This window comes from Marinobacter sediminum, assembly GCF_023657445.1.
Classification (GTDB): Bacteria; Pseudomonadota; Gammaproteobacteria; order Pseudomonadales; family Oleiphilaceae; genus Marinobacter; species Marinobacter sediminum_A.
In genome coordinates this window covers 1609652-1666513 of sequence record NZ_JAGTWY010000001.1, presented here as the reverse complement: position 1 = coordinate 1666513, position 56862 = coordinate 1609652, and the positions used below count along the sequence as shown (strand labels likewise).

Below are 56862 nucleotides of genomic sequence, written 5' to 3'. Positions count from 1 at the left end.
ATACAGGGTTTTTTCGTCGGCCGTCAGGCCCAGACCCCAGGCCCGGTTTCCCACCAGCACGTACTCAATCACCTTGCGACTGGGCACATCAATGACCGCTACATGATTGGCGCGCCCGAGCGCAGCATAGGCCCGGGTTCCATCCGCGGTCATTCGCAAATCCACGGGTGTGACCTGGTCGGGCCGAAACCCGGTGGGGAGGAAACGGATGTCTGCAACCAGCTTGAGCGTATCCACATCGATAATGTTCACCATCCCTGCCAGTTCAGCGGACACCCATAACTCCTTGCCATCGGGCGTAAGCGCAAAACGCCGAGGCCTGGTATCCACCAGTATGTCAGCAATAACCTCGTCGGCTTCCAGGTCGATGACATGTACAAGGTTCGCTGCTTCCGAGGCGACGAAAACGAGGCGGCCGTCGGGGGTGACCTGAACACCCTCCGGCTCTTCGCCCGTTTCATATTCTGCGAGAAGTTCGCCCGTCTGAATGTCATAGACGGTCGCCAGAGCATCTTCTTCGTTTGACACGATCAGGCGACGGCCGTCGGGGTGAAGATCAAAGGTTTCCGGAGCGGAAACACCGCGAATGCGGCGCAAAAGCCTGCGGGATTCCGTACCGTAGATTGCGATCATGTCGTCGTCGGCGCAGGCCACGAAAAACTCCGACCGGTCAGCGCTGAAATGCATACCTCTTGGGCGGGCACACACTGGAATTTCTTCTATTACTTCAGCATCAGGCGACAGTATCGTAAGGCTATTGCCGCGCTCATTGGCAACGATCACGTCCCCTGTTTTCGCAGTGAGTGGCAGGCTCAGAAAGATGGTAGCGACCATGAATATTCTTGCCAGACACCTCATTCAAACTCCTTTTATGCGCCGCAAACGCGCGACGCTAACAGTGGAAATGTCGGCCAGGCCTAAAAACGCCGTCCTTGCGCCCCTTCATTATAACGATCGCTGGCTGCGGCCTGCAGTTGAACTAGTATCAATCATGCTAGAACAAAAAAAAGGACTGGCCAACGCTCTTTCACGAAAGGAGTCAAAAGATGATCGTTAAAAAAGTCACTGCAACCCTGGCAATGCTGTTGCTTGCAGGCCTGTTTCAGGCAACTGCGCAGGCGCAGGAGGAAACCTCCGACAGTTCATACTACGGCGACCTTCGAAACGTCGACCAACGCATGCTTACTCGCGCCGCCGGCGACGGCAACAACTTCCTTCACACCAATGGTAATTACGAGCAGACCCGGTACTACCCGGCGAGCCAGATCAACACCGAAAACGTTGGCAAGCTGCGCCCGGCCTGGATATTCCAGACCGAAGTCGTCGCTTCACTGGAAACCTCGCCCATCGTGGTCAATGGCATCATGTACGTCACTACTTCCTTCAACCATGTCTACGCGCTTAACGCGCGGACCGGTGAGGAAATCTGGCACTACAAGCACGACATGGGGCCGATCACCACGTATTGCTGCGGCCCTAACAACCGCGGCGTAGCCGTCCATGGCAATAAGGTATTCATGGGCACGCTGGATGCCCAGCTTGTCGCACTTGATTCCAGAACCGGAAAACAGGTCTGGTCTACCCAGATTGCCGATCCGGAGTTTGGTTATTCCGAAACCATGGCGCCCTCAGTCGTGAACGGAAAAGTGTTGATCGGTACCAATGGCGGCGAATACGGCATCCGTGGCTTCGTTAAGGCCTTTGACACCGAAACCGGCGAACTGCTCTGGACGTTCAACACGACTGCAGAAGACTCGGTCGGTGTATGGGCAACACACGACGCCACTGGCCGTGACATGCACCGTGATATCGACGCGGAAAAAGCGGCGCTAAAAGAATTGGGCGACCCGTATGAGACGCTGGGTGGCGGCGTTTGGCAGAATCCTGCGGTAGATCTTGAAACCAACACGGTCTACTTCGTGGTCGGCAACCCCTCCCCGGATCTGGACGGTTCCCTGCGCCCTGGCGACAACCTCTACACGGACAGCCTGGTAGCGGTGAATCTGGACACTGGCGAATATGTCTGTCACTTCCAGTATATCCCGCACGATGTCTGGGATCTGGACTCGGTATCACCGCCCATCATCACAACGGTGAAGGACGCCAACGGCAAGGATGTCAAAGGCATCCTGCACGGGGGAAAAACCGGTCACGTGTACGTTAATAAGGCAAGTGACTGCTCGATGATCCGGTTCTCGGAGGCCATGGTTCCACAAGAGGATATGTGGACACTTCCGACCGCTGACGGTGCCCGTATGCTGCCCGGCGCCAATGGCGGCGTCGAATGGTCACCCATGGCGATCGACCCCACCGAACGTCTGACCTATGCAATCAACCTGCATCAGCCCATGACCTACACCGTGCGCTCAACGCCTTATCCTGAGGGCAAGCTGTGGCTTGGCGGCTCCTTTGATGTTATCCCTGAGGAACAGCAGTGGGGCAATGTAACCGCGGTAGATTACGACACCGGTGAGATCTCCTGGCAGGTTCGTACCGCCCAGCCGATGATCGGCGGTGTTCTGGCCACAGCCGGTGGACTTCTGTTCACGGGTGAGGGCAATGGCCTGTTCAAGGCCTATGACTCAAAGAATGGCTCAGAACTGTGGCGCTTCCAGGCCGGCGCCGGCGTGAATGCACCTCCTTCCAGCTACACGGTGGAAGGCAAGCAATACATTGTTGTGGGCGCTGGCGGTAACGCTCAGCTGAACTACAAGCGCGGCAACAACATCATTGCTTTTACGTTGGCCGACTGATCAGCCGTCATGCAAAACCAGGAGTGGGCCATGTGCCCACTCTTTTTTCTGACAGGAAAAGCCTTTATGAAAATTGCTTTCGTTCTACTTGCGGCGCTCCTGGCAACAGGGGCTCTCCATGCAGAAGCAGAATTTGATGTCGAGGCAGCCGCAGGCCAGTGTGCGGCCTGTCACGGTGCTGAGGGGGTGCCGTCAGATCCGGCAATCCCGATCATTCACGGCCAGGAGTTTTTCTACCTGTACACCCAGCTTAAGGATTACGCTGCCGAGCGGCGCGCAAACGCCATCATGAGCCCGATGGCTGCGCAGTTTGATCGTAGCCAGATGAAGGCGCTCGCCCAGTATTTTTCGGATAAGTCATGGCCGACAATTCAGACCGGGGCTCAGGAGGGTGATGCTCAATTGGCACAGCGCGCGATGTCACGCGGCCAATGCAGTGCCTGTCACAGTGAATGGCAGGGCGATAGCCGGATTCCACGTGCAGCTGGACAGCAGCCTGGCTACCTTGAGCAAACGATGAAGGATCTCAAGAACGAAGTCCGGCTCAACGCGGCCGCCAAGATAAGCATCATGAAAAAGGTTGAGGACGAAGAGATCGAAGCGCTTGCCCGCTATCTTGGAGACCTTTGAGACAGGCCCCCGCATGAATGGGCATTCAGGGGTGTTACCGGGCCAGGAGAGCGCGTAGTTCCTCACCGGTGGCAAGGTCATAGGCGCTTTTGCCGGATTTGTCTTTGCGGTCCGTTGTCGCCCCTTTGCCGATAAGAAAGCGGACCATCTGAGCGTGTCCCCGGCTCGCTGCAATCATCAGGGCATCGCGGCCCCGGTTGTCCACGCGCGAAATGTCCGCTCCGGACTCCAGCAGCAGTTCAGCGGTTTCGATCGCCGCCAATCGCGGCGCATCATTGGCATGGCCGGCAGCCCACATTAAAGGAGTCAGATCGTTACCCCAGACACCGTCTGCATCTGCGCCCGCAGCCAGCAGTTGCGACACAATCCGGGTATCCGCCTTGCCCGCGGCATAGATCAGCGCAACCTTACCGCTTTCGTCCGGTCTGTCCGGTTTCGCGCCCGCATCCAGCAATAGACTGACCATCCGCAAGTCCCCGTTAAAAGCAGCGGCAGCCAGCGCGGTCACGCCCTTTTTGTTTTGGGTGTTCACGTCTGCGCCGGCCTCAAGCAGATACTTCACCATCCGGGTTCGGCGGGCCTCGGCGGCCAGTAAAAGAGGTGTCGAGCCGGAAAGATCCCGATGATGGATGTCGGCCCCTGCCGAAATCAGCAAGGATGCCACGTCAATGGCCCCTCGTTTCGTGGCGACCGAAAGGGCTGACTCCCCGTGTCGATTGCGCGCCTCCACCGAGGCGCCCCTGGCGAGCATATCAGCGACAACCCCTTCGCATTTAGCCTCGGCCCCCTGAAACAGGGCTTCATTCAAATGGCGCCCCTCAAGGACAGCGGCGGATTGCTCCAATCTCTGAACCAGGGCCTCGCAGACAAGGCTGGCGGGTTGGCCCGACGCAGGAACCGGAATCGCCAGAGCTGAGACCAGCAACCACAGTTTTTGTTTATTCATTTGACAACAAACTCTCCACTGAACCCCTGGCGCTCCAGGCCTTCAATGTAAAACCGATAAGTGCCGGGGCGGATAGTGACGAACCAGACATCCATTTCTCCGGATTCATCAAATTCAATCGCATGCAGCCCCATGGGCTTCACTTCAAGACCTTCAACAACCACTTGGTCAACCCAGCTTTCCCGGAAAAAATCCGGCGCCAACAATTTGTACTCCTCAAGGCCGTCGCTCTGGATTCGCCAGCGGTAATAGACCCCCGCCTCCAGCTCGTATCGCTTGATGGAAAACCCATCGGCTGCGTTTAGCACAAGAGGCTCCAAACGCGTGGCGCGGCGGGTAATATCATCTGCGGCAACCGATTGTGAAGCCAGCAAACAGACCAGGAGGGAGACGCAGAATGAGTATTTGAGTGTCATCATTGTGCTTCTTGAAGAGTGGATTGGACAACGCCCTCGAATGAACATAGACCATAAGGCCAGCCTTGTCCTCCGAGTTCAGATGACGTCACCGCATCACATTTCTTCATGAGCCTGGCCTGGACCTACCCCGATACACATGACAAGTGGGTGCAAGGGACGCCACTACGCGCCACCCCAAACCAAACCTCTTCAGTGGATACGCAAGCTGATTCTTAACAACCCCGGAAACTGGTACCCTTCGGCCCTATTTCAGGCAGGAGTTCGGGATGAGCTATTCCATTGCGGTGATTGGTAGCGGTATGGCGGGGTTGGCGGCGGCCTATCGGGCGCGTCTCGCTGGCCACGATGTCACCGTATTCGAAGCCCGCAATAGCCATGGCATGGACGCTCACTCCCTCACGGTGGACGGCGGCCTGGTGGATGTTCCCCTGCGTGTGATGAGCTCTGGCGCCTGGCCCAGTGTGCTCCAGCTCGCCAAAGAGGTGGGAGTTGGCACCTTCGAAATAGGCCTCCACGCCTCCTGCAGCTGGACCAGTGGTGACACCTGGTTCCGCAGCGGAGAAGTGCCGATTCTCCGCTGGCCCTTTATTGGCTCCTTGCGTTACCTGGATACCCGCGCACTGCGCATGGGCCAGGGCATCTGGCAACTGAAACGCCTGACCCGCAAGCTTGAACGCGAGGACAACGACGCCACGTTGGGCGAAATCCTCGAGCACCATGACTTCGACCCGCTGTTCTGGCGCGGGCTGGTGCTGCCCATGCTTACCACCATCTGCACCTGCGAGGAAAAACACCTGCTCAATTGGCCGGCGGGGCAGCTGCTCTCGCTGCTCGACAGCACCCTCCCTGGCTCCGACATCTGCCGGCTCAAGGGCGGTACCTCGGCGCTGGTCGAAGGCCTGGCCAGAGACCTGCCTCTGCATTCCGGCAGCCCCGTGGCACAGGTCGAAGAAGGCGAGGAAGGGGTGAGGGTCCATAACGAACGGGGCGAGGGTGGTATGTTCGATCGAGTGATCGTCGCCACCCAGGCCAATCATCTGAGCTTTCTGGATGACACGCAGTTTGGCGACGAGCGGAAAATGCTGGAAAACATCGGGTTCGACTCCGGTGAACTCTGGGTCCATCAGGACCCGCGTTTCATGCCCTCGAAGAAACAGGACTGGGCCGCGCTGAATTTCCAGATGGACGAAGCGCTGGAAAAACCCATGTTCACCGTCTGGGTCAACAAGGTGGAGCCCACGCTTGACGGCAGCGAGCCTGTTTTCCAGACCTGGAACCCACTGTTCGAACCGGACCCGGACACCGTGCTCGCCCGGGTGCCACTGGAGCGCGCCGTCGTCCACCCTGGGACAGCCAGGGTTCACGAAGCCCTCGCCCTGTGGCACCGCCAGCCCGGCCGCAAAGTCTTCTTCTGCGGCTCCTGGGCCTACGAGGGCGTGCCGCTGCTGGAATCCGCCGTGCGCTCGGCCAACGCTGTGGTGGGCGCCATCAACCAGGCCTCGTTCGACACTGTTTCCGGCAACTCCGCATAACCATTACGCGCCGGGTTCATCACCGGTGAACCCGCCGGCCGGCCAAGTCCTGGCTTACTCCTCTATGGAGACGCCAGTACCGCCCATTTCCGCAGGAACGTCCTTCAGTTTGGGGAGACCGTCATGTATATGCAGCACGGACTCCTGATAATTTACATGCACCCCGGGCTGGTATTCGAAGCCGGGTATGACAGCGGCATAGACATCCGTTAAACCCATCGACGGGTGTTCGGTCATCAGGTGGCCACCGCAGATTTTGCACCATTTTCGGCTGCTTTCAGGGGTCTTGTTGTAGGTGCCAATGTTGGCCTCGCCCTCTTGAATGGTGATGGCTTCAGGCTTCCAAAGGGAAAATGCGTTCACCGGGCTCGCCGACCAGTGTCGGCAGGAGTCGCAATGACAGTAGCCCATGGCTTCCGGGGCACCCTTTACGGTTAACTGGACTGCGCCGCAAAAGCAGCTGCCACGCCAGGATTTTTCATCGTTCATGACACACCTCCAACCTACTGGTTTCAGGATATTTGTCGTTCCTATTCGTTAAAGCTGACCGGCCTTTGCTGCCGGGTATTCACCTGCAGTGAAAAAATGTCCGGTCGGGAATAGTGACCTACGATATCAAGGCTGCGCCTTGCCGCATTCACTTCACCCACATCGATATCAGCCAACAGCAGGCCGGTTTCCTGCCGCAATGGACCCGCCACTATTTCCCCGGCAGGGGAAATGACCACTGAGTCACCGGAGTTGATCCATTCCTCCTTGTCTGGATACAGCCGCTCGACTTCCGGAAAGTCATCTGGTAAATCGCGTGTACGCAGCACGTTGCCCGCACCCAGGACCCAACACCCGCCCTCCCGCGCTATGTGCTGCAGGGTACGAAGCCAGCGGTCGCCGCTGTCGTAGGTCGGGGCGATATAGATGTCGATGCCCTGGGCGAACAGTGCATAGCGCGCCAGCGGCATATAATTTTCCCAGCACATCAGAGAGCCCACCCGGCCAACGGGTGTGTCGACGACTTTCAGGCCGCTGGCATCGCCGAAGCCCCAGACCATGCGCTCCGGGTTCGTCGGCATGAGTTTGCGGTGGCAATTCTGCACCGTGCCCTCCGGACTGATGGTCAGCACCGAGTTGTAGAGTGTGGTCCGACTGGTATCCTCGTCACGCTCCTCAATGCCGCACACAATCGTCACCTGCATCTCCTTCGCAATATCCAGAAGGGGGCGCAACTGGTCAGATTTAAGTTGGACCGAGTTGTCCAACAGGCGCCCGTGCAACTGCTCTGATAATCCCCAGTCGCCGCCCGGTTTCAGTCGCCAGATCCAGGCGGGGTAGCCGGGGATGAAGGTTTCCGAGAAAACCACTAACTCAGCTCCTGTACTGGCGGCTTCCCGAACCAGTTGGACCGCCCTTTCTATGGTTTTTTCCCGGTCCAGAAAAACCGGTGGCTCCTGAACTATCGCTATCTTCGTCATGGTCTTGTCCTCTTCCGTGGTATGAGCCTGGGTTACGGCAAAGTAAATTGCCGAACCTGAAACTACTATCTCCCCCAAAGGTCGCCGGCGATAGTCCAGAAAATGGAGCGCCAGACGGAAAAGAAAGGAATAGGATGGAGTATCGGGGCGCAAACCCTTCTCATGGAGTCGAAGCTCATGACCAACTATGGACAGTTCTGCACCGTGGCCCGGGGATCGGAGATACTCGGGGAACGATGGACACCGCTGGTGGTGCGAGAGCTGCTTTGCGGCAGTACTCATTTCAATGAGATCCGCCGCGGAGTGCCGAGAATGTCGGCAACGCTTTTGGCTCAGCGCCTGAAAAAACTGGAAGACGTGGGCGTGCTCCGGCGTGTCCAGGGGAACAATAACCTGGAGTATGTGCTGACCCCCGCGGGAGAGGAGCTACGCCCGATCATCCTGGCCATCGGTCACTGGGGGGCGAGGTGGATTGGCAGCCGGTTGCAAGCAAACCAGCTCGATGCCGGCTTCCTGATGTGGGACATCCGCCGGTTCGCGCATATTGACGAATTTCCCGCTGACCGCAGAGTGGTTATCCACTTTTTTCTCAACGATGCCCGGCCGCGGGAACGGCATTGGTGGCTCGTTGTGGTCGACGGAGAGATTGATCTGTGCCGGGAGGATCCGGGGCACGAGCTGACTTTAGTGCTGGAGGCCAGCGTTGCGAGTCTGACTGACATCTGGACCGGTGACAGTGACCCGGACACGGAACAGGAGGCTCGCCGCCTTTTGGTCCGTGGCAGTGGGACTGATTCCAGGGACCTCTGGCACTGGCTGGGGCGAAGCGTGTTTGCGGCCAGCAGAACACGTGGTTAATTCCAAAGAAAACCGGCCTCATCACTGAAGCCGGTTCGGGAGGAGTAACTGACCTGTTTGAAAAAGCGGGCTGATCGAGTCAGCCCGCTTTCAGCCTCGCTTTACTTCACAGGAAGCAGGGGACACTGGAAGTAGACCGGCGGGCCATCTGGGAAAGACCCCGGAGTGATGACCAGGTGGTTCATGGACTCGTGATACTGGATATCCTCATAGGATGTCAGAACCGGCACGATGCCATGATCAAGGAACCCGGCCTCGGTCCATTCCACGGTGTGAGTGAACCAGCGCCCACCGTTATAGGCTGGATTGCCAGGTGCTGCTTCGGAGACCGGCAGCTGCCCCTCAGGGTTATTGGAATTTGTCACCACGTAGAGTGCGTCGAATGACTGAAGGTTGTTGGCCGTGGGCGCAGGCAAGGTGGTGGTTCCCTTGGTGCCCCAGACTTCGCCATCACCCCAAAGGGCGGGCATGAAATTTGGCTGGCCGGGGTTGGCGTGAACCAAACTGGTCATGAGAAAGCTTCCCAGTAATAGCAGAGCGATACGTGACATGGTGGATCCTCCTAGGCGGTATTGTTGTCGCTTTTTGCTTTCCAGCCCGCAGGATTTCCAACGGGCCAAGTGTAGCTTCTACCCGTATCCAAGAGCGTTCCTCACATGACAATAAAAGAATGGTCGCCGTTTCATAACGATTTTGGTGCGTGCAGCATACAAGTGCCGAGAAGGGGATAACGGATAATCAGGACAGGTTTGCTCCGGAAGCGAAAGCCCGGAGCGTCTCTGGTTGGTACGCAGGTGATGACGAGCGTCGGTTAGCTTCGTTTGCGGGCGGCAAAGGCCTGGCGTTTAAGCTCTTTGATAATCTCGGGCACCTTGAGGGGCAGCAGACTCCTGGCCGCTTTTAAAAGGTTAATAACGACATTCATCCGCTTGTACCAGAGCACACGGACAATCTTTTTCTTCATGGGAAGGTAGCCTTCCATGTAAAGCTCGTCCACACATTTGGCGTTGTTGGTGAGGCTGTAACGGCTTAAATCCAGCGGCACTACGATGTCCGCCTTTTTCAGCTGCTTGCGGGTGTTGAAATCGATACCAATGTTGATCGCGTTGCTGATCACATCAAACGTATCTTCCGGTTTCGGGTACCGACTGACATGGCTCAGATCAATGGCCACGGTAATACCCGCGCCCATGTCAGGCAACGGCGAAATGGGTACATTTTCAACCAGCCCGCCGTCTACCAGAATCCGGCCATCCACCTCCACCGGCACAAACAGGCCCGGCACAGCCATGGACGCACAGACAATCTCCGCCAGATTCCCTTTCCTGAATATCAGTTGCTCGCCGGTTTCGATATCCGTTGCGCAAATGGCCAGGGGAATGTTGGCATCTTCGATCCGGACATCCCCGAGATCCCGATGGATCATCTCTCGGATGGTATTGGTGCTGAACAGGCCACCACGTTCCAGGGTAAAGTTAATAATCTTGGACAAATTCAGCGTTGAGCAAATGGAAAGTATGGACTCTGCGGGACGGCCGAAGGCGTAATAACTGGCCACCAGAGCGCCCACACTGGTACCCGCAATACAATGAATCCGGATCTGCTCTTCCTCGAAAGCCTTCAAGGCCCCAATGTGAGCAATGCCTTTGGCAGCTCCGCCTCCCAGGGCCAGGCCGATACGAGTATTAAAGGGATTGAGTTTCATGCATGGGGCCTGCTGGCGTTTCAGAGGGGAAAACTTTGAGGCAATTCTAACAGACTTATTATTCAGGCAATAAGGTCCGTTCCAGGCAACAGATCCTGTAGTTCATACCACTGTCGCAGGTACAGAGTTCGTTGCGGCCAGCAGTGTCTCGGTATCAAACCGTACCTACCCCGCCCAGAGTCGTACTCGGAACCGGCTCTTGCGCCAGAGCAAGGCCAGCCAGAGGGCGTGGGCGTTGATCAGAAACGCCAGTAGCCACTCAAAAGCATCGTCCTTGCGGCTGTGGAACTCTGGTGCCACTCCGTTGAGTATCACCGAGAGAATGCCGACGCCAAGAGTCAGCTGGCACAGGTTCATCAGTCTCTTGCCCGTGTGCTTCCATTGCGGGTGGCCTTGCAGACCGGCACTCACAAGCACCTCACAGATGAAGGTGAGTGAGAAATACAGAACCACACCAATCCGGCGGATCAGGTTGAAGCCGTCCCCGGCGTGCCCCAGCGCGAGGGTATAGGCACCGAGGGATACGCTGGCGATCAGCCCCAGCCATGGAATCCAGGCAACCCCTGATGAATGAATGCCAAGCTGGCGCAGCCAACGGCCATTCAGCCACCAGAACGAGATGCCGAGTAAGGCAGCCGGCAGCATGGTGCCTTTGAAAATAAAATAAGAGGTGCCGTGTCGGCCGGTACCGCTGATGCTGGTGCAACTGTCCCAATAGGGCACACACAGCTCCACATACCCCTCCAGCACCGAAACCGCGAAGGTCGTATGAATCGTCAGCAGGGGCACAAGGCCCGCGGCGAGAGCGAGCCACCAGAGATGGACGGAACGATGGTCTGCCATAGCTGAAGAACCTCTGAGCAACTGAAAACCTGACCACGGGCAGGGCGGATGCCAATCCATTCCACCCGGCCGCATTGCGGCAAGGTGCCGATTATTATCAATACAAAGCACATGCACATAGTGATGAGCTGCGCGAGTGTTTTGGTGTTAAATTGACAGAGCCAGAAAACATTTTGGTGGAGGCCCGTCATGTCTCTCAAACACAAGAAAATGAGATTATTGAATCGCACGTTTATAGGTATTTGTAAAATAATCTATAGGCCGATTTTTCATCGATCTGCTCGTCAGATTCTGAAGGGCAGACTCCTTGATCTGAACGAACCGGAAACGGGAAGGTGGCTTGAGTCAGATATAAAAGAGTATCTCAAGCAAACATGGGTTCGGTCTGACTTGTTGATGCCAGTTGCAGAGCTCGATAATTTGCCAACCTATGGCAATCGCCACAATGTATTTCTGGCGGTAATCACTACAGCAGCCTACCAGGAGATGATAGCGCGTGGAGTGCCTTCGGAGTATGCCAAGACACTGGTCGGCGATTTAGGCTGGAAAGTTTATAACTGGATGCTGACGATCGTCTCCATACCTTTTCGTCTCATTATCCGCGACCCGGCGAAACGCATGGAGAGGATTCTCCGGGCGCTAATGGTTTTTCCTTTCAGTGCGCCGGGTGCACCAGGGTATGAAGTGAAAGTATGGACTGAAGGAAGCGATACATACACGCACTGGACACACTGCCCACCACAAACCTTTGTTCGTCGCCTGATCGAATTGAATGGCGATCAAGGCGAGCTCGACGCATTCTTCAAGTCCTGGTGTCTTTATGATTGGCCCGGTGCGGACGTCCTCGCCAACGATGGTCAGCATGGGCATTACAGCCGCCCGCATACCCTCTCCCAGGGCGATTCAATTTGCGATATGTGCTGGCGTGGTTGCGCGAAGAATGAAACGGATCGAAGGGATTAATGCCGGCGATCCTTTTTTCAACGAGATAAAAGCAAGATAGGCGTTGGCCTGTTTTACCCATCGATTTGAGATCCGGGCAATTAATAGCAGGGGTATAAATCTTTAAGCATATCAAGACTAATGGTTGCCTTTTGTGTCTTTAATAATCTAATGCCCGCGCCAGACTGGCTTATTCTTTAATTGTGGGGCTGCGTTACAAATAGGGAGGTAACGGAGATGGACAAAGTAGACTGGCGAATAAGGGGATTGGAGTTTGTAAATTGTAATTGCGACCTGGGATGCCCGTGCCAGTTCATGGGGCGGCCGACCTTTGGTGACTGTGTGGCGTTTGCCGCGGTGAAAATTGAAGATGGATTCTTCGGTGATACGCGTCTGGACAACCTGGGCTTTGCAATGACCCTGAAGTGGCCGGGCGCCATTCATGAAGGTAATGGCACGGCACAGGCCTTTGTCGATGAGCGGGCCAGCCCGGGACAACGGGAAGCGCTGATGGCAATCCTGTCAGGTGAGACATCTGAGCCGGGGGCGACGTTCTTTAACGTGTTCGCGAGCACAGTGACGAAAATGCACGATCCGGTTTTTTGTCCTATCGAGATGACCTGCGATGTTGAATGTCGTCATGCCAAAGTGCGGGTTGCGGATCTTATTGAGGCAAGTGGTACGCCCATTCTCAGTCCGGTTGATGGCTCAGAGCATCGGGTACGCATCGATTTGCCCAATGGTTTCGAGTACGCCGTTGCCGAGGTGGCGCGCGGCCGTACCAGTGCTCATGCCGACGTTCCGATGGAGCTGGACGCCAGCCACAGTCATCTGGCGCACCTGGATATTGGTCCGACCGGGGTTCGTCACTAGACTCCTGGAGTGGACAATGGGTAACAGGAATACTGTGTTCACACGCCAGGTATCGCTGGGCTCGCTGGTAACCCTGATCGGCTTGCTGGCGATCACCTCGTTATGCTGGTTGTATCTGTTTGACATGGCCGCCGATATGGCGGCCATGTCAATGGGCGATATGATGAGTTTCAGGCACTGGACGCCCGGGTATTTCGCCGCGATGCTGCTGATGTGGAGCATCATGATGGTCGCTATGATGACGCCAAGCGCGGCACCGATGATTCTGTTGTATCGGCAGGTCGCACGAAAGAACCATCTGGCCGGGGCTTTTTTGGGAACGGCCTTATTTGCCGGAGGTTATCTTCTGATCTGGGGGCTCTTCAGCCTTGTGGCCACGGCCCTGCAGTGGTTATTGGAAGAATCGGCGTTACTCAGCCCAAAGATGCTCAGCCAGAATCAGATGTTCAGCGGCACCGTGCTGGTCGCCGCTGGTATTTATCAGTTTTCCTCCCTGAAGCAAGCCTGTCTCCGCCGTTGTCGCGGCCCTCTGTTGTTTATTACCCGGTACTGGCGGTCCGGGCTGTGGGGGGCTTTCGAAATGGGTGTTCGCCACGGGGCCTATTGTGTGGGCTGCTGCGTTGCGCTTATGGCGCTGTTGTTCGTTGGCGGTGTAATGGATCTTAGCGTGATCGCAGCCATCGCCTTTGTGGTGCTGCTGGAGAAGCTGATACCCGGTGGTGAATGGCTGGCGAGGGCAGTTGGAGCGCTGGCCATTGCCCTCGGTGTGGTTCTGATTGTGTAGGGCCCGGTTGCAGGCGAAAAAACGGTTGTTGCTTAAAACCACCAATCCAAACAGAGAATCTGCTTATGGCCACTGAAACGGCAATGTTGAGCCTGGACAACCCGGTGTTCGTGACTTACCTGTTAGCGGCCTCCATCATGCTGCTGAAGCTCATGCTGCAGCCGTGGATGACCGTGGTTCGAATGATGACGGTGCGTGCGGGTTTTCGCAGCCCTGAAGACGCCAGGAAGAGCCCTCTGAATCCAACGCCTTCCAGCGGCCAGCTGGAGCCGAATGAGCACGTTGAACGCTCACGGCGTATGAACCTGAATGATTTGGAAAGCATTCCGGGGTTTCTCATGGCGGGCTTTCTTTTCGTCTTAACGGAGCCGCCACTGATACTCGCGCAAGTATTGATCTGGGGTTACGTGATCGCCAGAGGGGCGCACTTCATCGCGTATTTAACAGCCCAGTTGCACGATGTCCGCGCAACCTGTTGGACTTTCAGCTCCCTTCCGGTGCTTGTGATGGCGGTATACATCCTTCTGGCTGGCTTGTCTGCCTGAGGTGTGCGCCAGTTAGTCGATATCCGGAAGTAACGGCACAGCCTCAACTCAGAGGCCATAGCTCGTTGAAAAAATGGGTTAGCCCGGAAGTTGTTTAACAAGCGACCGAGACGAAGCGCCGTAAAAACTGGATAATGGCGGGTTTAAGCCTTACGGCTCGCCAAATTCTCCTATCCTGGTGCTCCCGCAATGGAAATCAACGTCAACTTTCTCGACAACCTCCGACTAGAAGCCAAGTTTGACGACTTCACCGTCATCACGGACCAGCCTATTCGGTACAAAGGCGACGGTTCGGCGCCCAGTCCCTTCGACTACTTCCTGGCGTCATCGGCGCTGTGTGCGGCCTATTTTGTCCGGGTTTACTGTCTGGCGCGTGATATTCCCACGAACAATATCCGCCTGTCGCAGAACAACATTGTCGACCCTGAAAACCGCTACAACCAGATTTTCAAGATTCAGGTTGAGTTGCCTGAGGACCTTTCTGAAAAAGACCGGCAAGGCATTCTGCGTTCGATCGACCGCTGCACGGTCAAGAAGGTGGTGCAAACCGGCCCTGAGTTCCAGATTGAAACCGTCGAAAGTCTGGATCAGGACGCGCAAGCCTTGCTGATGGTGGAGCCGGATAGTGAGGCCAGCACTTACATCGAAGGGAAGGACCTGCCGCTTGAGCAAACCATCGCCAACATGACCGGTATTCTGGCGGATCTCGGTATGAAGATTGAGATCGCGTCCTGGCGCAACATTGTGCCTCATGTCTGGTCGCTGCACATTCGCGATGCGGCCTCACCCATGTGCTTCACCAATGGCAAGGGGGCGACCAAGGAAAGCGCTTTGTGTTCGGCGCTGGGCGAGTTTATTGAGCGTCTGAACTGTAATTTCTTCTACAACGATCAGTTCTTTGGTGAGGACATCGCCAACAGTGAGTTTGTTCATTATCCGAACGAGAAATGGTTCAAGCCGGGGCTGGATGACGAGCTGCCGACGGACATTCTCGATGACTACTGCCTGGACATCTATAACCCGGACGGTGAGCTGGCCGGTTCAAACCTGATCGACACCAACTCCGGTAAGACTGAGCGTGGTATTTGCTCTTTGCCCTTTGTTCGCCAATCGGACGGGCAGGTGGTGTATTTCCCCTCGAACCTGATTGAGAACCTGTTCCTGAGCAATGGCATGAGCGCGGGCAATACGCTGTTTGAGGCCCAAGTGCAGTGCCTGTCGGAGATCTTTGAGCGGGCCGTGAAACGGCAGATCATCGAAGAGGAAATTGCCCTGCCGGATGTACCCCTGGAGGTGCTCCGGAAATACCCTGACATTCTCGAAGGTATTGAGGCGCTGGAAAAGCAGGGGTTCCCGATTCTGGTCAAGGATGCGTCACTGGGTGGTCAGTTCCCGGTCATGTGTGTCACCTTGATGAACCCGAGAACCGGCGGCGTGTTCGCGTCCTTCGGTGCACACCCGAGCTTTGAGGTAGCACTGGAGCGCAGCCTGACCGAGTTGATGCAGGGTCGCAGCTTTGAGGGCCTGAACGATGTGCCTGCGCCCACGTTCAACAGTCTTGCTGTGTCTGAGCCTAACAACTTTGTTGAGCACTTTATCGATTCCACCGGGGTGGTTTCCTGGCGCTTCTTCAGTGCCAAGCAGGATTATGAATTCCGCGACTGGGACTTCTCAGGCACCAACGAAGAAGAGGCTACCGGTTTGTTCCGGATCCTCGAGGAACTGGGTAAAGAGGTCTACGTGGCCGTGTATGAGGACCTGGGCGCGCCAACCTGCCGTATTCTGGTGCCAGGCTATTCGGAGGTTTACCCCGTCGAGGACCTGATTATGGATAACACCAACATGGCCCTGGACTACCGCGAAGACATCCTGAACCTCCATACCCTGAGTGATGACCAACTGGCTGATCTGGCGGAGCGGCTGGAAGCAAGCCAGCTTGATAACTACATGACGATCACCAGCCTGATCGGCATCGAGTTTGATGAGAATACCGTGTGGGGTCAGTTGACGATCCTCGAGCTGAAGCTGCTGATCTGCCTGGCACTGCAATGGCATGAAGAAGCGCTCGAATTCGTCGACATGTTTTTGCAGTTCAACGACAACACGGTCGAACGGGGACTGTTTTACCGGGCGGTAAATGCCGTACTGGAAGTCATCCTCGATGAGGAGCTTGAGCTGGAAGACTATCTGGCCAACTTCCGGCGCATGTTTGGTGAACAGACCATGGATGCCGTGGTTGGCTCGGTTGATGGCAGTGTTCGCTTTTACGGTCTTACTCCAACCAATACGCAACTGGATGGCCTGGATAAACACCTGCGCCTGATCGATAGCTATAAGAAACTGCACGCAGCGCGAGCTGCGAGGGCGAGCTAAAAAGCTGCTTAACCGCGGCCCTCGCCTGGCTCAGCAGGGCAGACTTTTCGTCTGCGCGCTGTCGACATCGTAATAGTCGATTTTTACTGTCTTGAAGTTCAGGTCGACGAAGAGATGGCAGTAATAGTCGCCATGGCGCCATGCCATGGCGACGCTGGAACTGTTGGAGTAGTTCAGTTCAAAATGGCCGTCGAAGGCCGGGTAATTACTGCGGAACTTCATCAAGCTCAGCAGGCGTTGCACGACCGGCTTTTGAAACTCCTGTTCCACTTCGTCCAGACTGTAGTAGTGACGATTAATATCCCGCAGCTCTCCGCTTTGCTCCATCAGCTCGTGGTCATTGCACCCTGCAAGCAGCCCAACGTAGTAAACCTGTGGAATGCCCGGAGTGAAAAACTGGATCGCCCGGGCGGCAATGTAGGCATCATCGTTTTGCATAAGCGCGTCATAGAACGTACAGGTAAGCTGATAGATCGCGCCCACGCTGTGGATGTTGGCCGCTGAGCGCCGCATGATAGGGTCCGCACTGCGCGCATCGATGTTGTCGATGAGTACTTTGATTTTTTCATCCGGCAACACCCCTTCGACATCCGGAATACAGATACCATCGTGTGTGTCCAGAACCGTGACCATATTGCGTGGGCACATGCGCAGCCAGTTCTTCAGATACACACTATTGGCGTCCAGCAGCGAGTAGAGCAGCAACGGCGGCAGCGCAAAGCCGTATGGGTGCATGTTGCGTCGGCTGATCGCATACTGGTAACTGGTGTGGTCGTGGACTTCCGGCAAGCATTCCGCGCCGTGTTTGAAGGCTACCTGGTTAATCCAGTCGAGAATCCGGTAGACCTCCGGCTCAACCAGAAAGCAGCTGGTTCCGATGCGTTTGGTGGTGTAGCCGAAGGCATCAAGCCTCAGCAGATTAACGCCTTTTGACGTGAGAAAGCCGATGTAGCTTTCCATCAGGCTGTAAGCCTGGTCGGAGTCATAATTCAGATCAATCTGCTGTTCGGTGAACGTGCACCAGACTCGGGTTTTTGTACCATCCGCAAGCGTGACTTCGCGGAAGGGTTCCTTCTCCTTGCGAATGTGAATCTTGGCCATGTCGTCCGGGGAGATCTCACCAAATTTGTCCACATGAACAAAGAGATCGGCATACTCCGAGTTAAAGCCTTTGGCGATGAAGTCCTTGAACTCGGGGGACTCATCGGAAATATGATTTACTGTCAGGTCGACGCATAAATCGTACTTCTGCGTGAAGGCTTCAATGTCATCCCAGGTGCCAAAATCCGGATCTACTTCCTTATGGGTTAACGGTGAAAACCCGCCATCGGCATTGGAGGGAAAAAACGGCAGGATATGCAGCCCACCGATGGCCTCTGACAGATGTTTGTCGACGACGGTATAGAGGTCTTTCAGGTCATTGCCGATTCGATCTGGGTAACAGATCAGCTGCACTGCATTTTTTAGCAGCATGCGTTTGGCTCCTGGATTGAATGGATGCCGGCGCAGGGATGTGTTCCGGCCCCGGCGTTTTGTCAGATCACGCCGCGAAATCGCCTAAAGGCACGATCTTTTCCAGCTTCGTTGCACGCCGCTGCTCAACCGAGTTGATGAACTCCCGGCCCCAATAGTCGATGTCGTAACGACTCACTGCTTCAAAGGCTTCGCTCAGTCGGTTCCGGGCTTCGCTACGGCTGATTGCCAGTGCGTAGTAGCAGGTATCTGCCAGGTCCTGGGGGTGATGCGGGTTGGCCAGAATGGCACCGCGCAGTTCGGCCGCCGCGCCTGCAAACTCGGACAGAACCAGCACGCCGCTGCCTTTGGTCAATCCCTGAGCCGCGATGTATTCTTTCGCGACCAGGTTCAAACCATCCCGCAGCGGCGTAATCCACATGACATCCGCCATGGTGTAGTAGGCCACCAGTTCTTCGAAGGGCAGGGCGCGGAAAAAGAACTGCACCGGAGTCCATCCGACCTGCGCAAATTTCCCGTTAATGCGCCCGACCGTCTGTTCGATCTGCGACAGCAGTTCCTCGTATATGGTCATCCCCGCAGCAGCCGGCACACAGACCATCATCAGGGTGACCTTGGTTGCCAGCTCTGGATGTTCGTCCAGCATGCGCTCGTAGGCATCCAGCTTCTCGATAATGCCTTTGGTGAAGTCGAGACGTTCCACCGACAGGATCAGCCGAACATCCATCAGTTCTTTACGCAGGGTTTCCATCCGCGCGACGACATTCTGATCAGACAGGGCACCACGAACGCGGTTCAGGTCGAGTCCGACCGGGTGCGCGCCCAGGCCGATCTTGCGGTCATTCACCGTGATTTCGGTACTCATTTCATCAAGACCAACCGCACACCCATAGGTCAGAAAGCGGGGTGCACAACCCATCTTCTGAGTGACCTCCAGAGGGGTTACACCTCTGGCGACATCCACAAAGTTCTCGGCCTGCCTGGGGATATGGAAACCAATATGGTCGCACTGCAGCAGGCTGCCAATGATTTCACGGCGCCAGGGCAGAACGTTGAACACATCCGCTGAAGGGAAATAGGTGTGATGGAAGAAGGCGATGGTGAGGTCGGGGCGCATCTCGCGCAGGAATGCCGGCACCATCCAAAGGTTGTAATCGTGGATCCAGACGACGGCGTTTTCTGCCGCTTCCTCTGCGGTGCGCTCTGCAAACAGTTTATTGACCTTGAGGAACACCTGCCAGTGATCGTCCCGGAAGGTGGCACGCTCCCAGAAGGTATGTAAGGTGGGCCAGAAGGCCTCTTTTGAGAACCTCTTGTAGAAGATATCAACGTCTTCCTTGCTCAATGCCACCCGTGCCGCGACCAGTTTTTCGTAGCGGCCGGTATCCACTTCCGTATGGGTCTGAAAGGGGCCCAGATCGGGATCATCGATCGACCAGGCCACCCAGGAACCGGCCTTGCCATCGGCAAAAAAGCTTAACAGCGTAGGAATGATGCCGTTCGGCGATTTGGGTCGACGTCGAATCAACTCACCATTCTCAACAACCTCTTCATACGGCAGACGGTGGTAGACAATCACCAGGTCCGATTTGCCCCTGTTCATGTAGTCCGGCGCTTCGGCTTCAATACCCAAATGACCCAGGTAACCGAAATGTTCGACAGCCTCCAGAATGCCCCCACAGCCAGTTGCCCCGGCATGAAACACCCGCGCCTTTTGTTCGGTCGCATCCAACAGCCCTGTCTCGGATTCGCCGACACAGACACCCTTGAAGCCGTGTTGATACATCGATAAATCGTTCAGGGTGTCACCGGCAACCAGCACCGCTTCCGGATCAATACCCAGGTGTTCGACCAGGCGGGACAGGGTATGTCCCTTGTTAACGCCCTGCGGCAGTATGTCCAGGTACTTTCCCGCCGAGAACAGTACATCACAGGACAATGCTTCCGCGCGTGCCATCATGTCTTCGCCGACCAGGTCGCTGTGGCAGAAATAAGAGACGCGGCGTTCCTGGGGCACTTCCTGACGCTGCAAGCCTTCGATTGAGGACAGGGCATCCTCGACCATTTGCTCACCTGGCCAGAGTTCGTCGATTTCGCCCTGCAATGGCTGTATCGCCTGTTGCGAGGCTCCATGTACCACCGTACAACCGACATCACAGATAATGTAGTCCGGCTGAGGAATCGTCGGATCTGATAGCAGAGGTAGTACGGATTCCAGCCCTCGACCGGTAACAAACACTAAATCGATTTCGGGGTGAGCCGAGATGAGTCGATAAAGCTTCAGGCGATTTTCCGGATCACCCGCAAGAAAGGTACCGTCAAGGTCGGTGGCAAGTAGCATTGTCTACTCCTGTATAAGTTTTTCCTTATGTCCAGGAGTTCAGCAGAAGTTTGCATATGAATGGGAACCGCTTAGCAAGGGCAAAGCTTTGCTGAACTAGGGGACCCTGCAGAACACCGCTTGCAGTTTTCATACCGGAATCCGATACCGTCCCTGGGTTTCGGTCTGGAAAATAGAAAAATACCCTGATAAAAACATAGAGATACAGAAAGCGAGGGGTGATGGAAGGTTAGGCGGGCCGTTCGTTTTAAGCTGCATCATTATAGTGCGGCTTTCTGTCTGGAGGACGTTGTAACGCTTTAGACGCAACTGCATGGTGCACCTCTTGCAAGCCTGGAATATGCGCATTTTGAACCCAGGGTGCAGACGTCTCATGAAATTGCCGGACTGATTGAGAAAGAGGGGTATGGCGTCAAACCCGGCATCTTGCCTGTTCTGGTGATAGGGGACGCTGCATGCCATTATCTTTTCTTTCTCTGCTATGCGGCATACCGAACGAATGAGTCGGACCCGCTTTCGGCGTAGAGGGTTTAAGTCACGTCTGCCTTCAATGGGGAAGTAATCAAGATGAGCTCAGATAAATATTCAAAGGGGTTGGAAGTTCGAAGGGATGTTCTGGGGGATGAGTACGTGAATAAGGCGATGTCATCGGCAACTGAATTTACAAAACCTCTTCAGGATCTGGTGATTGAGAATTGCTGGGGCCAAACATGGAGTGAGGGTGTTCTCCCGAAATCAACTCGAAGCCTGGTAACACTGGCAATACTCACTTCGCTGAGAGCATCGGGTGAGGTGAAAACTCATGTTCTGGGAGCGCTGCGCAATGGATGTACTGTTGAAGAAATACAGGATGTTTTGCTGCATTGTTCCGTATATTGCGGTGTCCCGGCTGGGGTAGAGGCCTTCAGGGCGGCAAAAGAGGTCGTTGATGAATGGCAAAAGGATGGCGGTAACAGCTAACCATTGAAAGAGTGCTTTGCGGCAGCGGGCTACATCAACGATAAATGGCCCTGCCCGCGTCTCATGCGGGCAGGGCCTGGTTGGATTTAACGGCCTCCGATCATCCCGGACTCGTCCGAGATCACGATCTCCACGCGTCGGTTTTGCTGACGCCCATAGCCGGTATCGTTGGTTGCTACGGGATAGGCCTCTCCGTAGCCTTCGACTTCCACCCGGCTGCTGGAAATGCCCTGACTCAACAGCGAATCGTAGACTGACATGGCACGACGCTCTGACAAGCGCTGGTTGTATGCCTCTGCTCCGGTACTGTCGGTGTAGCCTTCAATCCGCACACGGCGATTTTCATATTGCAGCATGAATTCTGCGAGGCGGGCCACCGTGCGCTCTCCGGCCGCTTTCAGTTCAGCCTCGTTCAGGTCGAACAGCACATCGCCCAGAGTCAGCACCATGCCGCGGTCGGTCTTTTCCGCTTTAAGCGCTTCCATCTGCGCCCGGAGTGCCTCAGTCTCGTCGGTTTTCAACTGCAGCATCATCTCATTGCGGCGCTCTTCCGCAGAACTGATCTCGCTTTCCAGTGCAGCGCGGAGACCCTGTTGTTGCGCAATCTCTGCATGCCGGTTGGCAAGGTAGGCGGCGTGTTCAACCTGCGAAATATCTGCGTCGTCTTTCAGTAACGCCTCGGCTCTGTCGAGCTGGGTTTTGGCACTACGCAGTTGGCTGGCACCGCTACGGGCGACATTCGGGTCCTGCTCGATACTCAGGTAGGTCGACCGGGCCTGCTCAATTTTGGCATTGTTTGCGGGGGAGCTGGCACAGCCGGCCAATAGTGTGAATAGCCCGACCATGATGCTAAGGGATAGGGTACGCTTCATCATCTCAATCTCCTTGTCAGGGCTTACTGTTCATCCATTTCAAGCCGATTTTGAAGGTTTTCGATACTCCTGTTTATCTCAGCCACGGCCTGTGTCGCTCTTTCGGTTTGTGAGCGTGCAGCGGCGAGTTGGGCGTCGACAGCGGCCTTCTCCAACAGTCGTTGTGCTTCTGTGTATTGCTCCCGGTCGATTAATTCACGAGCATCGGCCAGTTTATTCTGGGCCTGGTTGAGCAATACAGGTTCGAATTGGCGGGCATCGGCGGCTTCTGCCTGCTGAATGGCGGACTGAGCTGACTGAAGCTGGCTATCCGGCTTCGGACCCGGTCCGGCGCAGGCCATTAGTGCCATGGTCAGGCCAATAATAATGAGAGTACGTGCTAAAAGGCGGTGAGGCTTCATGTGTAAACTCCCCTGTCTACGGTATTACCCGTCTGCTGACGGTAGAAACAATTTTGTAAAAATATGTAAAACCATCAACAGCAACTATAGCAGTAAAAGTCTGGATAGAAGGTTTTTCGATGTTTTTTTTATGCTTGTTTCAAGACACTCATGTGTGGCGAAAGAGTCGGGAGGTACTTTATGGCTAAGTCTGAGGGGTGGTCGCAAAAGGTCACCAAATCGAGTGATGCCCTGGACCTTGAGCATGGCGTGTTTGCTCTTGAAGATCCCGGGGAGATCGCCCGCTCCCTGAAAAAGTCTGCTGAAGAGAGTGCTCGGCGCAAATCGGATCCTTACCGCTCTGCCATGTCGATGCTGACGTTTTACATCAATCGCGCCGGAAAACAGCTTTCACAAGAGAGGCGGGACCATCTCGAAGCGGCAAAGGATGAGCTGCGAGAGCTTTTCGGCCGGCCTCGTAAAAATCAGCGGCAATGAACGAACCTCTCAACCCTTGCCTTATGACACAGTGCCCCAACGTGTAGGAGAACAATGAACCCGTTTTGCGATAAAGCGCGTAACAAACACGGTTATTTTCTGATGCAGTTGCATCGGTCCTGTTTTTAACCGAAGGAGAGAGCACAGCTATGAGCGACCCGACCTATACTCCGCCCAAGGTCTGGAAATGGGAGTCCGAGAGCGGTGGCGCCTTCGCTAGCATCAATCGCCCGATTGCCGGCCCTACCCATGACAAAGAACTTCCTGCCGGGAAGCATCCGTTACAGCTCTATTCACTGGCTACACCGAATGGTGTGAAAGTCACTGTAATGCTTGAGGAATTACTGGCCAGGGGATTTGAGGGCGCGGAGTACGATGCTTACCCGGTCCGGATTAAAGACGGTGAACAGTTTGGCAGCGGCTTTGTTGAGCTAAACCCGAATTCCAAGATTCCAGCGTTGCTGGACCGGAGTGGTGATCCTGCCGTTCGTGTATTCGAGTCCGGTTCTATTCTGTTGTATCTGGCAGAGAAGTTCGGTGCCTTCCTGCCGAAAGACATTGCCGGCCGGACAGAAACCATGAATTGGCTGTTCTGGCAGATGGGCAGCGCGCCCCTTCTGGGCGGTGGCTTTGGCCACTTTTACGCTTATGCGCCTGAAAATTATGAATACCCGATCAATCGCTACGCCATGGAGGTCAAGCGGCAGCTGGATGTACTGGACAGGCAGTTGGCGAACAATCGCTACATTGCCGGTGATGAGTACACCATTGCGGATATGGCAATCTGGCCCTGGTACGGCGCACTGGTAAAGAACAAGGTATACGACGCTGCAGAATTCCTTGAAGCTGAGTCCTACACGAACGTGATTCGTTGGGCCGACGAGATTGCCAAACGCCCGGCTGTGCAACGGGGCCGTATGGTAAACCGTACCTGGGGCGAGCCTGAGAGGCAGCTGCACGAGCGCCACGATGCCAGTGACTTTGAAAACAAAACTCAGGATAAACTTGCGGCCATTCTTGGGCATTCCTGAGGTACGAGTACCGCGAGCGAATGAAAACGGCAGCCATTGGCTGCCGTTTTTTTATGACTTAACGCCGGGGGATTAGTCTTCTACCTGGCTTTCATCATCAAGAATGAGTTCAACCTCCTCCGGATCCAGAATCTGAGCCTCATACATCAGCCCCTGGGCTTCGATCACTGTAACAAACGCCCTGAGGTGGCTTTTGGAGCCGTCCAGCAGGTTGGAGTAGGCGAGTATGATGGCGCGCTCGTCGGTTTGATTGATCGCCGCCAGAATATCTCTCATATCTTTTTCTTCAATCAGGCCTCCGACATGCAGGCCGTCAATAAGTGAGTTCTTTCCCTTCGCGGTAAGCTCATTATAAAGCGCCTGTAACTCTTCGTTGGTAAATACACCTATAGTGTCGTTTAATACAGGATCTTCAACGTCGAACTTTTCAAGTAAATAATCAATGGTGCTGGTATGGGTTTCTTCAGAAAGCGCGATTTTCGCAAAAACCTGTGTTTGATCGCCCCAGTATTGATCCATGGTTAAATAAACATCTCTGGCGAGTTTCTCTTCTTCACGCATGAATTGAAGATCACTCGTTTCGATGGTGGTTAAGTCGGTGGATGCTACTGCATCACCTTTGCCACCATCACGTTCAGGGCTGCCCGCAGCCATTGCAGCGCCACTAAAAAACAGGGAACTGATGAGTGCTGCAGTGATTATGGGTTGTGTTTTCATAAGGACCTCTTCTAGGCAGGTAGTATTCGAACCTGGATTTAACACTAAGACGAAATATACATAAAAAGGTTCATTAAAATATTGTAAGTGTGATTTTTGATTATCGATATTTAATTTAATTAAGTTTGTTATTATATTTCGTGTTTTTATTAAATAATAGATAACGATTTCGTTTTTCTTTTGTATTTGTGAAGTACTAATTCTACGTTTACTGCACCCACGCCATACGGAATGACACGCGCCTGGTTTCCATACCCATCCAGAAAACGCTCCCGTGGTCTATTCTTGGGGTAAATCCGGCGCAGTTTCATTTGCTGCCAGGCATTCATCAGGAGGGAATTGATGACACTACCCGCACCACTGACCGTTGATCAGGTATACCACCGGTGCCCGTTGGACCAACTGGACTTCGATACCACCGACTCTCTGGAGGATCTCGACATTCCTTGCGGTCAGGAGCGTGTGCTGCGGGCACTGGAGTTTGGCGCAAGTATGCAGGCGGATGGCTTTAATCTTTTTGTGCTTGGGCCTTCCGGTGCGGGTAAGCATGAGCTGGTCGAGCGGTTCCTGTCACAACATGCTGCAAGGCAGCCCGTGCCGTTTGACTGGTGCCACGTGTACAACTTCCAGTTCTCTGACCGTCCCCGGGCAATTCAGTTGCCTGCAGGGGAGGGGCAGCAGCTCAAGAAGGATATGAGTGACCTGGCGTCAGAGTTGCGCACAGCCATACCTGCGACGTTTGAGAGCGAAGAGTATCAGGCAAGGTTGCAGGAATTGCAGGAGGAAATGGCCAAGCGACAGCATGAGGGCTTGTTTGATATTCAGGAAGAGGCGAATCGCAATAACATCGCCATGGTTACCACACCCGCTGGTTTTACCTTTGCACCCAAGCGGGATGGCGAGGTGATTGATCCGGATGACTACAAGACGTTTTCTGACGAAGAGAAGGAGCTGGTCGAGTCCAAGGTAGAAGAGCTGCAAAAGAAGCTTCAGCAGACCATTCAGCAGATTCCGCGGTTGCGAAAGGAAGTCCGGGAGCGAGTTCATGCGCTGAATGAAGAGATGGTGCAGCTCGCCCTGGGTGGTCCCATTGGAGAACTTCGGGAAAAATGGCGGCACCTGCCCGAGGTAGTCGACCACCTCGATGCTGTCCGTGAGGATGTGGTCGAACACGCTGAAGCGTTTCAGGACAGCGAAAACGGGCCGCCCAGTGGCCTGCTTGGTCGCTACAAGGTCAACTTGCTGGTGGACAACGCGGAAACGGTGGGTGCGCCAGTCATTTACGAGGATCTGCCAAACCATCAGCATCTGGCGGGCCAGATTGAGCATCGGGCCCGGCAAGGCACACTGTACACCGATTTCACCTTGATCAAGGGTGGTTCAGTTCACCGGGCCAATGGTGGTTACCTGATTATCGATGCCCGCCGGATACTGACCCAGCCGTTGGCATGGGAGAGCCTTAAACGCATTCTGTTTTCCGGTGAGATCCGTATTGAATCCCTGGAGCGTCTGTATGGGTTGGCGAGCACGGTGAGCCTGCAGCCGGAACCCATTCCGGTGTCGGTCAAGGTAGTGCTGCTGGGTGACCGGATGTTGTATTACCTGCTGTCCCATTACGATCAGGATTTTCTGGACCTGTTCAAGGTTGAGGCGGACTTCGAAGATGATCTCAACCGGGATGATGGTTGCTATGACCTGTATGCACGCATGATTGCGACCATGGCACGCAACCTGAAGTGCCGGCCGCTTGGCCGGGATGCGGTGGCAAGGTTGATCGAACACGCGAGCCGGCTGGCAGCGGATCAGCGCAAACTCACCGCCCATGACCGGGTGCTGCGAGACCTTATCAGCGAGGCCGATCATTGGGCGGATCGTTCAGGTGCCGGCACGATGGAGGTTGGCCACATTCAGCAAGCCATTGATGAACGGGAATACCGGGCCAGCCGGATTCGCGAACGAAGCCGTGAACAGATACACCGGGGCATCGTGATAATTGCTACCGAAGGTGAAACGGTTGGGCAGGTGAATGGGTTGTCGGTGCTGAAAATCGGCGCTTCCATGTTTGGTCAGCCGACACGAATCACGGCGACCGCCCGGCCGGGAAAAGGGCAGGTCGTTGACATTGAACGGGAGGCCAAACTGGGCGGCCCTATTCACAGCAAGGCGGTGATGATTCTTTCCCGCTTCCTGGCCAGCCGATATGCGGGCGATGGGGAATTGTCCCTGTCGGCCAGTCTGGCTTTCGAGCAGTCCTACGGCGGCGTAGAAGGGGATTCCGCTTCCATCGCAGAGACGTGTGTTCTGCTGTCGGCTATCAGCCGTATACCGCTGCGCCAGACGTTCGCTGTTACCGGCTCCATGAACCAGCATGGCGAGGTGCAGGCGGTCGGTGGTGTTAACGAAAAAATTGAAGGCTTTTTTGATGTTTGTCGCGAGGCTGGAATCGTTCGCGGTCATGGAGTGCTTTTACCGGCCAGCAATGTGGAACACCTGATGCTGAAAGCGGATGTTCGCAAGGCCATTGCCGATGGAGATTTCAGCATTTACCCGGTTTCGGATATCAATCAGGTGATTGAACTCCTGACCGGCATGGAGGCTGGCGACCCGAATGACGAGGGCGAGTTCCCGGAGGCATCCTTCAACCGGGCCGTGGCTGATCGCCTGTCGCGGTTTGCCGAAGTCAGCAAGAAGCGAGACGATAACGGAGGAAACAGTGACAGTAACGGAGACAAGGGCCGTGACTGATCCCGCCAGGGCTGAAGAATCCATTAACGGTCGTGGACGTGTCCTGGTCCTGATTGACGGTTCGCGGATGAGCTATGCGGCCCTGGAGGCCGCTGCAGATATCGCCGGAAAACGTGGAGCCGACGTTCTGGGTGTGTTCGTTGAGGAGTTAAACCTGGTGCGCAGTGCCGGGTATGGCTTTTCCAGGGAGGTTGGCTCGGCGTCCGGGATTAGCCGTCCTTTTGATCAGGAAATCCTTGAGCAGCGCATGCGGGGCGTGGCTGAACGGGCGCGTGCCGCCCTGGCCCGCGCAGTTAAGCACAGCGGAGGCAGGCAGGCGCTCAGTATCGCGCGTGGTCGTGTGATTGATGAGGTGCTGGCGCTCACTGGCCCGGAAGATCTCCTGGTGCTAGGCCGTGCCGGTTGGTCTTCCTCGTCTGGTAGTCGCCTGGGTTCTACTGCTCGGGGGCTGATTCGGCAGTCACCGGGGCGGGTGTTGCTGTGGTGTGAACATGAGCTGCTTTCGAAAGACCGGGTGGTCGTTTTTCTGAATGACCATGATGAGGCAAATCATCGGGCCGCATTGGCTGCTGCGGAGATCTCACGGTATTATCACCAGCCAGTTACGATTCTTCTGGGTGCTGACGGCAAGCCGGCCCCTGAGCGGCTTGAAGCCATCAAGCGTGATCTGGATATACTCGGGGCAGGCACGCGGTTGCGGATGGTGCCTGATAGAGACCCTGGTACGGTTGCCCGGGTCTTGCGGGAAGAGGGTGCCTCCCAACTGGTGATCAGTCGGGAATCGACGCTCCTCGCGGAACCGGGTGCAGAACCATTTCTAGCGGCGCTCAGTCTCCCTGTTACGGTGACGCCCTGATATTACAGGTGCCTCCTGCTTAGTTTTGATCCCAGGCGGTTTTGATGATTCTGGATGTTTTGTACATTGTCGGTCTGACAGTATTTGCGGGTGCCTGCATCCCATTGGGTGGCTTGCTGGCGAGCGTAGAGCGGATAAGTCCTAACTGGCTGGAACAGGAGTTCCGGCATTTCCTGATCGCCTTTGGGGGCGGGATTCTTCTTGGCGCTGTTGTGGTTGTTCTGGTGCCCCAAGGGCAGGAAGCCGTTGGCGATTCGTTGTTGGCCATTCCAGCCATCGTGGCCGGTGGGATTCTTTTCTTTGCAGTGGAGCGAATACTCGGGTTACGGCGGCGGGAATCGCCGCAGTTGATGGGCCTGATGCTTGATTTCGTGCCGGAAGCCGCGGCGCTCGGGGGACTGGTCGTGGTTAACCCGGGAATCGCATCGTTACTCGCGTTGCTGATTGCCTTGCAGAACCTGCCGGAGGGTTTCAATGCTTACCGTGAGTTACGGGAGCGTCCGGGCTATACGTCGCGCAAAACCCTGGTGTTCATGGGTAGTCTCGTTCTGGCGGGACCCCTGGCAGGGCTCCTGGGCTATTTCTTCCTGTCCGGGCATCAATTTATTCTTGGTATCATCATGTTGGTGGCATCGGGCGGCATTCTTTATCTGATTTTTCAGGATATCGCTCCCCAGGGCCGGCTTGACCGGCACTGGGGGCCGCCACTGGGCGCAGTTATCGGGTTCTGTCTGGCATTGTTCAGCCACGACCTGGTTACCCACGTCTGAGCACCCTTGCTGCATAGGCGGTCAGGCAATCTTCCGGGCGTCCTCCTTCCGCAGGACCTCTTCTATTTCTTCGGATGACAGGGTTTCCTGTTTCAGGACTGCCTTTGTGAGAGCTTTAAGCTGGTCACGGTGTTCACTCAGGAAGTCGATGGTAGCCTTCTCCAGCGCCAGAAGCTGTGACTGGATTTCGCCGTCGATCAGTTCTGCCATCTTCTCACTGAATTCCCTGGGCAAGCCCATTTCGCGGCCAAGAAAGACGTGCTCTTCACCAATGGTCAGACCAAGAGGGCCGATCTTTTCGCTCATGCCCCATTGGCCAATCATGCGGCGAATCAGCGTGGTAGCTTCCTTGAGATCGTTCTGGGCACCGGTGCTGACCTCGCCATAGATGAGTTTCTCAGCCGACCGGCCGCCAAGCATCACCTTGATGCGGTCCTTCAGGTAGCTTTCGGTATAATTATAGCGGTCTTCCCTCGGCGTCTGTTCCGTGACGCCCATTGCCATACCGTGGGGAATAATGGTGATTTTGGTGAGCGGGTCAGCCTTTGGCAGGTAGTACGCCATGATGGCGTGCCCGCATTCATGGTAGGCCACTGCTTCCCGTTCCTCCGGGTTCAGGTGGGCATCACTTTCCTCGCCCAGAATGATCCGGTCCCTGGCCACATCAAAGCAGTGGGCATTGACCTCCTGGAGGTTTTCGCGGGCAGCCGTCAGCGCTGATTCATTCACCAGGTTTTTCAGGTCGGCACCGGAAAAACCGATGGTGCGGGCAGCGAGCTGCTCAAGGTTTACATCTGCCCCCAGAGGCACCTTGCGCACATGTACCTTCAGAATGGCTTCCCGGGCCTCTTTATGCGGGAGGCCGAGAGTGATCTTTCGATCAAAACGGCCGGGGCGGAGCAGGGCGCTGTCGAGCACGTCCGGCCGGTTGGTTGCAGCCAGCACAAGGATGTTCTCGTAAGCTTCAAAACCATCCATCTCCGTCAGGATCTGGTTCAGGGTCTGCTCCCGTTCGTCGTGCCCACCGCCGAGGCCGGCGCCACGTGAGCGACCGATGGCATCCAGTTCATCGATAAAAATGAGTGCCGGGGCCTCTTTTCGCGCATTCTGAAACATATCGCGGACCCGGGATGCACCGACACCGACGAACATTTCAATGAATTCAGACGCGCTGATACTGAAGAAAGGCACCTCCGCCTCGCCGGCAATGGCTCTGGCCAAAAGGGTCTTGCCGGTACCCGGCGGGCCGACCAGGAGGATGCCCTTGGGCATGACAGCGCCCAGGGCCCGGAATTTTTCCGGGGTTTTGAGGAAATCGATGATTTCCGTGATTTCCCGCTTGGCCGACTCGATGCCGGCAACGTCATCCAGTGTTGTGGTGGAGGTTTCCTTGCGCGCCCTGCGGGCCTTGGATTTTCCGAAATCGAACGGTCCTCCGCCCTGGGTCATACGCTTCTGAGCGGCACCCCAGAACCAGAACATCAGCGCCAGCAGCAAAATCCAGGGCAGGAAGCCCCGAATCATCTCTTGCCACCAGGGTAGTCCGGACGGCGTTGCCCTGATGGTTACCTGGCGGTCTTCAAGAAGGTCCAGCAGTGAGGCATCTTCCATGGGAGGACGAATGGTGTGAAATGCCGGACTAGTGACTCCCGAGGCGTCGTCGGAACTGAAAGAGGCCGCGCCGCTGTCGCTGAACAGGCCATTGATGGTTTCTTCTTTCAGGGTGACTTCTTTCACCTGATCGTTGGCAACGGCGGTCTTGAACTCTGAGTAGGCGAGTTCATGAAGCCTTGGCTGTCCACTGTCCTGGATCCAGAGCACCATCAGGAAAATGGCGGCACTGAGCCAGAGGAATGAATACTGGCTGGGGATTGCCGGCTGCTGGTTGCCCGTGGGCTTCTGATCCTGGGGGTTGGTAGGTGCTGTCATTTCGGTCTCCGGTCACCCTCCATGATTTTCGCCACGAAGACGGCTTTCCCATAGGTCTCAAAGGACCACTTCATGGTGTCTGAAAGTACCTTCATCACCTCGTCGTATTCACCGAAGATCTCGGTGCTCATGCGCCCGGGATAGACTTCGAGCCCGGTTTCCTCCAGGCGGGCGATCAGGTCCCAGATCGCCTGCTTGTAATCCTCATTGAGCGGGTAACAGCTCAATTGCACTGACAGATACATAAATGCCTCCGGTTGTCCGTTCCCTGTATTCACAGCCCTTGTCAGTAACCCATTGCCGAGGAAGTGCTGCGCCTCGGATCTGCGCCACCTGAAACAGTGCCGTTCTCTCCAATCATAATACTCTGAATCGCACCCATCGCCGAACGGCTCACCACTTTGTGTCCCCTTTTTTCCAGCATTTGAACGGTATCCGGGCTGATTCCCTGTTCAATACGGATTTCATCTGGCAGCCATTGGTGGTGGATGCGTGGTGCACTGACGGCAGTCTGGATGTTCATACCATGGTCGATCACATTCATGATCACCTGCAAGGTTGTCGTGATAATCCGTGAGCCGCCGGGGCTGCCGGTGACCAGAAAGTTCTTTCCGTCCTTGCGAACGATGGTCGGCGACATGGAACTGAGCATACGTTTTCCGGGCTCTACCTTGTTGGCTTCACCGCCAATGAGGCCATAGGCATTGGGCACGCCTGGTTTGGCGCTGAAATCGTCCATTTCATTATTGAGCAGGAAGCCGGCGCCCTGCACGGTGATGCCGGAACCGTAACTGAAATTGATGGTGTAGGTGTTGGATACCGCGTTGCCCCATTTGTCCACAACGGAGAAGTGGGTGGTTTCGGGGCTTTCATAGGGGCCTGGCTGTCCGGGCTTGATTTCGCCGGACGGCCGGGCTCGCATCGGGTCGATGGTTTCACGGAGTTCTTTGGCGTAGGCCTTGCTGGTCAGGCCCTGTAAGGGCACATCTACGTAGTCGGTGTCTCCGAGATACTTCGAACGGTCCGCGTAGGCTAGCTTCATGGCCTCGGCCATCAGGTGAATGGTGTCCGCGGAATTATGGCCTGATTCAGTAATCGGGTAGCCCTCGAGAATGTTCAGGATCTGAACGATATGCGTGCCGCCCGAAGAGGGTGGAGACATGGAGTAGATATCGTGTCCGCGATAGGTTCCGTGTACCGGGGCGCGGACCACTGGTCGGTAGTTTTTTAGATCCGCTTCACTAATCAGTCCGTCATGGCGACGCATTTCTTCCGCGATTAATTGCGCGGTTTTACCCTCATAGAAGCCTTTTACCCCCTGGTCTGAGATACGTTGGAGGGTATTCGCAAGGTCCGGCTGCCTGAAGCGCTCTCCGGGCTGCCAGGCAGAGCCATCGTCTTTGTAGAAAGTGCTCCGGGTAGCCGGCCAGCGTTCCAGCCGGTCCCGGGCTTGTTCCAGCCCTTCTGTGAAGCGTTGTGGGACGATGAATCCTTCCCGGGCCAGCTTGATGGCCGGTGACAGTGCCTGTTTCAGTGATACGGTGCCGTGCCTCTCCAGTGCCAGTGCAAGTCCGGCCACCGTACCGGGTACACCTGCCGCCAGGTGTGTAAAGCGGCTGCGATTCTTCACGACCTCGCCCTGGTCATCCTGAAACATGGTTTCGGAGGCTGCTGAGGGGGCTTTTTCCCGATAATCGATGGCCTCCGGGTCACTGCCGTCGCCCTTTGAAATGAGCATGAAACCGCCACCGCCAATATTGCCGGAGCGAGGCTGGGTCACCGCGAGCGCAAAACCCGCAGTAACAGCGGCATCTATGGCATTGCCGCCGTCCTTCAGGACCTTGAGCGCGACCTCTGTCGCCAGGGTGTGGCTGGTCGCCACCATGCCCTGGTTTGCGACAGCCGGGTGGAAGCGCTCGCCTTCCAGGATGGCCTGGCCGAAAGCCTGGGGGATGCCGGCAAAAGCGAAAATCAGTGCTATGACGCAGAAGCGGCCTGAGCGCCTCCAGAGACCCGGTTTTCCGATTTGCCGGTGCAGGTAGTTGTCCATGTTTCTGTTCCTCGTTTCTGGCGTTCAGATAGGCTATGATAGCCGGTCATTTTCATAGGTGCGTACCGTTTACCTGACGGGAATATCGCCAGGGGGTCTACTTCGCACCTGCTTGCCCGGATTTGAGTTAAGGAAAGGCTTTCATGGAGCATACCTATCGTCTTGTGATTTCCTGCCCCGACAGGGTTGGAATTGTCGCCAAGGTGAGTAATTTTCTGTCCACCTACAACGGCTGGATTACTGAGGCGAGCCACCATTCGGACACCCAGACCGGCTGGTTCTTCATGCGTCACGAAATCAAGGCCAGCTCGATTCCTTTCGGTCTGGACCAGTTCCGCGCGGCGTTCGAGCCTATTGCCCGTGAATTCAACATGAACTGGCACATTGCGGATTCGGCCCAGCCGAAGAAAGTCATCCTGATGTGCAGCAAGGAATCCCATTGCGTGGCAGACCTGCTTTATCGCTGGCACAGCAAAGAGATCAACGCCGAGATTGTGGCGGTGATTTCCAACCACGACGATCTGCGTCGCATGGTGGAGTGGCACGAGATTCCATATCACCACGTGCCGGTGAGCAAGGAAAATAAAGATGAAGCCTTTGCCCACATAGACGACCTGTTCAGGCAGTACGATGCCGATGTGGTCGTGCTTGCCCGGTATATGCAGATCCTGCCTTCCGGGTTGTGTGGTAAATACGCGGGCAAGGTTATTAATATCCATCACAGCTTCCTGCCATCGTTTGCTGGGGCCCGTCCATACCACCAGGCCTACAGCCGTGGCGTGAAGCTGATTGGGGCCACTTGTCATTACGTTACTCAGGATCTGGACGAAGGTCCGATTATTGAGCAGGACGTGATCCGGATCACCCATAGGGACTCCATTGAAGACATGGTTCGCCTCGGGAAAGATGTGGAAAAGAATGTGCTGGCCCGTGGCCTGCGTTCCCATATCGAAGACCGGGTGATCACCTACGAAAACAAGACAGTGGTTTTTGATTAAGGCTGCCTCACAGTTGCCCCGATGAGGGTGCGATTGTGGTAGACTTCGCGGCTTATTGAAGAATAACTACGGGGCCCCGAAAAGGTCCTGACACGACTTCCAGATAACGCAAAGGAACCTTTCTCGATGGGTGAGTTAGCCAAAGAGATCCTGCCGGTAAATATTGAAGACGAGCTTAAACAGTCCTATCTCGACTACGCCATGAGCGTCATCGTCGGCCGGGCGCTGCCAGATGTGAGGGACGGCCTCAAGCCGGTACACCGCCGTGTTCTGTTCGCCATGTCCGAGTTGAATAACGACTGGAACAAGGCCTACAAGAAATCCGCCCGTGTGGTGGGTGACGTTATCGGTAAATATCACCCGCACGGTGATTCTGCGGTCTACGACACCATCGTTCGTATGGCCCAGCCGTTCTCCCTGCGCTACCCGCTTGTGGATGGCCAGGGTAACTTTGGTTCCATCGACGGTGATAACGCGGCGGCCATGCGTTATACCGAAATTCGCATGGAGAAGATTGCCCACTCCTTGCTGGCGGATCTTGAGAAGGAAACGGTGGATTTCGTCGATAACTACGACGGCACCGAGCGTATTCCTGAGGTACTGCCGACCCGGGTTCCCAACCTTCTGGTGAACGGGTCTTCCGGTATTGCCGTGGGTATGGCTACCAATATTCCCCCACACAACCTGAGGGAAGTCGTGAGCGGGTGTCTGGCGCTGATCGACAACCCGGACCTGTCCATTGACGAGTTGATGGAATTCATTCCCGGCCCGGATTTCCCGACCGAGGGCATCATCAACGGTCGCGCTGGCATCGTTGAAGCTTACCGCACGGGTCGTGGCCGCATTTATGTTCGTGCCCGTCATGAGATTGAGCACGACAACAAGACCAACCGCGATGCCATCATTATCAATGAGCTGCCGTATCAGCTGAACAAGGCGCGCCTGATCGAGAAGATCGCTGAGCTGGTGAAGGAAAAGCGCCTGGAAGGCATCACCGAGCTGCGGGATGAGTCGAACAAGGAAGGCATCCGGGTGGTGATTGAGCTGCGCCGTGGTGAAAATCCGGAAGTGGTGGTCAACAACCTGTTTGCCCACACTCAGCTGCAAACAGTATTCGGCATTAACATGGTTGCGCTGATCAACGGCGAGCCGAAGACGCTGAACCTCAAGGAAATGCTGGACGCGTTCGTACGCCATCGCCGTGAAGTGGTGACACGCAGGACCATTTTCGAGCTGCGTAAGGCTCGTGAGCGTGGCCATATTCTTGAAGGCCTGACGGTTGCGCTGGCCAATATTGATGAAATGATTGAGCTGATCAAGGCATCCCCGAGCTCGGTGGAGGCCAAAGAAAAGCTGATGTCGAAAGGCTGGGGCCCTGGCGATGTCCTGGCCATGCTGGAACGTGCAGGTGAAGACGCCTGTCGTCCGGACGATCTGCCGGAAATCTTCGGCCTGCGTGAAGGTCTTTACTACCTGTCTCCGGAGCAGACCCAGGCCATTCTGGATATGCGCCTGCATCGTCTGACCGGTCTGGAAACCGAAAAGCTCCAGAACGAGTACAAGGAAATTCTGGAGAAGATTGCCGGACTGCTTGAAATTCTGGCGGATCCGGATCGTCTGATGCAGGTGATCCGTGAAGAGCTGGAGGCCGTGGTAAACGAGTTCGGCGACGATCGTCTTACCGAAATTACCAGCTCACAGCGCGATCTGACGATTGCCGACCTGATTGATGAAGAAGACCTGGTGGTGACTATTTCCCACAGTGGTTACGCCAAAACGCAGGCCGTTGAGGATTACCAGTCCCAGCGTCGTGGTGGCCGGGGCAAGGCAGCTACGTCGATGAAAGATGAAGATTTCGTTGAGAAGCTGCTGGTGGCCAACTCCCACGACACCATTCTGTGCTTCTCCAACCGTGGCAAGGTTTACTGGTTGCGGGTGTTCGAGATCCCAAGGGCCAGCCGTGCTTCGCGCGGTCGACCGATGGTGAATATCCTGCCGCTGGACGAAGGCGAGCGTATTACGACCTTCCTGCCAGTGCGTGACTACCCCGAAGACCAGTTCGTGCTGATGGCGACCTTCAATGGTGTGGTCAAGAAGACGCCTCTGCCGAATTTCTCGCGTCCGCGCAGCAGCGGTTTGATCGCCCTGTCCCTGGATGAAGGGGATACCCTGATTGGTGCCGCTATCACCAAGGGCGACGCGGAAATTATGCTGTTCTCCACCGCAGGCAAGGCCGTGCGCTTCAATGAGGAAGCTGTACGCCCGATGAGCCGGACCGCTCGCGGCGTTCGCGGCATCAAGATGGCTGGAGGGCATCACGTTGTCTCCCTGATTATTCCCCAGGAAGATGGGGTAATCCTGACGGCCAGTGAGAATGGCTACGGTAAACGGACTACCTTCGAGGAATTCCCCACGTACGGCCGGGGCAGCCAGGGCGTTATTGCCATGCAATGTTCCGAGCGTAACGGCAACCTGGTCACTGCGCTGCAGTTGTTCGATGGTGACGAGATGATGCTGATTTCCGACAAGGGCACGCTGGTGCGTACCCGTACGGACGAAGTGTCTGTCCTGAGCCGGAACACGCAGGGTGTGCGTCTGATCAAGCTGAGCCAGGAAGACGAACGCCTGGTGGGCGTGGAGCGGATTGCCGAGACCGACGCTGAAGATATCGACGGTGCTGAGGTCGACGGTGAGGAAGCCGGAACTTCGGATGAGAACAGCACTGAAGGCAGCTCTGAAGAAGGTGCCGGCGAGGAATAAGCCGGCACTGCCACAGACCGAATCAGTAAGACTTGAGAGATCACAGGATCATGAGCAGGGCGTTTAACTTTTGTGCAGGCCCGGCAACCTTGCCGGAAACCGTGCTGCAGCAGGCACGTGATGAGATGCTGGACTGGCACGGTACCGGCATGTCCGTGATGGAAATGAGCCATCGCAGTGATGAGTTTGTACAGATTGCCGAAACTGCCGAGAAAGATCTGCGTGAATTGGCCGGCGTATCCGATGACTATGCGGTACTTTTCATGCAGGGTGGCGCTTCAAGCCAGTTCTCTACCATTCCGCTTAATCTGTTGGGCAACAAGACCTCCGCGGATTATGTGAACACCGGAATCTGGTCCAAGAAAGCGATTGCTGAAGCCAGGCGTTACGGCGACATCAACGTGGCGGCGAGTTCAGAAGACAGCGGCTTTGCCACCATTCCGGATCAGGCCAGCTGGCAAACCAGTGCCGATGCGGCCTATCTGCATTACACGCCAAACGAAACCATTGGTGGTCTGGAGTACGATTTTGTTCCGGACAGTGGTGATGTGCCGCTCGTGGCCGACATGTCTTCGACCATGCTGTCACGCCCGGTGGATACCTCAAGGTTTGGTCTGATTTACGCGGGCGCGCAGAAGAACATCGGGCCATCCGGTCTGGTTGTGGTGATTATTCGGAAGGACCTCCTGGGCATGGCCCGAAAGGAGACTCCGACAATGATGAATTACCAGGTGATCGCGGATAACGACTCTATGTACAACACGCCCGCTACCTATTCCTGGTATCTGGCGGGGCTGGTGTTCAAGTGGCTGAAGGCCCAGGGTGGGGTAAAAGCCATGGGAGAGATTAACCACCGCAAGGCTAAAAAGCTTTACGATTTCATTGATACCAATGATTTTTACGCCAACCCGATCGATCCCCGTTTCCGGTCCTGGATGAATATACCGTTCACTCTTGCCGATGATGCGCTGAACGCTGATTTCCTCAAGGGCGCGGACGCCCGCAGGTTGCTCAATCTCAAGGGGCACCGTTCTGTCGGTGGTATGCGTGCAAGCATCTACAATGCCATGCCTGAAGCCGGAGTCGATGCCCTGATTCAGTATATGAAAGAATTTGCGAAGGAGCGTGGCTGATCATGAGTGACGAACAGGTTCGCCTGGGCGAACTCCGTGATGAAATCGATCAGCTTGATCAAGAGATCATGAACCTGATCAGCGCCCGCGCCCGCTGTGCCCAGGAAGTGGCTCACGTCAAAATGGGTGCCAACCCCGGGCAAGACGTATTCTTCTATCGTCCAGAGCGGGAAGCGCAGGTGTTGCGGCGTATCAAGGACGCAAATCCGGGACCGCTCTCAGGCGAGGAAATGGCGCGGCTATTTCGCGAAATCATGTCCGCCTGCCTGGCTCTGGAAAAGCCGATGCATATTGCCTTCCTGGGTCCGGTTGGGACGTTTACCCAGGCCGCTGCCCTGAAGCATTTTGGCCACTCTGTTGTCAGCGTGCCGCTTCCCGCTATCGATGCCGTGTTCCGGGAAGTGGAATCTGGTGCAGCTCATTACGGTGTGGTGCCGGTCGAGAACTCCACCGAGGGCATGATTAACCATACCCTGGATATGTTCATGTCGTCGCCGCTGAAAATCTGTGGTGAGGTTCAGCTGCGCATTCATCATCATCTGCTGGTATCCCCGAAAAACAAGGACCAGGAAATTACCCGGATCTACTCTCACCAGCAATCCTTTGCCCAGTGCCGGCAGTGGCTGGATACCCATCGTTACGGTATTGAGCGGGTAACCGTGTCCAGCAACGCAGAAGCGGCTCGGCGCGCTGCTGAAGAGCCGGGTACGGCTGCCATTGCTGGCGATATGGCTGCCGAACTCTATGGTTTGGAAAAGCTTGCCAACAGTATTGAGGACAGACCGGACAATACCACCCGATTCCTTATTATTGGTCGGGAAGAAGTGCCGGCCAGCGGTCAAGATAAATCCTCGATTCTGGTCTCCATGCGCAACAAGCCCGGCGCGTTATACCAGCTTCTTGAACCGTTCCATAGCCATGGCATCAGTCTGACCCGCATTGAAACCCGTCCATCCCCGAGTGGCACCTGGGCCTATGTGTTCTACATCGATTTTGAGGGGCACATGGAAGACGAACGGGTGAGCAAGTTGCTGGCAGAAGTGGATGACGAGGCGGTAGAACTCAAACGACTGGGTTCGTATCCGATCGGCGTTCTTTAAGAACAGGTTGTCGAGGAATGGCTATGGCGATTGATTATCAGGGCCTGGCGGTAAAAGGGGTTCAGGCACTGTCTCCTTACCAGCCAGGCAAACCGATTGATGAGCTGGCACGCGAGCTGGGGCTGAACCCGGCGGAGATCATCAAGCTTGCCAGCAATGAGAATCCGCTTGGCCCCAGCGATAAAGCGCTGTCGGCGGCAAAGCAGGCTCTGTCAGAGTTCTGCCTCTATCCCGACGGCAACGGATTCGAGCTCAAGCAGGCGTTGGCTGCCCGCTTAGGTGTTGAAATGAGCCAGATAACCCTGGGTAATGGCTCCAACGATGTGCTGGAAGTGATCGCCCGGTGTTTTGCCGATAGCGATTCCGAGGTTATTTTTTCCCAGTATGCGTTTGCCGTCTATCCGATCGTTACCCAGGCTATCGGCGCCAGAGGTGTGTCGGTGCCGGCGCAAGACTGGGGGCATGATCTGGACGCCATGGCGGCTTCGGTTACCGACCGCACACGCCTGATTTTCGTTGCCAACCCCAATAACCCGACAGGAACGGTTCATGAAGCCCCTGCGATTGAGGCTTTTCTGGAGAAGGTCCCCGCCAATGTGCTGGTGGTGCTTGATGAAGCCTATTGTGAATACCTTCAGGGCGAACAATATCCTGATGGCATCAAGCTGCTTTCCCGTTTTCCCAACCTGATTGTCAGTCGGACTTTCTCCAAGGCGTGGGGGCTGGCAGCACTGCGTGTGGGCTATAGCATCAGCTCCCCGGCCATTGCAGATATATTGAACCGCGTGCGTCAGCCATTTAACGTGGACACCATTGCTTTGGCAGCGGCAACCGCGGTTTTGGGTGATGAGGCTTACCTTGAACGCTCCCGTGAGGTTAATACGGCCGGTATTCGTCAGCTGGAGCAGGCGTTTGACGCCATGGGCCTATCCTATATTCCATCTGCAGGGAATTTTATTGCGGTCGATGTGGGAGAGAAAGCGCAGGAGATCTATCAGGCGCTGCTATCCCACGGCGTGATCGTGCGTCCGGTCGCGGGTTACGGTATGCCGCAGCACTTGAGGGTGTCGGTCGGTTTGCCGGAAGAGAACGAGCGGCTTGTTGAGGCGTTGAGCCAATCGCTGGAATCCGTGGCGGGGCAGGGAGTCTGACGTGTCTGGCCAAAAGCCACTGTTCCAGAGAGTTGCGATTATTGGTCTCGGTCTGATCGGAGGCTCACTGGCCAGTGCTATTCGTCGTCATGGCCTCGCGGTTACGGTCGTTGGCGCGGATAGACGGGTTGATGAACTGGCCCTGGGCAAGGAGCTGGGGGTTATCGACGAAGCCGCTTCCTCTGTTGAAGAGGCGGTAAAGGGCAGTGATCTGGTGGTGCTGGCAGTTCCGGTGCGTGCAACGCGAGCGGTGCTCGCCGAGATCAAACCCTGGCTCGGGCCTGAGTCGGTGCTGACGGATGTCGGTAGTACTAAGTCCAGCTTCGTAGCCGACGTCGAGGCGGTGTTCGGTTCGCTGTCACCACGTGTTATCCCCGGGCACCCGATTGCGGGTTCCGAGAAGAGTGGTATCCGGGCCGCAAACCCGGAGCTCTTCGTTAATCACAAGGTTATTCTCACGCCCGGAGATGGCGCCAATCAGTCAGACGTTGTCCGTTTGAAGGCGCTCTGGGAGGGTTGCGGCGCCACCGTGCTCACCATGTCGGTGGCATACCACGACGAGGTTCTGGCAGCGACGAGTCATCTGCCTCATCTTATTGCTTTCTCTCTGGTGGATACGCTGGCTGGCGAAGACCAGAATATGGACATTTTTCGCTATGCTGCGGGAGGTTTCCGCGATTTCACCAGAATTGCTGCCAGTGATCCGGTGATGTGGCACGACATATTCCTGTCTAACCGTGACGCCGTCCTCCGGGTGATTGATCACTTTACTCATGACCTCGACCAGCTACGCACTGCTATAGCCCAACAGGACAGTGGCACCCTGTTGCGGGTTTTCAGTCGCGCCAAGGCGGCGCGAGAACACTTTTCCAAGATGCTTTCAGGGCAGGCTTACGTGACAAACAACACTGAGAAACAGGTAACGTTCCGTCTTCAGCCGGGTAATGCTGTTTCCGGAGATATCCGGGTGCCGGGCGACAAATCCATGTCGCATCGCTCCATTATGCTGGGCGCTCTGGCTGACGGCATTACTGAGGTCAAGGGGTTCCTTGAGGGTGAGGATAGTCTCGCTACCCTCCAGGCGTTCCGTGATATGGGTGTCACCATTGAGGGACCGGACGACGGATTTGTTCGTATCCATGGCGTTGGTATCAATGGTTTGCAGGCGCCGCGTGGCCCTCTGTATCTGGGTAATTCCGGTACCGCCATGCGCTTGTTTGCCGGCTTGCTGGCGGCGCAGCCATTTGACTCGGAGCTGACAGGGGATGTCAGTCTTTCCAAGCGCCCCATGGGTCGGGTGGCTGATCCGCTTCGGGCAATGGGTGCGGTGATCGATACTGCCGAGGGCGGACGCCCGCCGTTGAAAATCCGCGGTGGTCAGAGCCTGACCGGTATGCATTATGAGATGCCGGTGGCCAGTGCCCAGGTTAAATCCTGTCTTTTGCTGGCAGGGCTGTATGCAGAGGGCCGCACCTCCGTCACGGAACCGGCACCAACCCGTGACCACACCGAGCGTATGCTGTCAGGGTTTGGCTATGATGTGCACCGTGATGGTTCGACGGCCAGCTTGAGTGGTGGCGGAACGTTGACTGCCACGAACATTGATGTTCCGGCAGACATATCGTCCGCTGCGTTTTTCCTGGTTGCTGCCAGTATTGCGCCAGGATCTGACCTCATTCTGCGCCACGTCGGCATGAACCCGACCCGTGTCGGTGTCATCAATATTCTTCGCCAGATGGGCGCCAATATCGAGGTGCTCGACGAGCGCGAGATTGGTGGCGAGCCAGTGGCTGATTTGCGGGTCCGTTCCGCAGACCTGAAAGGCATTGATATCCCCGAAGATCAGGTGCCACTTGCGATTGATGAGTTCCCGGTTCTGTTCGTTGCCGCTACTTGTGCCAGTGGTCGCACTGTTCTGCGCGGGGCTGAAGAGCTTCGGGTTAAAGAAAGTGACCGCATTCAGGTGATGGCAGACGGGCTTGCCGCGCTGGGTGTCGAGTCCGAAGTGACTCCGGATGGTATTGTTATCGAAGGCGGCCAGACCATCGGTGGCGGTACCGTTAACAGCCATGGGGATCACCGTATCGCCATGTCTTTTGCGGTTGCCTCGCTGCGAGCGGCGGGTGAGATCGAAGTGACTGACTGCGCCAATGTGGCAACGTCTTTCCCTGGTTTTGTGGAACTTGCCCGGGGAACCGGGATCAATATTTCCGCCGAAGGAGCCGAATAATGTCCGACCCAAAGGCGCCAGTTATTGCTGTCGACGGTCCCGGTGGTTCCGGCAAGGGCACGATTACCCAGATGCTGGCTAAAAAGCTGGGTTACCATTTGCTGGATAGCGGAGCGCTGTATCGATTGACTGCATTGGCGGCGGTTCGCCAGGGCGTTTCGCTGGATGACGAGGCAGGTCTCGTGCGTGTGGCGGCATCGCTTGATGTGGCGTTCGAGCCGACGCCTGCCGGAGAGCCCGCAAAAGTCATCCTGGCGGGTGAAGATGTCACGTCGGAAATACGCGCCGAAACGTGCGGCAATAACGCCTCGCGGGTTGCGGTCATGCAACCGGTTCGTGATGCACTGTTGCAGCGGCAACGGGATTTCCGGAAGACGCCGGGACTGGTCGCCGACGGCCGTGATATGGGTACGGTGGTTTTCCCGGATGCTCCGGCAAAGATATTCCTTACGGCCAGTGCTGAGGAACGTGCCCGCAGGCGTTACAACCAGTTGAAGGACGCAGGTGTCGATGTTAACATTGATGCCCTTTTAGAGGAGATAAGGGTTCGCGATGAGCGGGATATGAACCGTTCTGCAGCCCCCCTCAAGCCTGCGGATGATGCGCAAGTCATTGATTCGACGGGCTTGAGTATAGAAGAGGTGTTGGACAGGTGTATGGCCGCAGCAGGTCAGGCCTGACTACACCTTTTTGTCGTTGAAATGCCGGACGTGGCGTTATCGGCCAGCCACTGGCCACATCCGGACATTACTAACAGACCGTGTTGCTGGCGGCACGGAGCGTACTTGCGTTGATCATATAGGACTCATAATGAGCGAGAGCTTTGCGGATCTTTTTGAAGAAAGCCTAAAAGAAATTGACATGCAGCCAGGTTCCATCGTCCAGGGAACCGTTGTGGATGTTGATAGCGACTGGGTCACCGTTAACGCCGGACTTAAGTCCGAAGGCGTTATCCCCGCCTCCCAGTTCCTGAACGAAAAAGGCGAGTTGGAAGTTGCCATCGGCGATGTCGTCGATGTGGCTCTTGATGCGGTAGAAGATGGTTTCGGTGAAACCCGTCTGTCCCGTGAGAAGGCCAAGCGTGCAGAAGCCTGGAAGGTACTTGAGAAGTCCTTCGAAGCTGAAGAAGTGGTCAAGGGCATCATTAACGGCAAGGTCAAGGGTGGTTTCACCGTAGATCTGGCTGGTATTCGCGCCTTCCTGCCGGGCTCCCTGGTAGATGTTCGACCGGTTCGCGATACTGCGCACCTGGAGAACAAGGAACTCGAATTCAAGGTTATCAAGCTGGACCAGAAGCGTAACAACGTGGTTGTTTCCCGCCGCGCCGTTCTGGAAGCTGAAAACAGTGCCGAGCGCGAAGCTCTGCTGGAAACCCTGACTGAAGGCCTGACCATCAAGGGTATCGTCAAGAACCTGACCGACTACGGCGCGTTCGTAGATCTGGGCGGTGTTGACGGCCTGCTGCACATTACTGACATGGCCTGGAAGCGCATCAAGCATCCGAGCGAAATCGTCAATGTGGGCGATGAGATCAACGTTAAGGTTCTGAAGTTTGACCGTGAGCGCAACCGCGTATCTCTGGGTCTGAAGCAACTGGGTGAAGATCCATGGGTCGACATCAAGGGTCGCTATCCGGAAGGTATGAGGGTTACAGCACGCGTAACCAACCTGACCGATTACGGCTGCTTCGCTGAGCTGGAAGAGGGTGTTGAAGGTCTGGTTCACGTGTCTGAAATGGACTGGACCAACAAGAACATTCACCCATCCAAAGTCGTTCAGGTCGGCGACGAAGTGGGTGTGATGATTCTGGACATCGACGAAGAGCGTCGTCGTATTTCCCTGGGTATCAAGCAGTGTGTGTCTAACCCATGGGAAGACTTCTCCAGCAACTTCAACAAGGGCGACCGTATCTCCGGTAAGATCAAGTCAATCACTGACTTCGGTATCTTTATCGGTCTGGACGGTGGCATCGACGGTCTGGTTCACCTGTCTGACATCAGCTGGAACGAGACTGGCGAAGAAGCGGTTCGTGAATACAAGAAGGGTGACGAGGTTGAAACCGTTATCCTGTCTGTTGATCCGGAGCGTGAGCGCATCTCCCTGGGTATCAAGCAGCTCGAAAGCGATCCGTTCGCTGAGTTTGTGCAGCTGAATGACAAGGGCTCTATTGTTAAGGGTACCGTGTCTGCTGTTGACGCCAAGGCCGCGACTATCGCTCTGAACGACGAAGTTGAAGCTGTACTGAAGGCCTCTGAAATCAGCCGCGACCGCGTTGAAGATGCACGCAACGCGCTGAAGGAAGGCGAAGAGGTTGAAGCGAAGATTATCAGCATCGACCGTAAGAACCGCATCATCAACCTGTCAGTCAAGTCCAAAGATGTTGAGGACGACAAACAGGCTCTGGAAGGCGTGCGGGCCAAGACTGCTGAAACAGCTTCTGGTGCGACCACCATCGGTGATCTCATCAAGGAGCAGATGCAGCAGCAGAACGCCAACAAGGACTGATATTTCCGGTTGGTAAGAAAAAACGGGCTCTAAGAGCCCGTTTTTTTTGTGTTTTTTTCTGGTTTGGCTAAACTAGTGTCATGGGAATCCGGTAACCGACGGCCGAATAATAATGATAGAGGGAAACGCCTCATGACGAAGTCCGAACTGGTCGAGCTGATTGCTTCAAAACAGACGCAGCTCTCCGTTAAAGATGTAGAATTGGCAGTGAAAACCGTTATCGAGCACATGTCTCAATCGCTTGCCGATGGTCAGAGAATTGAGATCCGGGGGTTCGGTAGTTTCTCCCTTCATCACCGGGCTGCTCGAACCGGGCGAAATCCCAAGACCGGTGAAGCTGTCCAGTTACCCGCGAAGTATGTGCCGCATTTCAAGCCGGGCAAAGAGCTGCGGGAACAGGTTAACGACAGCTTGAAGAAGGGCTTTTAAGGCCTGATCAGTGAACCCGTAAAAAACCGGGCTTAACCAAGGGCCCAATCTGGAGTGCTATCGCTATGGCAGGATTGCAGAAGATTCTTATTATTCTGTTGGTGCTGGTCCTTGTCCTGCTGGCTCTTGTCTTTTCTCTCAATAATCAGATGACGGTTTCTCTCAACTTTTTGCTGTTTGAGACCCAGCCCCATGGGATTGCTATCTGGATTATTATGTCTTTTGTTGTCGGCGCACTTGTGGGTGTGTTGATGACCATGCTGGCGACCTTTCGTACGTCGGTTTCCCGGCGAACCCTTAAGAAACGACTCGATCGTGCCGAACAGGCATTGGAGAAATCCAGGGCCGAGAACGACCGGACTCTTTAATGGATATAGTGCTTCAGTGGCTGCTGCTCACCGTGGCGGTTGCGGCGGGCTGGGTGGCAGGCAGGCTAGGCAGTAGTGGCCGTGGATCCGGAACGACCATCGCCGATGAAGACTCTGTGCGTGATCGACTTCAGTTTCTTTTTACCAACTATTCTGATCAGGCGGTAGAGAATTTCGTCCAGTCACTGGCTGTAAATAAAGATACGGTCAGCCTGCACCTTTCGATAGGCAATCATTTTCGCCTCAAGGGCGAGACGGATCGGGCGATTCTTATTCACCAAAACCTTCTGGCGCGACCTGAGCTGCCACCACGATTTTCTCCGAAGGTTACCCTCGAACTGGCAAAAGACTACCTGAACGCGGGCCTGCTGGATCGCGCCGAGGCTTTGCTGCAACAGTTAATGGGGGATCGTGAGTACGGGCGCAAATCCGCGCAACAACTCATTGAGCTATACCAGCAGGAAAAAGAGTGGAGTAACGCCGCCGACGTTGCCCGCACGCTCACCAAAGGCGATGCCGATCCTGCTATGTTCAAAGTCCTTGCTTACATTACCTGCGAGCAGGCCGAAGAAGCGCTTAAGCAGGATGATCGGTGGGGCGCCCAGAAACTTTCGAAAGAGGCTTTGGACTACGATCGTTCGTGCGTGCGGGCCACACTCATTCTTATGAGGTTGCTCATTCGCCAGGGAAGTTTTCGCGAGGCTAGCAACCAGAGTCTCAAGGTGTTTGATCAGAACCCGGAGTTTGGGCCTGAAGCGGTCGACCGCCTGATGAAGCTGGAGCATGAGCATGGCAATGTAGGCCGTCTGGGCAAAAAGCTGCGAAAGCTCTATGAGAGCTATCCAAGTACCAGTCTGCTCCTGGCTTTGGTTGAGTCCGTGGAGAGGTCCTCGGGTAGGCCAGCCGCGATTGACCTGCTTCGCCAGGAACTGGAAATTCGCCCGAGTGTTCGCGGCTTGCTCAGACTGGTCGAAATTGCTGGCTATGAAAAAGGTATGACCACGGACGAGGGCAGGCTGGTCAGTCGTATTGGCCACCTGATCCTTGTAAACCGCCCGGTGTACCGCTGTGTTAACTGCGGTTTCTCCGGCCAGCAGCTCCACTGGCTGTGCCCAAGCTGCAAACAGTGGGAAACCGTCCGCCCGATTCAGGGTGTTGAAGCCGAATAATCCTTTTCTGACATTCCGCAGGACAATGAACGTGCAAACCGTTAACGACCCCAAGATTATTGTCGCCCTGGACTTCCCGTCTGAGAACCCGGCACTGAAGCTGGTGGACAAACTGGACCCCGCCAAATGCCGTCTGAAAGTAGGTAAAGAGTTGTTCACCCGTTCGGGCCCCCAACTGGTTCAGGGGCTTCAGAGTCTCGGCTTCGATGTTTTTCTGGATCTGAAATTCCACGATATCCCCAATACTACCTCCGCTGCGGTTGCCGCCGCTGCCGATCTTGGTGTTTGGATGGTCAATGTGCATGCCTCGGGCGGCGAAAAAATGATGACGGCCTGTCGTGAGCGTCTGGAATCGTTTGGCGCTGATAAGCCGCTATTGATTGCCGTCACCGTTCTCACCAGCATGAGCGCCCGGGATCTGGAAGCTATTGGTATTCAGGCGTCTCCCGAGGCACAGGTGTCTCGCCTTGCGACACTGACCAGGAATTGTGGTCTTGATGGAGTGGTTTGTTCGGCACAGGAAGCACCAAAGCTGAAAGCAGAACAGGGAGCCGGCTTTAAGCTGATCACCCCGGGGATTCGGCCATTAAGCGCAGACCGGGGTGACCAGCAGCGTATTATGACACCCACGGATGCGATCAGGGCGGGTAGTGATTACCTGGTGATTGGTCGGCCGATTACTCAGGCTCTGGACCCATTGGCCGCTCTGGACGAAATTCATGAGGAATTGGCGGCTCTCTGAGTCGCTCATATCTATTGCCAGGCAGGAAAATAAAAAGGCCGCTGATTCAGTGAATCAGCGGCCTTTTTGAATAGTGGCTCCCCGAGCTGGGCTCGAACCAGCGACAAACGGATTAACAGTCCGTTGCTCTACCAACTGAGCTATCGGGGAACGTCGTCTTGTGACGAGGCGCGTATATTAAGTTGGCTATAGCGCTCCGTCAACCCCTCGCTAAAAGTTTTTAGCCAAGCGCTTTCTGCAGACGCTCAACCGCCTTTTTCAGGTTATCCATACTGGTGGCGAAGCTGAGTCTCATATGGCCAGGTGAGCCAAAAGCGGAACCCGGAACCAGGGCCACGCCAGCTTCCGTGAGCAGCTTTTCAGCAAACTCCACGTCCGTGCTCACGCCCTGGGCAGCGTCAATTGCGCCCTGGAAACTCGGGAACACGTAGAAGGTCCCATCACCTTTGAGACATTCGACGCCGGGCAGGGCGTTCAGCGCCTCAACCAACCAGTCGTGACGTTCCTTGAACGCACTGACCATTTCCCCCACGCAGTCCTGCGAACTGTCCAGAGCGGCCTGGGCGGCGGCCTGTGAAACAGAAGACGGGTTCGAGGTGCTCTGGGACTGTATCTTCTTCATGGCGCCAATGATTTTCGTTGGGCCTGCGGCATAGCCGATACGCCAGCCTGTCATGGAGTAGGCTTTGGATACTCCATTCAGTACGAAGGTGCGGTCGTACAGTTCCGGTGTGGCGTTGAGGATGTTACAGAACGGCTTGCCGGTCCAGAGGATCGGCTCGTACATGTCGTCGGTGGCGATCATGATGTTCGGGTGTTTTTTCAGAACCTCGCCAATCGCCTGCAGCTCTTCAAGGGTGTAGGCCATGCCACTCGGGTTGGAAGGGCTGTTGATCACGAACAGGCGCGTGCGCTCGGTGATGGCGTTTTCCAGCTGCTCCGGCGTGATCTTGAAACGGGTGTCAGCACTGGTTTCGATAATTACCGGTTTGCCTTCAGCCACCAGGACCATGTCCGGGTAGGACACCCAGTAAGGGGCAGGGATAATCGCTTCGTCACCCGGGTTCAGGGTGGCAAGTGCGAGGTTGAAAAAGCTCTGTTTGCCACCACTGCTTACTAGAATCTGGTTGGCTTCGTAATCCAGGCCGTTGTCCCGTTTGAACTTCGCAATAATCGCTTTCTTCAGGGCCGGCGTACCATCCACAGCGGTGTATTTGGTCTGGCCATTGTTGATGGCCTCAATGGCTGCCTGCTTGATGTGATCGGGGGTATCGAAGTCCGGCTCGCCAGCACCAAGGCCAATGATGTCCTGGCCGGCAGCGCGGAGTTCCGCGGCCTTGTTAGTGACTGCGAGAGTGGGAGAGGGCTTGATAGCCTGTACTCGGCTGGAAAGTTGAAGGTCCAAACTTGCGCTCCTTAAAGCTGCGTCTGATAGGGCTGCGACCGGCGGGGTGTCAGAATATGTGCCAAAGAAAAAAGCTGGCTTATTTTCGCCCAGTCGTGAATCGCTCTGATGGTATCATGAAGCCGGCATAACGCTAAATTTCTCGATGGTATGAGCTGATCGGTGGCTTTGACTGTCAATAAACCGGAGGTTATCCGCCAATTATGGCCAATAAAGAGTCCAGTGCTGCCAAAGATACCGTATTCAGGGTCGACTCACCGTATAACCCGGCCGGCGATCAGCCCAAGGCAATTGAGGGGTTGGTGGACGGTATTCACTCCGGCCTGGCGCACCAGACACTGCTGGGGGTAACCGGTTCGGGCAAGACGTTCACGATTGCCAATGTCATCGAGCAGATTCAGCGGCCGACCATTGTTATGGCCCACAACAAGACCCTGGCTGCCCAGTTGTACGGGGAGTTTCGGGAGTTCTTTCCGGACAATGCTGTTGAATACTTTGTCTCCTACTACGATTACTACCAGCCGGAAGCCTACGTGCCTTCTTCGGATACCTTCATCGAGAAAGACGCTTCCATTAACGAGCACATTGAGCAGATGCGCCTTTCGGCGACCAAGGCATTACTTGAACGTTCGGACGCCATCATCGTGGCGACGGTGTCCTCTATTTACGGTCTGGGTGATCCTCAGTCTTACCTCAAGATGATGCTTCACCTGGACAGGGGCGATCAGATAGACCAGCGCTTTATTCTTCGGCGCCTGGCCGAGCTTCAGTACACCCGCAACGACATTGAGTTCCACCGGGCCAATTATCGGGTTCGCGGAGATGTGATTGATGTGTTCCCGGCGGAATCTGAAAAGGAAGCCATTCGAATCGAACTGTTCGATGACGAAGTGGAGAATCTGAGCTATTTCGATCCGTTGACCGGAGAGGTACTGAGGCGGGTGCCCCGGGTTACCATCTATCCGAAATCGCATTATGTGACACCCCGCCAAAAGGTGCTGGATGCGGTGGAGCATATCCGGGTGGAGCTGGATGAGCGCCTGCAGCAGCTTCGCGACAACAACCGTCTGGTTGAAGCCCAGCGTCTGGAGGAACGCACCCGATACGACATCGAAATGATGATGGAGCTGGGCTATTGCAATGGCATCGAAAACTATTCCCGCTACCTGTCCGGTCGTCGTCCCGGCGAGGCTCCGCCAACGCTGTTTGATTATCTGCCGCCCAATGCCCTGCTGGTGGTGGATGAGTCCCACGTGACCATTCCCCAGATCGGCGCCATGTACAAGGGTGACCGGTCCCGTAAGGAAACTCTCGTGGAGTATGGTTTCCGGTTACCGTCTGCTCTGGACAATCGTCCCATGCGGTTCGAGGAGTGGGAACGTATCGCTCCCCAGATGATCTTTGTCTCTGCCACACCGTCTCATTACGAGGCGGAGCACGCCGGCCAGGTGGTCGAGCAGGTGGTCCGGCCCACCGGCTTGCTGGACCCGGAGATTGAGGTCCGGCCTGCGTCCACCCAGGTGGATGACCTGTTGTCCGAAATTCATTCCCGGGTTGCCATCAAGGAACGGGTTCTGGTGACCACCCTCACCAAACGCATGGCGGAAGACCTGACTGACTTCCTCATGGAGCACGACATTAAAGTGCGTTACCTGCACTCTGACATTGATACCGTTGAGCGGGTCGAAATAATCCGGGATCTCCGACGGGGAGAGTTCGACGTGCTGGTCGGAATCAACCTGTTGCGGGAAGGTCTGGACATGCCTGAAGTATCACTGGTGGCGATTCTTGATGCAGACAAGGAAGGGTTCCTGAGGTCCGAACGGTCGCTGATTCAGACCATTGGCCGGGCTGCCCGGAACGTTAACGGCAGGGCAATCCTGTATGGGGATCGTATAACCGGCTCCATGCAGAGAGCCATCGATGAGACCGGCCGCCGACGGGCCAAGCAGGCTGCCCATAACGAAGAGCATGGCATTACGCCCCAGGGGCTGAACAAGAAAATTGCCGACATCATGGAGGGTGCCGGTGGCGGCGGTCGCGGTCGTCGTAAAGCCGAACGTCCAGGCCAGAAGGCCGCGGAGGAAGCGGAACAGTATCGTGCCAAGGCGGGCAATAGATCGCCCGAAGAAATGCTTAAAGAGGTGACCCGCCTTGAAGATAAAATGTACAAGGCGGCCTCGGATCTGGATTTCGAGACTGCAGCACGATTGCGGGACGAGATTTCGGAACTGAAGGAGGCGACGCTGCGCACCGCCTGATCAGTCGTTGCGTTTAGGCCCGATAATGACGGCAGCCTGCAGGGGTTGAAGGCTGCCATACCGGGACATCTTGTCGAATATCCGTCGGTCAATGGGCAGGTACTGCTTGTCCGCCACCGTGTCCCCAGCCTCTGCATCGATTTCCGGGTCGTGCAGATAGACGAACTGGTCGTCTATCGCGCACACGGTCACCCAGTGTGGCACACGGCTGCGATTGAGTTGCCAGGTACTGATCAGGATAACCGGTACTTTGCCCTGATGAAGGGCTTCTGCCATGCCTTCGAGCGTGAGCGGGTCATGGTGCAGTTCGATGCCGGTCTGGCCGATGTCGTGCAGAAAACCCTCGTGAACCAGTTCAAGTACGCGTTTCTTGTCCTCATTCCTGACCGTATCCTTGAACAGCGCACCTTCTTTGCTGATCCACGCACTGGCATGAAATCCCCGATGCCAGGCCCCCAATGCAAGCCCGTGCGGGCCGCAACCGCCATGGCCTGCCAGCATGAAAATGGTTGTCGCTTCCCGCCAGAGCTTCAGTTCTTCCAGCGTGGTCATCGGTTGTTGCTCGTCGAGCGCTGCCATCGCCATAATCAGTGCAGCGGGTCCACATGAAAATTCGGTGGTTTGCGGGTAATAGGGCACTGCCGGGAATTCCCGTGAGGGTTCATAGAACAGGATGCGACGCTCAAAGCGCAGGGCATTGCCGTGGTCCTCGTAATAGTCGCGGTAGGTACCGAACTGACGATAGCCGAGGCGCTTATACAGGTTTATGGCCGGGCTGTTGTCCTCTCTCACTTCCAGACGCATCACAATTCGGCCAGCCTCCACGGCTTCCCGTTCAGCTTCACTCACCAGCTTTTCACCTGCGCCGCGTCCTCGGGCGGTATGGGAGACGGCAATGGAATATATGCGCGCCAGGCGGGTCGCCGCATTCATCAGCACCAGGCAGTAGCCGATCAATTCCCCGTCCTGAATGGCTACGATCAAACGATCCCTGGGCATCTCCAGAAAGCGCCGGAAGCTCCGCCGGGAAATACGGTCTTCCGAAAAGCACCGGTTTTCCAGCCTGACGATGTCGTCAAGATCGGCGTTGATTGCATGTCGGATCTGCAGTTCGGGCATGTCGGAGGAGCCTTGGAGAGAGTCTGGTCGGGCAAGCTGGCTCGCTTCCCTTGTGGGGCTATTATGGTAGAACAGAGGGGGTTGGCAAATGCATCTGGCATGCGTAAAAGCACGCACTATCGATTGATTGTGCAGTTTCCGGCCCCGGCGTATTGTTGCGACTAATTGGTTCAGGCTGAACCTTCAGGGAGGAATGCCTTATATGTCCCGTTTGCTCATTGTCGTAGACCGCGCCAAGGACTGGGCTCCTTATTACCCCAGTGAAGACGTGCTGACTTTTGACCAGTACCTGCAATTCTCGGCGTCCCCTTCAAGCCGGGTCCGGGTGATTAATCTCTGTCAGAGTGCGAAGTATCTGAGCCGGGGTTATTACTGTTCGTTACTGGCGGAAGCTCGTGGCCACCACGTGGTGCCTTCGGTAATGACCCTTAACGATCTGAGCCGAAAAGGCCTGTTCTCTCTGGAGCTGGAAGAGCTGGATGACAGCGTCATTAACTGGCTTGAGGCTTCAGGTGCGGAAATTGACCCCGCGACCGACGAGCGTGAGGCCACCCATGAAGTCAGGATTCGGAGCTATTTCGGTCAGGCGGAGAATCCGGATCTGAAACCCGTGGCGCGAGCTCTGTTTGAGCGTTTTCCCTGCCCGATTCTGGAAATCGTGTTCAAACGCCGCAAGAAATGGCAGATCGAATCCATGAAGCCGGCGGCCCCCGCCGATCTGGATGAGCATGAGCAGGATATCTTCGCCGCTGCGTTCGATCGCTTCAGCAGCATGGTTTGGCGTAAGCCCCGAACCCGTCGCCGTTATCGTTTTGATTTGGCCGTTCTGGTTAACCCCGAGGAGGAGATGCCTCCTAGCGACCAGGTTGCGCTCAAACGATTTGAAAAGGCCGGGCGAAAGCTCGGTATCAACGTTGAGCAGATCACCCGTCGGGATTATATGCGGTTACCGGAATACGACGGACTGTTCATCCGGGAAACCACCGCTATTGATCACCACACGTATCGTTTTGCCCGCAGGGCCGAGGCCGAGGGCATGGTGGTGATTGATGACCCCGTGTCGATTCTTCGTTGTACGAACAAGGTGTTTCTGGCGGACCTGCTGAAGAACAACAAGATACCAACACCGAAGACCCTGATTCTTTCCAAGGACCAAAAACACGCGGTTGAGCAGGTGACCGAAGAGCTCGGCTTTCCCGTGGTCATCAAGATTCCTGATGGTGCATTCTCTCGGGGAGTGACCAAGGCAGAGGATGAAAAATCACTCCGTACCGGCCTCAGGGAGCTGTTTAAACAGTCTGCGCTGGTGCTTGCCCAGGAGTACCTCTATACCGATTATGACTGGCGTATCGGCGTCCTTGGCGGCAGGGCTATCTTTGCCTGCAAATACATGATGGTGAAAGGCCACTGGCAGATCTACCAGCATGGTGAATCGGCCAGTGAGAGCGGTGATTTCGAGACTATGCCGACCTATGAGGTCCCCAGAAATGTTATTCAGGCGGCACTGAATTCCACCCGACTGATCGGCAACGGTTTATACGGTGTGGACATCAAACAGTCGGGTAACCGGGTTGCCGTCATCGAAGTGAACGACAATCCGAGTATCGATGCTGGTGTGGAGGACCGTTTTCTGGGGGGAGAGCTCTATACGTTGATCATGCAGGAGTTTCTGTCTCGGATGGAAGAAAACCGGCGCCGTTAGGCACCGGGTTCTTGCACGTATGGCTCCGCCACCCATACACGGGCGCTGCCAAACCAGGAATAGTCGGCGAGTTCTTCCCGGATACGATCGGCTGTCAGTATGGTGCTTTCCGCTGAGGTATCGAAGAACAGCTCCAGGTGAACCTTGTTTTTCAGGTAATGCAGGCGCAGCCGGGTACTGGAGGGGAGTTCGCCCACATGTTGAGTCAGCGTTCCACGGATTTCTTCCCGGGAGGGCAGTCGCTCCGAGGTGGGCAGGTGGTCTTCATCGTTCTCGGCGTCAATATGAAAATTGATGTCCCGAATGTTCTCCAGCGCATTGCGCATGCCCCCTACGACCTGCATACCGATCTGATGCCCCTCGGACACGCTGATGTCAGGCCTTACAACCAGGTGGATATCCAGAAGAATGTCATGGCCCATCCGGCGGCTGCGGAGTTCATGCACATTGCGGACACCGTCAGTTTGTCGGGCAATGTCTTTGAGCATTTCGGTATCTTCAGGAGAGAGCCCGGTGTCCACCAGTTCCTTTACGCTGTCCCAGGTGAATTTCCACCCGATGTGGATAATGATGCCGGCAACAACTACTGCGGCCAAGACATCCAGCCAGAGAAAGCCGAGCATCGCGCCCGCTGTCGAGAACAGAACAACCACCGAAGAGAATGCATCGGTTCTGCTGTGCCAGGCATTAGCAATAATAAGGTCTGAACGAATAGCCACCCCGATACGGCGAGTATAGTGATAGATCCATTCCTTGCCCGCCACGGACAAGGCTGCAGCCAGCAGCACTGGCCATCCAGGCGCAATGTCGGCCTCACCCTCAAGTAGCCTCAGGGTATTTTCCCACGCAAGTGCGGCACCAACGGCAATCAGAATGCTGCCGAGTACCAGTGTGCCAAAGGTTTCTATGCGTTGATGGCCATACGGGTGGTCGTCGTCAGGCTCCTGCCGTGAAACCCGCATGACACCGAGAACCACAAGGTCTGAAGCCACATCCGTGAAGGAGTGAATGCCATCCACAAGTAGGGCCTGGGAATGAAAAAGAATACCTGCAATGACCTTTATAATTCCCAGCACTGCATCAAGAATCATTCCAATGATGGTGACCCTGGATGCGGCTTTCATTTCGCTTGTCAGGTTTTCTCGGTGCCGCTGCGCCTTCGAAACCGGCTCGTCCATTCGGTTTTCTCCGGATAAGTTGAGGGAACCTAGTATAACGTTATTACGCACATCCGTGTGGAGCCGCTTTTTGCTGCCTGACAACTCTGTTTATGCACAGTGTTGCGGATCGGTGACTGGCTAACATTTTGTACAGAATTACTCAACATTTCTTTATAAGTTTTATAAATCACTGAAAAATATAACAAAAATAACTGGTTAAAAAATGATCAATTTGTAGGCTGGCGCAGTTATCAAGGGATAGCAAACGTTGCACCACGATTTTCAACAGGTTTATCCACAGATTCCGTGGAAAAGGTCACTGTACCCTAAAGATACAGTCATTTAGAGCTGAATTGCCTTACCACCGGGATGCTGTGGAAAACTTCGGGTATACTGCCGCTCACGTTTCGTCAAGGAGTTTTCAGATGTACGGCCTTATCCGCAACCTGCTTTTCAGACTCCCACCTGAGCAGGCTCACAACATCGCACTCAACAGTCTTGATCTTGCCGGCCGGCTTGGTTTGCTGGGCGCCTTCTCGCGAAAGGTAGATGCATTGCCTGTGAATGTTATGGGGCTGGATTTCCCGAACCCCGTAGGCCTTGCTGCGGGCCTGGATAAAAATGCTGATCACCTTGATGCTCTTGGCGTGTTGGGTTTTGGCTTTATTGAAGTTGGAACGGTAACGCCTGTGGCACAGCCGGGTAATCCGAAACCACGCATGTTTCGGTTGCCGGAACACCAGGCGATCATTAACCGTATGGGTTTCAATAATGAAGGTCTTGAGCATTTGCTCGAACGCGTCGACAAGCGACGTTATCAGGGTGTGCTGGGCATTAATGTGGGTAAGAACAAGAACACGCCGAATGAAGAGTCGGAGTCTGACTATCGCAAAGGAATTTCGGCCGTATACACCCGTGCAGACTACATCACCGTGAACGTTTCATCTCCCAATACACCGGGATTGCGCGACCTGCAGTTTGGCGACTCGCTGAAAGGTTTGCTGGAGGCGATCAAGGACGAGCAGAGTCGGTGTGAAAAGCAATTTGGTCGCTACGTGCCGATTGCGGTCAAAATTGCACCGGATATGGATGATGAAGGAATTCGCTTTGTGGCATCTGCCCTGCGCGAAACCGGATTGGACGGCGTTATTGCCACAAACACAACGATCAGCCGGGATGCCGTTGACGGGCACCCTTGTGCTGGTGAAGCTGGTGGTTTGAGTGGTGCTCCGGTGCGTGGGCCCTCGCTCAGAGTTATCCAGGGGCTTTATGCAGAGCTGGGTGAGTCACTGCCAATAATTGGTGTGGGCGGAATCACTGATGGAGAGAGTGCAGC

At 55.5% G+C, this 56862-nt stretch carries 50 protein-coding genes, 1 tRNA gene and 1 pseudogene (2 of these 52 only partly in view); 31 read left to right on the top strand and 21 right to left on the bottom strand.

Annotated features, from left to right (window positions below; translation table 11 throughout):
• Window positions 1-834, bottom strand: partial view of a PQQ-dependent catabolism-associated beta-propeller protein gene (locus KFJ24_RS07900; protein WP_250830525.1) — the 5' portion only. The gene continues 114 nt to the left of window position 1, outside the view; only the first 834 of its 948 coding nucleotides appear in the window; its start codon is at window positions 832-834; its stop codon lies off the left edge, out of view.
• On the opposite strand from KFJ24_RS07900, the gene KFJ24_RS07895 reads away from it, so the two are divergent.
• The 3 genes from KFJ24_RS07895 to KFJ24_RS07885 all read left to right on the top strand — a co-directional run bounded on the left by KFJ24_RS07895 (window position 833) and on the right by KFJ24_RS07885 (window position 3383).
• Window positions 833-1057 (top strand): hypothetical protein, encoded by a 225-nt coding sequence (locus KFJ24_RS07895; RefSeq protein WP_250830524.1) that lies wholly within the window; start codon window positions 833-835, stop codon window positions 1055-1057. The two genes, KFJ24_RS07900 and KFJ24_RS07895, sit on opposite strands and share 2 nt — an antisense overlap.
• A complete protein-coding gene (locus tag KFJ24_RS07890) occupies window positions 1047-2753 on the top strand; it encodes a pyrroloquinoline quinone-dependent dehydrogenase (protein ID WP_250830523.1) in 1707 nt (568 codons plus the stop codon). The genes KFJ24_RS07895 and KFJ24_RS07890 overlap by 11 nt, the downstream gene beginning before the upstream one ends.
• 66 nt (window positions 2754-2819) lie before the next feature.
• Window positions 2820-3383: a c-type cytochrome gene (locus tag KFJ24_RS07885; RefSeq protein WP_250830522.1), complete on the top strand. Its 564-nt coding sequence runs from the start codon at window positions 2820-2822 to the stop codon at window positions 3381-3383.
• A 34-nt stretch (window positions 3384-3417) separates the two neighbouring features.
• On the opposite strand, the gene KFJ24_RS07880 is transcribed toward KFJ24_RS07885, so the two are convergent.
• Window positions 3418-4329 (bottom strand): ankyrin repeat domain-containing protein, encoded by a 912-nt coding sequence (locus KFJ24_RS07880; protein WP_250830521.1) that lies wholly within the window; start codon window positions 4327-4329, stop codon window positions 3418-3420.
• A complete protein-coding gene (locus KFJ24_RS07875; protein WP_250830520.1) occupies window positions 4326-4637 on the bottom strand; it encodes a hypothetical protein in 312 nt (103 codons plus the stop codon). The genes KFJ24_RS07880 and KFJ24_RS07875 overlap by 4 nt, the downstream gene beginning before the upstream one ends.
• 377 nt (window positions 4638-5014) lie before the next feature.
• On the opposite strand from KFJ24_RS07875, the gene KFJ24_RS07870 reads away from it, so the two are divergent.
• Entirely contained in the window at window positions 5015-6280 is a 1266-nt protein-coding gene (locus KFJ24_RS07870; protein WP_250830519.1) for an FAD-dependent oxidoreductase, read from the top strand.
• A gap of 54 nt (window positions 6281-6334) precedes the next feature.
• Here KFJ24_RS07870 and KFJ24_RS07865 read toward each other — a convergent pair whose 3' ends face one another.
• Window positions 6335-6769, bottom strand: coding sequence for a GFA family protein (locus KFJ24_RS07865; RefSeq protein WP_250830518.1), 435 nt, complete (start codon window positions 6767-6769; stop codon window positions 6335-6337).
• A 41-nt stretch (window positions 6770-6810) separates the two neighbouring features.
• Window positions 6811-7749, bottom strand: coding sequence for a carbon-nitrogen hydrolase family protein (locus KFJ24_RS07860; protein WP_250830517.1), 939 nt, complete (start codon window positions 7747-7749; stop codon window positions 6811-6813).
• Between the two features lie 177 nt (window positions 7750-7926).
• On the opposite strand from KFJ24_RS07860, the gene KFJ24_RS07855 reads away from it, so the two are divergent.
• Window positions 7927-8607 carry a winged helix-turn-helix transcriptional regulator gene (locus KFJ24_RS07855; protein ID WP_250830516.1) on the top strand — a complete coding sequence of 227 codons (681 nt, stop codon included), beginning with the start codon at window positions 7927-7929 and terminating at the stop codon, window positions 8605-8607.
• Between the two features lie 101 nt (window positions 8608-8708).
• Here the strand turns inward: KFJ24_RS07855 and KFJ24_RS07850 are convergent, their stop codons facing one another.
• The 4 genes and pseudogenes from KFJ24_RS07850 to KFJ24_RS07840 form a co-directional block, all read right to left on the bottom strand.
• Entirely contained in the window at window positions 8709-9158 is a 450-nt protein-coding gene (locus tag KFJ24_RS07850; protein ID WP_250830515.1) for a hypothetical protein, read from the bottom strand.
• A 260-nt stretch (window positions 9159-9418) separates the two neighbouring features.
• Complete coding sequence (locus KFJ24_RS07845) at window positions 9419-10312, bottom strand: patatin-like phospholipase family protein (RefSeq protein WP_250830514.1); 894 nt, start codon at window positions 10310-10312, stop codon at window positions 9419-9421.
• Between the two features lie 58 nt (window positions 10313-10370).
• Window positions 10371-10448, bottom strand: a pseudogene (locus tag KFJ24_RS18245) (SEC-C metal-binding domain-containing protein); the annotation flags it as partial.
• A gap of 29 nt (window positions 10449-10477) precedes the next feature.
• Window positions 10478-11155, bottom strand: coding sequence for a hypothetical protein (locus KFJ24_RS07840; RefSeq protein ID WP_250830513.1), 678 nt, complete (start codon window positions 11153-11155; stop codon window positions 10478-10480).
• 189 nt (window positions 11156-11344) lie between these two features.
• Here KFJ24_RS07840 and KFJ24_RS07835 point away from each other — a divergent pair, with 189 nt between their 5' ends.
• From KFJ24_RS07835 to KFJ24_RS07815, 5 genes are all read left to right on the top strand, one after another.
• Window positions 11345-12118, top strand: a complete 774-nt coding sequence (locus tag KFJ24_RS07835; RefSeq protein ID WP_250830512.1) for a hypothetical protein — start codon at window positions 11345-11347, stop codon at window positions 12116-12118.
• A 216-nt stretch (window positions 12119-12334) separates the two neighbouring features.
• A complete protein-coding gene (locus KFJ24_RS07830) occupies window positions 12335-12970 on the top strand; it encodes a DUF1326 domain-containing protein (RefSeq protein WP_250830511.1) in 636 nt (211 codons plus the stop codon).
• 16 nt (window positions 12971-12986) lie between these two features.
• Window positions 12987-13754, top strand: coding sequence for a DUF2182 domain-containing protein (locus tag KFJ24_RS07825; RefSeq protein WP_250830510.1), 768 nt, complete (start codon window positions 12987-12989; stop codon window positions 13752-13754).
• A 65-nt stretch (window positions 13755-13819) separates the two neighbouring features.
• Window positions 13820-14299, top strand: coding sequence for an MAPEG family protein (locus KFJ24_RS07820; RefSeq protein WP_250830509.1), 480 nt, complete (start codon window positions 13820-13822; stop codon window positions 14297-14299).
• Window positions 14300-14488: 189 nt separating this feature from the next.
• Window positions 14489-16672, top strand: a complete 2184-nt coding sequence (locus KFJ24_RS07815; RefSeq protein WP_250830508.1) for an OsmC domain/YcaO domain-containing protein — start codon at window positions 14489-14491, stop codon at window positions 16670-16672.
• 30 nt (window positions 16673-16702) lie between these two features.
• On the opposite strand, the gene gtfA is transcribed toward KFJ24_RS07815, so the two are convergent.
• Entirely contained in the window at window positions 16703-18145 is a 1443-nt protein-coding gene (gene gtfA, locus KFJ24_RS07810; RefSeq protein ID WP_250830507.1) for a sucrose phosphorylase, read from the bottom strand.
• A gap of 67 nt (window positions 18146-18212) precedes the next feature.
• A complete protein-coding gene (gene ggpS, locus KFJ24_RS07805; RefSeq protein ID WP_250830506.1) occupies window positions 18213-20486 on the bottom strand; it encodes a glucosylglycerol-phosphate synthase in 2274 nt (757 codons plus the stop codon).
• 567 nt (window positions 20487-21053) lie between these two features.
• On the opposite strand from ggpS, the gene KFJ24_RS07800 reads away from it, so the two are divergent.
• On the top strand, window positions 21054-21446 hold the full coding sequence (locus tag KFJ24_RS07800) for a carboxymuconolactone decarboxylase family protein (protein ID WP_250830505.1): 393 nt from the start codon (window positions 21054-21056) through the stop codon (window positions 21444-21446).
• An 86-nt stretch (window positions 21447-21532) separates the two neighbouring features.
• Here KFJ24_RS07800 and KFJ24_RS07795 read toward each other — a convergent pair whose 3' ends face one another.
• Window positions 21533-22321 (bottom strand): OmpA family protein, encoded by a 789-nt coding sequence (locus tag KFJ24_RS07795; RefSeq protein WP_250830504.1) that lies wholly within the window; start codon window positions 22319-22321, stop codon window positions 21533-21535.
• A gap of 20 nt (window positions 22322-22341) precedes the next feature.
• Complete coding sequence (locus KFJ24_RS07790) at window positions 22342-22719, bottom strand: DUF4398 domain-containing protein (RefSeq protein ID WP_250830503.1); 378 nt, start codon at window positions 22717-22719, stop codon at window positions 22342-22344.
• A gap of 180 nt (window positions 22720-22899) precedes the next feature.
• Between KFJ24_RS07790 and KFJ24_RS07785 the strand changes: the two genes are divergently transcribed.
• Both KFJ24_RS07785 and yghU read left to right on the top strand, forming a co-directional pair.
• Entirely contained in the window at window positions 22900-23196 is a 297-nt protein-coding gene (locus KFJ24_RS07785; protein ID WP_250830502.1) for a DUF3175 domain-containing protein, read from the top strand.
• A 149-nt stretch (window positions 23197-23345) separates the two neighbouring features.
• A complete protein-coding gene (gene yghU / locus KFJ24_RS07780; RefSeq protein WP_250830501.1) occupies window positions 23346-24227 on the top strand; it encodes a glutathione-dependent disulfide-bond oxidoreductase in 882 nt (293 codons plus the stop codon).
• Window positions 24228-24299: 72 nt separating this feature from the next.
• Here yghU and KFJ24_RS07775 read toward each other — a convergent pair whose 3' ends face one another.
• Window positions 24300-24944: a DUF2202 domain-containing protein gene (locus tag KFJ24_RS07775; protein WP_250830500.1), complete on the bottom strand. Its 645-nt coding sequence runs from the start codon at window positions 24942-24944 to the stop codon at window positions 24300-24302.
• Window positions 24945-25286: 342 nt separating this feature from the next.
• Between KFJ24_RS07775 and KFJ24_RS07770 the strand changes: the two genes are divergently transcribed.
• Genes KFJ24_RS07770 through KFJ24_RS07760 form a run of 3 tightly spaced genes read left to right on the top strand, consistent with a single transcriptional unit; the run spans window position 25287 to window position 29315 of the window.
• Entirely contained in the window at window positions 25287-27689 is a 2403-nt protein-coding gene (locus tag KFJ24_RS07770; RefSeq protein ID WP_250830499.1) for a Lon protease family protein, read from the top strand.
• The gene (locus KFJ24_RS07765; protein ID WP_250830498.1) at window positions 27682-28545 is read left to right on the top strand and encodes a universal stress protein; all 864 of its coding nucleotides are present in this window, start codon (window positions 27682-27684) and stop codon (window positions 28543-28545) included. The genes KFJ24_RS07770 and KFJ24_RS07765 overlap by 8 nt, the downstream gene beginning before the upstream one ends.
• A gap of 44 nt (window positions 28546-28589) precedes the next feature.
• Window positions 28590-29315, top strand: coding sequence for a ZIP family metal transporter (locus KFJ24_RS07760; RefSeq protein WP_250830497.1), 726 nt, complete (start codon window positions 28590-28592; stop codon window positions 29313-29315).
• A 21-nt stretch (window positions 29316-29336) separates the two neighbouring features.
• Here KFJ24_RS07760 and ftsH read toward each other — a convergent pair whose 3' ends face one another.
• From ftsH to ggt, 3 genes are read right to left on the bottom strand one after another with little or no spacing between them, the layout of a single operon-like run.
• On the bottom strand, window positions 29337-31244 hold the full coding sequence (gene ftsH, locus KFJ24_RS07755) for an ATP-dependent zinc metalloprotease FtsH (protein WP_250830496.1): 1908 nt from the start codon (window positions 31242-31244) through the stop codon (window positions 29337-29339).
• Window positions 31241-31489 (bottom strand): YkoF family thiamine/hydroxymethylpyrimidine-binding protein, encoded by a 249-nt coding sequence (locus KFJ24_RS07750; protein ID WP_250830495.1) that lies wholly within the window; start codon window positions 31487-31489, stop codon window positions 31241-31243. Before KFJ24_RS07750 ends, ftsH begins: the two co-directional genes overlap by 4 nt.
• A 41-nt stretch (window positions 31490-31530) precedes the next feature.
• Entirely contained in the window at window positions 31531-33294 is a 1764-nt protein-coding gene (ggt, locus tag KFJ24_RS07745) for a gamma-glutamyltransferase (protein ID WP_250830494.1), read from the bottom strand.
• Window positions 33295-33437: 143 nt separating this feature from the next.
• On the opposite strand from ggt, the gene purU reads away from it, so the two are divergent.
• The 12 genes from purU to pyrF all read left to right on the top strand — a co-directional run bounded on the left by purU (window position 33438) and on the right by pyrF (window position 47879).
• A complete protein-coding gene (gene purU, locus KFJ24_RS07740) occupies window positions 33438-34292 on the top strand; it encodes a formyltetrahydrofolate deformylase (RefSeq protein ID WP_250830493.1) in 855 nt (284 codons plus the stop codon).
• A 126-nt stretch (window positions 34293-34418) separates the two neighbouring features.
• Entirely contained in the window at window positions 34419-37052 is a 2634-nt protein-coding gene (gyrA, locus tag KFJ24_RS07735) for a DNA gyrase subunit A (protein WP_250830492.1), read from the top strand.
• 50 nt (window positions 37053-37102) lie between these two features.
• The gene (gene serC / locus KFJ24_RS07730) at window positions 37103-38185 is read left to right on the top strand and encodes a 3-phosphoserine/phosphohydroxythreonine transaminase (protein ID WP_250830491.1); all 1083 of its coding nucleotides are present in this window, start codon (window positions 37103-37105) and stop codon (window positions 38183-38185) included.
• A gap of 2 nt (window positions 38186-38187) precedes the next feature.
• Window positions 38188-39285, top strand: coding sequence for a prephenate dehydratase (gene pheA, locus KFJ24_RS07725; RefSeq protein WP_250830490.1), 1098 nt, complete (start codon window positions 38188-38190; stop codon window positions 39283-39285).
• A 23-nt stretch (window positions 39286-39308) separates the two neighbouring features.
• Window positions 39309-40436, top strand: a complete 1128-nt coding sequence (gene hisC, locus KFJ24_RS07720; RefSeq protein WP_250830489.1) for a histidinol-phosphate transaminase — start codon at window positions 39309-39311, stop codon at window positions 40434-40436.
• A 1-nt stretch (window position 40437) separates the two neighbouring features.
• A complete protein-coding gene (locus KFJ24_RS07715; RefSeq protein ID WP_250830488.1) occupies window positions 40438-42666 on the top strand; it encodes a bifunctional prephenate dehydrogenase/3-phosphoshikimate 1-carboxyvinyltransferase in 2229 nt (742 codons plus the stop codon).
• Window positions 42666-43346 (top strand): (d)CMP kinase, encoded by a 681-nt coding sequence (gene cmk, locus KFJ24_RS07710; RefSeq protein WP_250830487.1) that lies wholly within the window; start codon window positions 42666-42668, stop codon window positions 43344-43346. Before KFJ24_RS07715 ends, cmk begins: the two co-directional genes overlap by 1 nt.
• A 130-nt stretch (window positions 43347-43476) precedes the next feature.
• A complete protein-coding gene (rpsA, locus tag KFJ24_RS07705) occupies window positions 43477-45171 on the top strand; it encodes a 30S ribosomal protein S1 (protein WP_250830486.1) in 1695 nt (564 codons plus the stop codon).
• Window positions 45172-45303: 132 nt separating this feature from the next.
• Window positions 45304-45600 carry an integration host factor subunit beta gene (locus KFJ24_RS07700; protein WP_250830485.1) on the top strand — a complete coding sequence of 99 codons (297 nt, stop codon included), beginning with the start codon at window positions 45304-45306 and terminating at the stop codon, window positions 45598-45600.
• Between the two features lie 65 nt (window positions 45601-45665).
• Window positions 45666-45968, top strand: a complete 303-nt coding sequence (locus tag KFJ24_RS07695) for a LapA family protein (protein ID WP_250830484.1) — start codon at window positions 45666-45668, stop codon at window positions 45966-45968.
• Window positions 45968-47137 carry a lipopolysaccharide assembly protein LapB gene (lapB, locus tag KFJ24_RS07690; RefSeq protein WP_250830483.1) on the top strand — a complete coding sequence of 390 codons (1170 nt, stop codon included), beginning with the start codon at window positions 45968-45970 and terminating at the stop codon, window positions 47135-47137. The genes KFJ24_RS07695 and lapB overlap by 1 nt, the downstream gene beginning before the upstream one ends.
• Before the next feature lie 31 nt (window positions 47138-47168).
• Window positions 47169-47879 (top strand): orotidine-5'-phosphate decarboxylase, encoded by a 711-nt coding sequence (pyrF, locus tag KFJ24_RS07685; RefSeq protein ID WP_434968003.1) that lies wholly within the window; start codon window positions 47169-47171, stop codon window positions 47877-47879.
• Between the two features lie 74 nt (window positions 47880-47953).
• Here the strand turns inward: pyrF and KFJ24_RS07680 are convergent.
• Together KFJ24_RS07680 and KFJ24_RS07675 are read right to left on the bottom strand one after the other, a co-directional pair.
• Window positions 47954-48029: transfer RNA gene (locus KFJ24_RS07680), tRNA-Asn, on the bottom strand.
• Window positions 48030-48099: 70 nt separating this feature from the next.
• On the bottom strand, window positions 48100-49284 hold the full coding sequence (locus KFJ24_RS07675) for a pyridoxal phosphate-dependent aminotransferase (protein WP_250830481.1): 1185 nt from the start codon (window positions 49282-49284) through the stop codon (window positions 48100-48102).
• Between the two features lie 203 nt (window positions 49285-49487).
• On the opposite strand from KFJ24_RS07675, the gene uvrB reads away from it, so the two are divergent.
• On the top strand, window positions 49488-51545 hold the full coding sequence (gene uvrB / locus KFJ24_RS07670; protein WP_250830480.1) for an excinuclease ABC subunit UvrB: 2058 nt from the start codon (window positions 49488-49490) through the stop codon (window positions 51543-51545).
• Here uvrB and rimI read toward each other — a convergent pair whose 3' ends face one another.
• Window positions 51546-52664 (bottom strand): ribosomal protein S18-alanine N-acetyltransferase, encoded by a 1119-nt coding sequence (rimI, locus tag KFJ24_RS07665; RefSeq protein WP_250830479.1) that lies wholly within the window; start codon window positions 52662-52664, stop codon window positions 51546-51548.
• Between the two features lie 202 nt (window positions 52665-52866).
• Here rimI and KFJ24_RS07660 point away from each other — a divergent pair, with 202 nt between their 5' ends.
• The gene (locus KFJ24_RS07660) at window positions 52867-54366 is read left to right on the top strand and encodes a RimK family protein (protein ID WP_250830478.1); all 1500 of its coding nucleotides are present in this window, start codon (window positions 52867-52869) and stop codon (window positions 54364-54366) included.
• On the opposite strand, the gene KFJ24_RS07655 is transcribed toward KFJ24_RS07660, so the two are convergent.
• A complete protein-coding gene (locus KFJ24_RS07655; RefSeq protein ID WP_250830477.1) occupies window positions 54363-55544 on the bottom strand; it encodes a cation diffusion facilitator family transporter in 1182 nt (393 codons plus the stop codon). The genes KFJ24_RS07660 and KFJ24_RS07655 overlap by 4 nt on opposite strands.
• Before the next feature lie 407 nt (window positions 55545-55951).
• Here KFJ24_RS07655 and KFJ24_RS07650 point away from each other — a divergent pair, with 407 nt between their 5' ends.
• Window positions 55952-56862 carry the 5' portion of a quinone-dependent dihydroorotate dehydrogenase gene (locus KFJ24_RS07650; protein WP_250830476.1) on the top strand. The gene runs 118 nt beyond the window's last position, so only the first 911 of its 1029 coding nucleotides appear in the window; it begins with the start codon at window positions 55952-55954; its stop codon lies off the right edge, out of view.

What these genes read in the sequence shown, in the direction of transcription:
- KFJ24_RS07895 (WP_250830524.1), top strand. Translation starts at nt 833, where the DNA reads ATGAATATTCTTGCCAGACACCTCATTCAAACTCCTTTTATGCGCCGC.
- KFJ24_RS07890 (WP_250830523.1), top strand. Translation starts at nt 1,047, where the DNA reads ATGATCGTTAAAAAAGTCACTGCAACCCTGGCAATGCTGTTGCTTGCA.
- KFJ24_RS07885 (WP_250830522.1), top strand. Translation starts at nt 2,820, where the DNA reads ATGAAAATTGCTTTCGTTCTACTTGCGGCGCTCCTGGCAACAGGGGCT.
- KFJ24_RS07880 (WP_250830521.1), bottom strand. Translation starts at nt 4,329, where the DNA reads ATGAATAAACAAAAACTGTGGTTGCTGGTCTCAGCTCTGGCGATTCCG.
- KFJ24_RS07870 (WP_250830519.1), top strand. Translation starts at nt 5,015, where the DNA reads ATGAGCTATTCCATTGCGGTGATTGGTAGCGGTATGGCGGGGTTGGCG.
- KFJ24_RS07865 (WP_250830518.1), bottom strand. Translation starts at nt 6,769, where the DNA reads ATGAACGATGAAAAATCCTGGCGTGGCAGCTGCTTTTGCGGCGCAGTC.
- KFJ24_RS07860 (WP_250830517.1), bottom strand. Translation starts at nt 7,749, where the DNA reads ATGACGAAGATAGCGATAGTTCAGGAGCCACCGGTTTTTCTGGACCGG.
- KFJ24_RS07855 (WP_250830516.1), top strand. Translation starts at nt 7,927, where the DNA reads ATGACCAACTATGGACAGTTCTGCACCGTGGCCCGGGGATCGGAGATA.
- KFJ24_RS07850 (WP_250830515.1), bottom strand. Translation starts at nt 9,158, where the DNA reads ATGTCACGTATCGCTCTGCTATTACTGGGAAGCTTTCTCATGACCAGT.
- KFJ24_RS07845 (WP_250830514.1), bottom strand. Translation starts at nt 10,312, where the DNA reads ATGAAACTCAATCCCTTTAATACTCGTATCGGCCTGGCCCTGGGAGGC.
- KFJ24_RS07840 (WP_250830513.1), bottom strand. Translation starts at nt 11,155, where the DNA reads ATGGCAGACCATCGTTCCGTCCATCTCTGGTGGCTCGCTCTCGCCGCG.
- KFJ24_RS07835 (WP_250830512.1), top strand. Translation starts at nt 11,345, where the DNA reads ATGTCTCTCAAACACAAGAAAATGAGATTATTGAATCGCACGTTTATA.
- KFJ24_RS07830 (WP_250830511.1), top strand. Translation starts at nt 12,335, where the DNA reads ATGGACAAAGTAGACTGGCGAATAAGGGGATTGGAGTTTGTAAATTGT.
- KFJ24_RS07825 (WP_250830510.1), top strand. Translation starts at nt 12,987, where the DNA reads ATGGGTAACAGGAATACTGTGTTCACACGCCAGGTATCGCTGGGCTCG.
- KFJ24_RS07820 (WP_250830509.1), top strand. Translation starts at nt 13,820, where the DNA reads ATGGCCACTGAAACGGCAATGTTGAGCCTGGACAACCCGGTGTTCGTG.
- KFJ24_RS07815 (WP_250830508.1), top strand. Translation starts at nt 14,489, where the DNA reads ATGGAAATCAACGTCAACTTTCTCGACAACCTCCGACTAGAAGCCAAG.
- gtfA (WP_250830507.1), bottom strand. Translation starts at nt 18,145, where the DNA reads ATGCTGCTAAAAAATGCAGTGCAGCTGATCTGTTACCCAGATCGAATC.
- ggpS (WP_250830506.1), bottom strand. Translation starts at nt 20,486, where the DNA reads ATGCTACTTGCCACCGACCTTGACGGTACCTTTCTTGCGGGTGATCCG.
- KFJ24_RS07800 (WP_250830505.1), top strand. Translation starts at nt 21,054, where the DNA reads ATGAGCTCAGATAAATATTCAAAGGGGTTGGAAGTTCGAAGGGATGTT.
- KFJ24_RS07795 (WP_250830504.1), bottom strand. Translation starts at nt 22,321, where the DNA reads ATGATGAAGCGTACCCTATCCCTTAGCATCATGGTCGGGCTATTCACA.
- KFJ24_RS07790 (WP_250830503.1), bottom strand. Translation starts at nt 22,719, where the DNA reads ATGAAGCCTCACCGCCTTTTAGCACGTACTCTCATTATTATTGGCCTG.
- KFJ24_RS07785 (WP_250830502.1), top strand. Translation starts at nt 22,900, where the DNA reads ATGGCTAAGTCTGAGGGGTGGTCGCAAAAGGTCACCAAATCGAGTGAT.
- yghU (WP_250830501.1), top strand. Translation starts at nt 23,346, where the DNA reads ATGAGCGACCCGACCTATACTCCGCCCAAGGTCTGGAAATGGGAGTCC.
- KFJ24_RS07775 (WP_250830500.1), bottom strand. Translation starts at nt 24,944, where the DNA reads ATGAAAACACAACCCATAATCACTGCAGCACTCATCAGTTCCCTGTTT.
- KFJ24_RS07770 (WP_250830499.1), top strand. Translation starts at nt 25,287, where the DNA reads ATGACACTACCCGCACCACTGACCGTTGATCAGGTATACCACCGGTGC.
- KFJ24_RS07760 (WP_250830497.1), top strand. Translation starts at nt 28,590, where the DNA reads ATGATTCTGGATGTTTTGTACATTGTCGGTCTGACAGTATTTGCGGGT.
- ftsH (WP_250830496.1), bottom strand. Translation starts at nt 31,244, where the DNA reads ATGACAGCACCTACCAACCCCCAGGATCAGAAGCCCACGGGCAACCAG.
- KFJ24_RS07750 (WP_250830495.1), bottom strand. Translation starts at nt 31,489, where the DNA reads ATGTATCTGTCAGTGCAATTGAGCTGTTACCCGCTCAATGAGGATTAC.
- ggt (WP_250830494.1), bottom strand. Translation starts at nt 33,294, where the DNA reads ATGGACAACTACCTGCACCGGCAAATCGGAAAACCGGGTCTCTGGAGG.
- purU (WP_250830493.1), top strand. Translation starts at nt 33,438, where the DNA reads ATGGAGCATACCTATCGTCTTGTGATTTCCTGCCCCGACAGGGTTGGA.
- gyrA (WP_250830492.1), top strand. Translation starts at nt 34,419, where the DNA reads ATGGGTGAGTTAGCCAAAGAGATCCTGCCGGTAAATATTGAAGACGAG.
- serC (WP_250830491.1), top strand. Translation starts at nt 37,103, where the DNA reads ATGAGCAGGGCGTTTAACTTTTGTGCAGGCCCGGCAACCTTGCCGGAA.
- pheA (WP_250830490.1), top strand. Translation starts at nt 38,188, where the DNA reads ATGAGTGACGAACAGGTTCGCCTGGGCGAACTCCGTGATGAAATCGAT.
- hisC (WP_250830489.1), top strand. Translation starts at nt 39,309, where the DNA reads ATGGCGATTGATTATCAGGGCCTGGCGGTAAAAGGGGTTCAGGCACTG.
- cmk (WP_250830487.1), top strand. Translation starts at nt 42,666, where the DNA reads ATGTCCGACCCAAAGGCGCCAGTTATTGCTGTCGACGGTCCCGGTGGT.
- rpsA (WP_250830486.1), top strand. Translation starts at nt 43,477, where the DNA reads ATGAGCGAGAGCTTTGCGGATCTTTTTGAAGAAAGCCTAAAAGAAATT.
- KFJ24_RS07700 (WP_250830485.1), top strand. Translation starts at nt 45,304, where the DNA reads ATGACGAAGTCCGAACTGGTCGAGCTGATTGCTTCAAAACAGACGCAG.
- KFJ24_RS07695 (WP_250830484.1), top strand. Translation starts at nt 45,666, where the DNA reads ATGGCAGGATTGCAGAAGATTCTTATTATTCTGTTGGTGCTGGTCCTT.
- lapB (WP_250830483.1), top strand. Translation starts at nt 45,968, where the DNA reads ATGGATATAGTGCTTCAGTGGCTGCTGCTCACCGTGGCGGTTGCGGCG.
- uvrB (WP_250830480.1), top strand. Translation starts at nt 49,488, where the DNA reads ATGGCCAATAAAGAGTCCAGTGCTGCCAAAGATACCGTATTCAGGGTC.
- rimI (WP_250830479.1), bottom strand. Translation starts at nt 52,664, where the DNA reads ATGCCCGAACTGCAGATCCGACATGCAATCAACGCCGATCTTGACGAC.
- KFJ24_RS07660 (WP_250830478.1), top strand. Translation starts at nt 52,867, where the DNA reads ATGTCCCGTTTGCTCATTGTCGTAGACCGCGCCAAGGACTGGGCTCCT.
- KFJ24_RS07655 (WP_250830477.1), bottom strand. Translation starts at nt 55,544, where the DNA reads ATGGACGAGCCGGTTTCGAAGGCGCAGCGGCACCGAGAAAACCTGACA.